Source organism: Edaphosphingomonas fennica (assembly GCF_003034225.1).
Taxonomy (GTDB): Bacteria; Pseudomonadota; Alphaproteobacteria; order Sphingomonadales; family Sphingomonadaceae; genus Sphingomonas_E; species Sphingomonas_E fennica.
The window spans coordinates 54555-102787 of the sequence record NZ_PHHF01000008.1 but is presented as its reverse complement, the minus strand read 5'-3'; the positions used below and the strand labels follow the sequence as shown (position 1 = coordinate 102787).

51 protein-coding genes and 2 pseudogenes (1 of these 53 only partly in view) are annotated in these 48233 nt (G+C 66.3%); 31 read left to right on the top strand and 22 right to left on the bottom strand.

The window, feature by feature from the left end:
* Positions 1 to 1000 (top strand): NAD(P)H-binding protein (locus tag CV103_RS02300; protein WP_211314331.1); only part of this gene is annotated, 1000 nt, incomplete at its 5' end.
* Between the two features lie 96 nt (positions 1001 to 1096).
* Here the strand turns inward: CV103_RS02300 and CV103_RS02295 are convergent.
* Positions 1097 to 1480, bottom strand: coding sequence for a VOC family protein (locus CV103_RS02295; RefSeq protein WP_107393857.1), 384 nt, complete (start codon positions 1478 to 1480; stop codon positions 1097 to 1099).
* A gap of 68 nt (positions 1481 to 1548) precedes the next feature.
* Positions 1549 to 2448, bottom strand: a complete 900-nt coding sequence (locus tag CV103_RS02290; protein WP_107393856.1) for an AraC family transcriptional regulator — start codon at positions 2446 to 2448, stop codon at positions 1549 to 1551.
* Positions 2449 to 2584: 136 nt separating this feature from the next.
* On the opposite strand from CV103_RS02290, the gene CV103_RS02285 reads away from it, so the two are divergent.
* Complete coding sequence (locus tag CV103_RS02285; RefSeq protein ID WP_107393855.1) at positions 2585 to 3346, top strand: SDR family NAD(P)-dependent oxidoreductase; 762 nt, start codon at positions 2585 to 2587, stop codon at positions 3344 to 3346.
* A gap of 209 nt (positions 3347 to 3555) precedes the next feature.
* Here CV103_RS02285 and CV103_RS02280 read toward each other — a convergent pair whose 3' ends face one another.
* On the bottom strand, positions 3556 to 4509 hold the full coding sequence (locus CV103_RS02280) for a LysR family transcriptional regulator (RefSeq protein ID WP_211314330.1): 954 nt from the start codon (positions 4507 to 4509) through the stop codon (positions 3556 to 3558).
* Between CV103_RS02280 and CV103_RS02275 the strand changes: the two genes are divergently transcribed.
* The 7 genes and pseudogenes from CV103_RS02275 to CV103_RS02245 form a co-directional block, all read left to right on the top strand.
* The gene (locus CV103_RS02275; RefSeq protein ID WP_107393853.1) at positions 4508 to 5077 is read left to right on the top strand and encodes a glutathione S-transferase N-terminal domain-containing protein; all 570 of its coding nucleotides are present in this window, start codon (positions 4508 to 4510) and stop codon (positions 5075 to 5077) included. The two genes, CV103_RS02280 and CV103_RS02275, sit on opposite strands and share 2 nt — an antisense overlap.
* Positions 5074 to 5907, top strand: coding sequence for a DUF6088 family protein (locus tag CV103_RS02270; protein ID WP_107393852.1), 834 nt, complete (start codon positions 5074 to 5076; stop codon positions 5905 to 5907). The genes CV103_RS02275 and CV103_RS02270 overlap by 4 nt, the downstream gene beginning before the upstream one ends.
* Positions 5904 to 6983 (top strand): nucleotidyl transferase AbiEii/AbiGii toxin family protein, encoded by a 1080-nt coding sequence (locus tag CV103_RS02265; RefSeq protein WP_107393851.1) that lies wholly within the window; start codon positions 5904 to 5906, stop codon positions 6981 to 6983. The genes CV103_RS02270 and CV103_RS02265 overlap by 4 nt, the downstream gene beginning before the upstream one ends.
* A complete protein-coding gene (locus CV103_RS02260; protein WP_107393850.1) occupies positions 6980 to 7837 on the top strand; it encodes an RNA polymerase sigma factor in 858 nt (285 codons plus the stop codon). Before CV103_RS02265 ends, CV103_RS02260 begins: the two co-directional genes overlap by 4 nt.
* A gap of 77 nt (positions 7838 to 7914) precedes the next feature.
* Positions 7915 to 8412, top strand: a complete 498-nt coding sequence (locus tag CV103_RS02255; RefSeq protein WP_245896617.1) for a hypothetical protein — start codon at positions 7915 to 7917, stop codon at positions 8410 to 8412.
* Position 8413: 1 nt separating this feature from the next.
* The gene (locus CV103_RS02250; RefSeq protein WP_107393848.1) at positions 8414 to 11815 is read left to right on the top strand and encodes a UvrD-helicase domain-containing protein; all 3402 of its coding nucleotides are present in this window, start codon (positions 8414 to 8416) and stop codon (positions 11813 to 11815) included.
* 81 nt (positions 11816 to 11896) lie between these two features.
* Positions 11897 to 12454 (top strand): annotated as a pseudogene (locus CV103_RS02245) (multiubiquitin domain-containing protein); the annotation flags it as partial.
* 7 nt (positions 12455 to 12461) lie between these two features.
* Here CV103_RS02245 and CV103_RS02240 read toward each other — a convergent pair.
* Positions 12462 to 13199: a ThiF family adenylyltransferase gene (locus CV103_RS02240; protein ID WP_245896616.1), complete on the bottom strand. Its 738-nt coding sequence runs from the start codon at positions 13197 to 13199 to the stop codon at positions 12462 to 12464.
* Positions 13174 to 13290, bottom strand: a complete 117-nt coding sequence (locus CV103_RS02235; RefSeq protein ID WP_245896615.1) for a multiubiquitin domain-containing protein — start codon at positions 13288 to 13290, stop codon at positions 13174 to 13176. The genes CV103_RS02240 and CV103_RS02235 overlap by 26 nt, the downstream gene beginning before the upstream one ends.
* A 68-nt stretch (positions 13291 to 13358) precedes the next feature.
* On the opposite strand from CV103_RS02235, the gene CV103_RS02230 reads away from it, so the two are divergent.
* The 4 genes from CV103_RS02230 to CV103_RS02215 all read left to right on the top strand — a co-directional run bounded on the left by CV103_RS02230 (position 13359) and on the right by CV103_RS02215 (position 17279).
* Positions 13359 to 13790, top strand: coding sequence for a hypothetical protein (locus CV103_RS02230; protein WP_245896614.1), 432 nt, complete (start codon positions 13359 to 13361; stop codon positions 13788 to 13790).
* A complete protein-coding gene (locus CV103_RS02225; protein WP_245896619.1) occupies positions 13790 to 14227 on the top strand; it encodes a ubiquitination-like system serine protease family protein in 438 nt (145 codons plus the stop codon). The genes CV103_RS02230 and CV103_RS02225 overlap by 1 nt, the downstream gene beginning before the upstream one ends.
* A gap of 278 nt (positions 14228 to 14505) precedes the next feature.
* On the top strand, positions 14506 to 14742 hold the full coding sequence (locus CV103_RS02220; protein ID WP_006023605.1) for a DUF2158 domain-containing protein: 237 nt from the start codon (positions 14506 to 14508) through the stop codon (positions 14740 to 14742).
* Between the two features lie 11 nt (positions 14743 to 14753).
* Positions 14754 to 17279, top strand: a complete 2526-nt coding sequence (locus CV103_RS02215; protein WP_107393846.1) for a DEAD/DEAH box helicase — start codon at positions 14754 to 14756, stop codon at positions 17277 to 17279.
* Positions 17280 to 17311: 32 nt separating this feature from the next.
* On the opposite strand, the gene CV103_RS02210 is transcribed toward CV103_RS02215, so the two are convergent.
* The 3 genes from CV103_RS02210 to CV103_RS02200 all read right to left on the bottom strand — a co-directional run bounded on the left by CV103_RS02210 (position 17312) and on the right by CV103_RS02200 (position 19728).
* Entirely contained in the window at positions 17312 to 17731 is a 420-nt protein-coding gene (locus CV103_RS02210; protein WP_107393845.1) for a thermonuclease family protein, read from the bottom strand.
* Positions 17728 to 18981: a tyrosine-type recombinase/integrase gene (locus CV103_RS02205; protein ID WP_107393844.1), complete on the bottom strand. Its 1254-nt coding sequence runs from the start codon at positions 18979 to 18981 to the stop codon at positions 17728 to 17730. The genes CV103_RS02210 and CV103_RS02205 overlap by 4 nt, the downstream gene beginning before the upstream one ends.
* 144 nt (positions 18982 to 19125) lie before the next feature.
* The gene (locus tag CV103_RS02200) at positions 19126 to 19728 is read right to left on the bottom strand and encodes a JAB domain-containing protein (RefSeq protein ID WP_245896613.1); all 603 of its coding nucleotides are present in this window, start codon (positions 19726 to 19728) and stop codon (positions 19126 to 19128) included.
* 131 nt (positions 19729 to 19859) lie between these two features.
* On the opposite strand from CV103_RS02200, the gene CV103_RS02195 reads away from it, so the two are divergent.
* The 9 genes from CV103_RS02195 (at position 19860) to uvrC (ending at position 28251) form a co-directional block, all read left to right on the top strand.
* Positions 19860 to 22832 carry an intermembrane phospholipid transport YdbH family protein gene (locus CV103_RS02195; protein ID WP_170112531.1) on the top strand — a complete coding sequence of 991 codons (2973 nt, stop codon included), beginning with the start codon at positions 19860 to 19862 and terminating at the stop codon, positions 22830 to 22832.
* A gap of 47 nt (positions 22833 to 22879) precedes the next feature.
* A complete protein-coding gene (locus CV103_RS02190) occupies positions 22880 to 23068 on the top strand; it encodes a YnbE family lipoprotein (RefSeq protein WP_041865194.1) in 189 nt (62 codons plus the stop codon).
* Positions 23065 to 23457, top strand: coding sequence for a YdbL family probable chaperone protein (locus CV103_RS02185; protein WP_015457960.1), 393 nt, complete (start codon positions 23065 to 23067; stop codon positions 23455 to 23457). Before CV103_RS02190 ends, CV103_RS02185 begins: the two co-directional genes overlap by 4 nt.
* A gap of 129 nt (positions 23458 to 23586) precedes the next feature.
* Positions 23587 to 23907, top strand: coding sequence for an AtpZ/AtpI family protein (locus tag CV103_RS02180; protein WP_070936008.1), 321 nt, complete (start codon positions 23587 to 23589; stop codon positions 23905 to 23907).
* Between the two features lie 32 nt (positions 23908 to 23939).
* Positions 23940 to 24728 carry a F0F1 ATP synthase subunit A gene (locus tag CV103_RS02175; protein WP_015457958.1) on the top strand — a complete coding sequence of 263 codons (789 nt, stop codon included), beginning with the start codon at positions 23940 to 23942 and terminating at the stop codon, positions 24726 to 24728.
* A 43-nt stretch (positions 24729 to 24771) separates the two neighbouring features.
* The gene (locus CV103_RS02170) at positions 24772 to 24999 is read left to right on the top strand and encodes a F0F1 ATP synthase subunit C (RefSeq protein ID WP_015457957.1); all 228 of its coding nucleotides are present in this window, start codon (positions 24772 to 24774) and stop codon (positions 24997 to 24999) included.
* Between the two features lie 60 nt (positions 25000 to 25059).
* Positions 25060 to 25554, top strand: a complete 495-nt coding sequence (locus CV103_RS02165; protein ID WP_107393842.1) for a F0F1 ATP synthase subunit B family protein — start codon at positions 25060 to 25062, stop codon at positions 25552 to 25554.
* Positions 25547 to 26179: a F0F1 ATP synthase subunit B family protein gene (locus CV103_RS02160; protein ID WP_107393841.1), complete on the top strand. Its 633-nt coding sequence runs from the start codon at positions 25547 to 25549 to the stop codon at positions 26177 to 26179. The genes CV103_RS02165 and CV103_RS02160 overlap by 8 nt, the downstream gene beginning before the upstream one ends.
* 146 nt (positions 26180 to 26325) lie before the next feature.
* Entirely contained in the window at positions 26326 to 28251 is a 1926-nt protein-coding gene (gene uvrC / locus CV103_RS02155) for an excinuclease ABC subunit UvrC (protein WP_107393840.1), read from the top strand.
* Positions 28252 to 28295: 44 nt separating this feature from the next.
* On the opposite strand, the gene CV103_RS02150 is transcribed toward uvrC, so the two are convergent.
* Complete coding sequence (locus tag CV103_RS02150) at positions 28296 to 29276, bottom strand: flagellar motor protein MotB (protein WP_015457953.1); 981 nt, start codon at positions 29274 to 29276, stop codon at positions 28296 to 28298.
* A gap of 3 nt (positions 29277 to 29279) precedes the next feature.
* Positions 29280 to 30143, bottom strand: a complete 864-nt coding sequence (motA, locus tag CV103_RS02145; protein WP_107393839.1) for a flagellar motor stator protein MotA — start codon at positions 30141 to 30143, stop codon at positions 29280 to 29282.
* A 370-nt stretch (positions 30144 to 30513) separates the two neighbouring features.
* Here motA and CV103_RS02140 point away from each other — a divergent pair, with 370 nt between their 5' ends.
* Both CV103_RS02140 and CV103_RS02135 read left to right on the top strand, forming a co-directional pair.
* Complete coding sequence (locus CV103_RS02140) at positions 30514 to 30918, top strand: DUF6766 family protein (RefSeq protein ID WP_015457951.1); 405 nt, start codon at positions 30514 to 30516, stop codon at positions 30916 to 30918.
* 104 nt (positions 30919 to 31022) lie between these two features.
* On the top strand, positions 31023 to 33347 hold the full coding sequence (locus CV103_RS02135) for an arylsulfatase (protein WP_107393838.1): 2325 nt from the start codon (positions 31023 to 31025) through the stop codon (positions 33345 to 33347).
* 51 nt (positions 33348 to 33398) lie between these two features.
* On the opposite strand, the gene CV103_RS02130 is transcribed toward CV103_RS02135, so the two are convergent.
* From CV103_RS02130 to flgB, 11 genes and pseudogenes are all read right to left on the bottom strand, one after another.
* On the bottom strand, positions 33399 to 34247 hold the full coding sequence (locus tag CV103_RS02130; RefSeq protein ID WP_107393837.1) for a flagellin: 849 nt from the start codon (positions 34245 to 34247) through the stop codon (positions 33399 to 33401).
* Positions 34248 to 34260: 13 nt separating this feature from the next.
* Positions 34261 to 35610 carry a flagellar hook-associated protein FlgK gene (flgK, locus tag CV103_RS02125; RefSeq protein WP_107393836.1) on the bottom strand — a complete coding sequence of 450 codons (1350 nt, stop codon included), beginning with the start codon at positions 35608 to 35610 and terminating at the stop codon, positions 34261 to 34263.
* Complete coding sequence (locus CV103_RS02120) at positions 35607 to 35951, bottom strand: rod-binding protein (RefSeq protein ID WP_015457947.1); 345 nt, start codon at positions 35949 to 35951, stop codon at positions 35607 to 35609. The genes flgK and CV103_RS02120 overlap by 4 nt, the downstream gene beginning before the upstream one ends.
* The gene (locus tag CV103_RS02115) at positions 35948 to 37045 is read right to left on the bottom strand and encodes a flagellar basal body P-ring protein FlgI (RefSeq protein ID WP_107393835.1); all 1098 of its coding nucleotides are present in this window, start codon (positions 37043 to 37045) and stop codon (positions 35948 to 35950) included. The genes CV103_RS02120 and CV103_RS02115 overlap by 4 nt, the downstream gene beginning before the upstream one ends.
* Positions 37046 to 37055: 10 nt before the next feature.
* On the bottom strand, positions 37056 to 37727 hold the full coding sequence (locus CV103_RS02110; protein ID WP_015457945.1) for a flagellar basal body L-ring protein FlgH: 672 nt from the start codon (positions 37725 to 37727) through the stop codon (positions 37056 to 37058).
* 4 nt (positions 37728 to 37731) lie between these two features.
* Positions 37732 to 38623: pseudogene (gene flgG, locus CV103_RS02105) on the bottom strand (flagellar basal-body rod protein FlgG).
* Positions 38624 to 38650: 27 nt separating this feature from the next.
* Positions 38651 to 39412, bottom strand: coding sequence for a flagellar basal body rod protein FlgF (locus tag CV103_RS02095; RefSeq protein WP_015457943.1), 762 nt, complete (start codon positions 39410 to 39412; stop codon positions 38651 to 38653).
* Between the two features lie 32 nt (positions 39413 to 39444).
* Positions 39445 to 40752 carry a flagellar hook protein FlgE gene (locus CV103_RS02090; protein WP_015457942.1) on the bottom strand — a complete coding sequence of 436 codons (1308 nt, stop codon included), beginning with the start codon at positions 40750 to 40752 and terminating at the stop codon, positions 39445 to 39447.
* 36 nt (positions 40753 to 40788) lie between these two features.
* A complete protein-coding gene (locus tag CV103_RS02085; protein ID WP_107393834.1) occupies positions 40789 to 41460 on the bottom strand; it encodes a flagellar hook assembly protein FlgD in 672 nt (223 codons plus the stop codon).
* A complete protein-coding gene (gene flgC / locus CV103_RS02080) occupies positions 41457 to 41861 on the bottom strand; it encodes a flagellar basal body rod protein FlgC (RefSeq protein WP_413818428.1) in 405 nt (134 codons plus the stop codon). Before flgC ends, CV103_RS02085 begins: the two co-directional genes overlap by 4 nt.
* Positions 41862 to 41863: 2 nt before the next feature.
* Entirely contained in the window at positions 41864 to 42232 is a 369-nt protein-coding gene (gene flgB, locus CV103_RS02075; RefSeq protein WP_070934502.1) for a flagellar basal body rod protein FlgB, read from the bottom strand.
* A 254-nt stretch (positions 42233 to 42486) separates the two neighbouring features.
* Between flgB and CV103_RS02070 the strand changes: the two genes are divergently transcribed.
* The 7 genes from CV103_RS02070 (at position 42487) to CV103_RS02040 (ending at position 48029) form a co-directional block, all read left to right on the top strand.
* Positions 42487 to 43152: a MotA/TolQ/ExbB proton channel family protein gene (locus CV103_RS02070; RefSeq protein WP_107393833.1), complete on the top strand. Its 666-nt coding sequence runs from the start codon at positions 42487 to 42489 to the stop codon at positions 43150 to 43152.
* A complete protein-coding gene (locus CV103_RS02065) occupies positions 43149 to 43634 on the top strand; it encodes a flagellar motor protein MotB (protein ID WP_107393832.1) in 486 nt (161 codons plus the stop codon). Before CV103_RS02070 ends, CV103_RS02065 begins: the two co-directional genes overlap by 4 nt.
* Before the next feature lie 48 nt (positions 43635 to 43682).
* Positions 43683 to 44213: a flagella basal body P-ring formation protein FlgA gene (locus tag CV103_RS02060; protein WP_245896611.1), complete on the top strand. Its 531-nt coding sequence runs from the start codon at positions 43683 to 43685 to the stop codon at positions 44211 to 44213.
* 67 nt (positions 44214 to 44280) lie between these two features.
* Positions 44281 to 44562 (top strand): flagellar biosynthesis anti-sigma factor FlgM, encoded by a 282-nt coding sequence (gene flgM / locus CV103_RS02055; protein WP_107393831.1) that lies wholly within the window; start codon positions 44281 to 44283, stop codon positions 44560 to 44562.
* Positions 44563 to 44567: 5 nt separating this feature from the next.
* The gene (locus tag CV103_RS02050) at positions 44568 to 44885 is read left to right on the top strand and encodes a hypothetical protein (RefSeq protein WP_107393830.1); all 318 of its coding nucleotides are present in this window, start codon (positions 44568 to 44570) and stop codon (positions 44883 to 44885) included.
* Positions 44886 to 45131: 246 nt separating this feature from the next.
* Positions 45132 to 47255 (top strand): flagellar biosynthesis protein FlhA, encoded by a 2124-nt coding sequence (gene flhA, locus CV103_RS02045; protein ID WP_015457933.1) that lies wholly within the window; start codon positions 45132 to 45134, stop codon positions 47253 to 47255.
* A gap of 45 nt (positions 47256 to 47300) precedes the next feature.
* On the top strand, positions 47301 to 48029 hold the full coding sequence (locus CV103_RS02040; protein WP_015457932.1) for a FliA/WhiG family RNA polymerase sigma factor: 729 nt from the start codon (positions 47301 to 47303) through the stop codon (positions 48027 to 48029).
* Here CV103_RS02040 and CV103_RS02035 read toward each other — a convergent pair.
* Positions 47977 to 48233, bottom strand: the 3' portion of a protein-coding gene (locus CV103_RS02035) for a hypothetical protein (RefSeq protein WP_146163367.1). It continues 391 nt past the right edge of the window; the window shows 257 of its 648 coding nt (coding positions 392–648); its start codon lies off the right edge, out of view; it ends in the stop codon at positions 47977 to 47979. The genes CV103_RS02040 and CV103_RS02035 overlap by 53 nt on opposite strands.

Genomic DNA, 48233 nt, shown 5'->3' with positions numbered 1-48233 from the left:
CCTCCGCCCTTCACCGACACCCCAACAACCGATTCTCATCTTGATTGTCGCTACGCTCGCATCCTGTCAGTCGCCGCGCACAATGTGCGCATCCACCGCAAAAGTGGCGTTAGGAGAAACAATGATCGTCATCACAGGCCCCACGGGCAACATCGGGAGCCAGGTGCTGGCCAAACTCCTCGACCGCGGCGAGCCTATCCGGGTGATCGCACGCAACCCGGCAAAGCTCCCCGCGGACGTGCTGGCACGCGTAGAGGTGGTTGAGGGGTCGCACAGCTGTTCGGAAATCGTCGAAAAAGCATTCGAAGGTGCCGACAGCGTCTTCTGGCTTGTGGCGGGCGATCCGCGCGCGGCAAGTGCCGAAGCCGCCTATGTGGACTTCGCGCGGCCAGCCCTGGATGCGTTCAAGGGCCTCAAGGGCAAACGCGTCGTCAGCGTTTCCGCGCTTGGCCGGGGCTGGCCGAAGGACGCCGGCCACGTGACCGCGACGCTCAGGATGGACGACATGATCGCGCAGACGGGTGTGAGTTATCGGGCGCTCACATGTCCTGGCTTGATGGAAAACATCCTCCGCCAGATAGAGCCGATCAAGCACCAGGGCGTCTTTTACTGGCCGTCGCCCGGTGCTCTTCGAGCACCCACATGTGCGACGCGCGATGTCGCCGACACTGCCGCTCGGCTGCTCGTGGACCGGTCCTGGGATGGCGCGGAAGAAGTGCCAATCCTGGGTCCGGAAGACCTGTCATTCGATGACATGGCGGCGATCATGTCCGACGTACTCGAAAGGCCAGTGCGTTTCCAGGAAATCGCTATGGAAGAGATGCGAGCCATGTCGATCAGCAGGGGAGCGTCCGAGGGAATGGCGCAGGCCATGGTCAACATGCTGACGGCCAAGAACGAGGGCATCGACCGCATGGTGGAGCGTACACCGGCGACCAGCAGCCCGACCAGCTTTCGCGAGTGGTGTGCCCAAATCTTACGCCCTGCCATGCTTGCGTGAAGCGGTTGGGCATTTTCTCTACAGCGGACCTTCGGGCAATGGCTGGGCGCGCAAGGGCGCAAACGACTGCCCGACGCGGCGTATCCGACGAACTCGTCAGCCGGACGAGGCCGTATCGTGATCGACATATTCAACCACCGTCCCGTCCGGGTGACGAAAACGGGTCTTGCGGCCCACTGGCGTTTTCTGGATCGGCTCCAACTGCTCGCTTCCGGCGTCGGCAAGGACTGCGATGACGGACTCGAGGCGATCGACCTTGACCGTCAACCGTGTGGCCTCGAAGGGTGCCCGTCGCTCCGGCGTACCGGCGATGATCAGCACGGAAAGCCTGTCGGACGATACCGAGGCTAGTTCGAGCCCGGTCTCCGGATAGGTGAAGCGCATCGTCACCTGGCCGGACAGTAAGGCAGTGTAGAAGTCGATCGTCCGATCAAACGCATCGGGATCGACGAAGATGCGGGTAAAGGTTTCGATAATCATCTATCCATCCTGAATAGGCTCGGACAGGACCGAGTAAGGCGAGCGGACCATATTCCGCCGACCCATTTTCATGCCCATTGCGGCAAGCCCTTCGTGATGCTGGCATCGCGTTTCGGTGGCCTGCCGAACATTCGGGCGTATTCCCGGCTGAATTGCGAAGGGCTCTCGTACCCCGTCGCGAAGGCCGCGCTTTCTACCTTGGCCCCTTCTGAAAGGATCATTCGCCGCGCTTCCAGCAGCCTGAGCTGTTTTTGGTATTGCAGCGGCGTCATGGAAGTGACTGCCTTGAACTGACGATGAAAGGCCGAGGGGCTGAGATGGACTTCCGCGGCGAGATCGGAAACGCGAAAGGGCGCGTTGAATTCTTCACGCAGCCGATGGATCGTCCGCATGATCGGCGCTGCACGCTCGCGCCCCAGCGTCAGTTCCGCCAGCATCGCACCGTGCGGACCGGATAGCAGCCAATAAGCCAATTCACGACGGATCATCGGTGCGATGAGCGGAATGGCACGCGGATGGTCGAGGAGTCGCAGCAACCGCAACACGCAGTCCTCCACCTGTGGGTCCATCGCCTCCAGGACGAAGGCACCGCGACCCACTTCGACTTGAGACATGGGCGGATCGGGCATCCCGTCATACACCTCGCGCAGGATCGCGGGATCGAGTTCGATAACGGCACCGAGAAACGGCGCCTCCGGGCTGGCCTCCGTGATCCGACCAACCGACGGCGTCTCGATATTGATAAGCAGCGCTTGTCCGGCGCGATAGATATGCCGCTTGTCGCCGAAGCTCGTCCATTTGGCGCCCTGCGCAACGACACAGAGGGCTGGGCGAGAGATTATGTGTTTCGGCTGATCCTCATGATCCGCCCGCAGGAGGATAAGGCCCTCGATCTGTGTCATCCACGGCTTCTCGCCGGGATGGCGCAAGGTATAGGCCTCAATGGCCCGGCCGATTTCCGGCATCATGGTAGACCTCCGGTCTTTTTGATCCGTTGCAAATATAGGAGGCAAGGCACAATCAGGCAAGAAAGTGCTGATAATCGGCATTCGATTACGATCTAAGCACGATTATATGGCAGAAAATCCTCGAAGGGAGAGCCCTATGACCGAACATGCAAAGATCGCGGTGATCACCGGCGGCAGCCGCGGGCTTGGCCGCAACACGGCGTTGAACCTCGCCAGGCGCGGCGTGGACGTGGTCTTCACCTATCGCCAGAACCGGGACGAGGCCGAGGAGGTCGTTTCCCTGATCGAAGCGCAAGGAGGCCGCGCCGTCGCGTTGCGGCTCGACGTTGGCGAGACCGGGACATTCGACGCTTTTCTGAACGCGCTGAAGACGGCGTTGGCCGGGCTCGACGCCGATCGCTTCGACTTCCTGGTGAACAATGCCGGGACATCGAGCGGCATGAGCTTCCTGAACGCGGAAGAGGAGGAGTTCGACGCCCTTTATAGGGTTCATGTCAAAGGTCCGTTCTTCCTGACACTGAAGCTCCTGCCGCTGATGAACGATGGGGGGCGCATCGTGAATATCTCATCGGGCCTGACCCGGATCGTCATGGCGAACCGCGCCGCCTACGGCACGATGAAGGCGGCGGTTGAGACGATGACGAAGTACATGGCCTTCGAGCTCGGCCCGCGCCGGATCACCGTCAACGTCGTTGCTCCGGGGGCCATTGCGACAGATTTCAGCGGCGGTGTCGTGCGTGACAATCCCGAGGTCAATAAAGCCGTTGCGAACATGACCGCACTTGGTCGCGCCGGCGTGCCGGACGACATCGGTCCGATGATCGCGTCGCTGCTGTCCGAGGACAATCGCTGGGTCAACGCGCAACGGATTGAGGTTTCCGGCGGCATGGTGATCTGAGAAACAGCATGGAGAATGTCGGCTGTCTTCAAGCGGATGCCTCAGGGTGGAACCACCTTCAGCATAAAGCATCGCGGTGAAACAATACCAAGTAGGGTCGCGCCGAGCAGCGGGCGACCGGCTTCAGATCAGTCGGCTGCGGGCCTTGATCGGAATCCGAGAGTACGTTCCCGCTTGGACGCCGTGGTCAAGTAAGCCTTCTAAGTGCCTCACGTGTGACTGTCGGCGAAGGCCGCGACGAGATGATCCATGACGGCGCGAACTGTGGGGGCGCGGCGTACGTCGGCGTGGACTGACATCCAGAGGGGACGCGGTGGCGGCTCCGGTTCGACTTCGAGACGGATCAGTCCGGGCTCAGGGTCGCCGAGAAAGCAGGGTAGCAGCGCGGCCCCGACGCTTGCTCGCGCCCCTTGCGCCTGCGTCACCACATCGTTGGACTTGAGCGCGAAGGGTCGGCCGGCCGAAAAGGCGTTCAGCCATTTCTGTTGCGGAATATCGCTAAGCGAGTCCTCGAAACCAATGAATGTCCAGCTTTCCCGTGGCCGATCGGCGAGCCCGGGCGCACCGTAAAGCCCAAGCCGCAATTCCCCAATTTTCCGCACCACACGTCCCGGCAGATTGGGCCGGACAAAACCGATTGCGATATCGGCTTCGCCTCGCTCCAGCGACGCGATCATAGACGTCGCCGACAGCACCACACGGATGCCCGGGTGTTCGTCGGCAAGGGCCGGTAAGCTCGGCGCTATGACGAAGGCAGCAAGAGCGGGCAGTGCGCTAACGGTCACACTGCCAGAAAGGCCGCCCAAGTGACCGCGCACATGGCGAACAATGGCCGCCGCGTCATCCTCCATTATTCTCGCGGCCGCGGCAAGCGCGGCGCCGTCCTCGGTCAGGCGTGTCGATCGCGGCAGACGGACCATCAGCTTGCATCCGATAGCTGCTTCCAGGCGGGCGACGCGGCGGCCCACTGTGGCGTGATCGACGCCAAGCTCGCTCGCGGCCGCCGTCAGCGAGCCGAGCCGCGCAGCGGCTAGAAAATATCGAAGATCTTGCCAGTCGAACATGGGTGAAGTTTTGCACGCTTTACTCTTGTAATCACGCGTTTTCGCTTGGTTCGGATCATCATAGTCTTGCGATTTGAAACAACGACGGAGACGCGTCATGATCCTCTTTCATGCTCCCGGCGCCAGCTCCCAGGCGGCGCACATCCTGCTTAGGGAAGCCGGGCTTCCCTTCGCCCTCGAACGCGTCGATCTTTCAACGCATCAATGGTCGGGCGGCGGCGACTATCGGAAACTGAATCCGAAGGCCTATGTGCCGGCGTTGAAGCTCGATGATGGCAACCTTCTGACCGAATGTGCTGTGATCCTTGAGTTCATTGCCGATCATCCACCTTGTAGCCGCCAGCGCAGGCGCGAGCAGCATCCAGAATCTCCACGTGGGTCATGGGTCGTCTCCATGACGGGCGCCGGAAGCCTCTCTCCCAGTCCTCAACCCGTCACGGAAAACCGGTCCGCACTCTCACTCTTGGCGGGGCGTTGCGGGGCAGCAGGCCCCGCAGAGAGGGGTCGGTCGAGACCGCAGGGCTTGAGCGCAGGGGAAGGCCTTCCCCGCAGAATCGTGGATCGTGATTTCAACGAGCAGCGCCGAGGCTTTGTCCGAAGTTTGTATACATATTTCAGACTGTCCCTTGGCTTCTGTCCGAAAAAGAGCTACAAGTTTCGGACATGAACGGCGACTCACCCGACCTGAAGACAGCCATGCTCGAGCGCATCCGTGCGGACGCGCCGCGTAAGGTCTGGACGCCCAGCGATTTCGCCGATCTCGCCTCGCGGGACGCCGTCGATAAGGCGTTGCAGCGGTTGGCGAAGGCCGAAACCCTTAGGCGGATCGACCGCGGGCTCTACGATCAACCTGGCTTTAACAAGCTCACCCAAAAACCCAATCCGCCCGACCCGCGCTCGGTCATCGACGCCGTCGCGCGACGCGACCAAACCCGGATGCTGGTCGACGGCATGACGGCCGCGAACGATCTGGGCCTGACCGACGCGGTTCCGGCCAAAATCGTGGTGCACACCGACGCCCGTCGTCGCGCGATCAAGCTCGGCAACGTGACGATCACCTTCCGTCCAACCGCGCCCAGCAAGCTGTTCTGGGCCGGGCGACCGGCGATGCGCGTCGTCCAGGCACTTCACTGGCTCCGCGATCTCTTGGCTCGTGAAGGGGAGAGCGATCAGGTCAGGCGCAAGCTCGGCAAGCTTTTCGAAGACCCGACGGCCGGGCCGACCCTCAAAGCCGATCTCACTGCCGGCATGACGGCGCTGCCGACATGGATGTGGGTGTTTCTCAAGCCGCTCGTCGAACACGATGTCGGCGATCGTCACATCCGCGATGACCGTGCTGCTGCTGATGATGATGACGATCATGATCGACATCAAAGAGGGGGGGAGGGGGACGATGATCAGCATCACGCTGCCGGCGTCCGTCCGAGGCGCAAACCGGTCTCCACCCAGAAAACACGAACTGCCAAGCGCGGTGCAACCCGGGCGGCGAAAACATGAATCCGGCGTTCGATGAGGTTCTCGCGGCCGGGTCGGACGCGATATTGAGCGCCTTCGACACGACGGCGTTGCGCCTCGGCACGGCATCCCAGAATGTCGAGAAAGACTTCTGGGTCTGCTGGACGCTGGATGCGCTGTTCCATGGCCTGAAAGAAGGAGGGCCCCGCCTCCTCTTCAAGGGCGGAACCTCCTTGTCCAAGGGGTTCGGTCTGATCAACCGCTTCTCCGAAGACATCGACGTCACGGTTTTTCGAGACGACATTGGCGAGCCGGCGACCATCGAGGAGCTCGACACGCTAAGCGGCAAGAAGCGCCGGGCACGCCTCGATGCGATCAAGGACGCCTGCCAAGCCTACATCAACGGCCCGCTGCGCGCTGAGTTGACGCAGATCCTGCAGGACCGGCTCCAGGCCGCCGGCCTCAATGCCGGCGCGGCACGAGTCGAAGCCGACGACGCTGATCCCGACGGGCAGACGCTGTTGATCTGGTATCCCGCGGCGACGCCGCGATCGGATTATGTGCGGGCGGCGATCAAGATCGAGTCGGGCGCGAAATCCGCGCTCGATCCGAACAGCGAGGTGCCGATCAAACCCTATGTCGATGATGATCTGCCGGCGCTCGACCTGACTGTGCCGGCCGTCCGCACGGTCGATCCGGAGCGCACCTTCTGGGACAAGGTCGTCATCGTTCACGGGTTGCGACGGTGGTTCGACAAGCGTGGCGAGCTGCGTGGGGGCGGTCAACGCGTATCCCGTCACTATTATGACCTGCACCGGCTTGCCGCGACGCCAGTCGGCGCGGCCGCTGTCGCTGACATGGCGCTCGGCGCGGACTGCGTCGCTCACGCCCGGATGTTCTTCAACCGACCGGACTTCGATCTCGCCAGCGCTGTGCCTGGTTCGTTCGCGCTTGCCCCGCATGACGCGATGATCGAGCAGTTGCGCGTCGACTATAGGGCCATGCAAGGCATGATCTTCGGCGATCCTCCGGATTTCGAGGCCGTGCTCGACAGCATCGGCTCGCTCGAAACGCGTCTGAATGAGAAGAGCGATACGGGAAGCGGGGCAGGGAGATGAAGCAGTTGGAGGGGGCTGTCGAGACAGGGCAAGAGGCAGACGCGCACCGCGCGGACGAGGCCATCGTAGCGCCGCTGCGCAAACGACGCCTCAGCGGCGAACTCTACGAACGCGACCCGAAGATAGAAGCGCTCATCGCCGAATTGACGGTCCTACCGCGTGACGAGTTGATTGCCAGGGCGGCGATCGCCAAGCGCTCCGACCCAGGCTACATCCCTAGCGAATGTCTCGTCTATTTCATTCGCGCGAGCCGTCGAGACAACAACGAGGCGTGGTTCGAACGCCTCTATCGGATCCTGATCGCACGGGTGCTGCGCAGCTTGCCCAAGGCGGAAAGCTCTGATGGCAGGTCGGAATCGCTGACGCGTGGGGTCGTGCGCGACAAGGTGTTCAGCCGGTTCGTCGAGCTCCTTTCGGCGGATCGCGCCGACTATGTCGACAAGCTCGACTATTTCGAGGTGCGCTTCGATGGCGCGCTGGCAAGCCTGCGGCGCGATGCGCAGGAAAAGGCTTGGCGCGAGGAAAACCGTTCCCAGCCCCTCGAATATGACGAGGAGAGTGGTGAATTGTCACCGGAGGTCGAGGCGGCCGCGGGGGCCCACGATCCCTTCGCCGCGTCGGATTTCGACGATCCGGCTTACCGGTCGCGCCTGGATGCAGCGATTGACGCTCTACCGACAGAACAAAGCAGGATCGTTCACATGCTCAGACAAGGCTTTCCCATCGACTCGAAGGAGCCGGACGTCATGACCATCACCACGGCCCTGGGCCGCTCCGAAAAGACCGTCCGAACCTACCGTGACAAGGCCTTCGCCACCCTGCGAGCCGCCATGACCGATGGAGACGAGCGGTGAGCCCCGCCGGTGCACGTCCATCCCGCGAGTCCGTGCTCGACGCGTTCGCGGTTGAGAGCGAGCCTGGCCGCTCGACCTTGGAACGCTATCTGCGGCTTTACCCAGAATATGCTGGAGAGCTTATCGACCTCTCGCGCGAACTCAGCCGCGAGTCTTGCGAAGATGTCGCACCCCTCTCTGCTGCCGATCAGGCGCTGATCGATGCTGCCTGGTCGCAACACGCGAAGGCTGTGCCGGCGGCGGCAGCCGACCCTTTCGCAGCACTCACGGTCGATGATTGGCGCACCATCGCCCAGCGTCTGGACGTGCCCCGGCAGGTCGTGACCGCGCTGCGCGAACGGCGGGTCTCTCTCGTCAGTATCCCGCGACGCTTCCTGACGATCTTGGCTGAGGCGATGCGCAGCTCTGTCGCGCAGTTGGAATCGTCTTGGGAGCCAGCTCCGCTGCTCGTCGCGCGCAGCTACAAGGCCGATAATAAGCCGGCGGCCGGCGAGCAGGTTACCTTCGAGCAAGTGCTGATCGACGCTGGCGTTCCGGCCGAGAAGCGCGCCAGATTGCTGGCGGAGGCTGACTGATATGGACAGCGTGGAGCTCGCCAGGCAAGTCGCCGCCGAACTTCACGCTCGCCTCGTTGCGTCCGGCGCCGATCCTTGGTCGCCTTATGACTTTGCTGTCGCTGAGGCCCAGCGGCGAGGGATCGACGTCGAGCCGACAGCGGCGGGGGCGGCCGTGCTCAACGGTGGCCGCGCGACCTTTGTCGCCGCCGACGATCTGATCCTCCATGAGAACATCGGATCTCTGTTCGAGCAGGCCTTCCTGGTGGCGCACGAGATCGGCCATGTCGAGCTTGGCGACGATCCCGACGGTGAACCCGCGCCGACGATTGATCCGGCCCGCGCGGCCGAGCCGTCGCCGGTCGGGATCGATCGGGTGATCGACTATGGGCGCAGGCAGCGTCGCGAGGTCCAGATGGACCTTTTCGCGCGCGAACTGCTGCTCCCGCGCAACGTCGTGCGGGCGCTTCATGTCGATGGAGGCCTTTCCGCTTCCGAGATCGCTGCGAAACTCGGGGCGCCGTTCGAGGTCGTGGCGCAGCAGTTGTTCGATGCCTTGCTGCTACCACCGGTATCGCCCACGCCGGCGGCGACGCATGTCGAACGGCCGCTCAATCCGCTGCAAGCGGCGGCGGCGGCGCATCGCGGCGAAGCCTATCTGCTCGAAGCGGGTCCCGGCACCGGCAAGACCCAGACGTTGATCGCGCGTGTCGAAGGCCTTCTGGAAGAGGGTATCGATCCCAGGCGTATCTTGCTCCTGACCTTCTCAAACAAAGCGGCGGGCGAGATGGCCGAGAGGATCGCGCGCAAGCGGCCCGAGGCGGCGGCTGCGATGTGGATCGGCACGTTCCATGCCTTCGGCCTCGATATCATCCGTCGTTTCCATGCGGAGCTCGGCCTACCGAAGGACCCGCGGATGATGGATCGGACCGAGGCGGTCGAGCTCCTCGAGGAGGAGTTTCCGCGGCTGAGGCTCGCGCATTACCGCAACCTCTATGATCCCACCCAGATCATCGCTGACATGCTGGCCGCCGTCTCGCGGGCGAAGGACGAGGTAGTCGACGCTGAAACCTACGCCGGGCTCGCCGACGCCATGCTGGCGAAGGCGGGTGATCCGGAAGCGCATGAAGCGGCGGAACGCGCCGGCGAGGTGGCCCGCGTCTACGCGGCCTATGAACAGCTCAAGCGCAACGCACACTGCATCGACTTCGGCGACCTTGTCGCTTTGCCAGTGCAACTGCTTGAAAAGGACGCGGCCATCTGTGCGGCGCTGCAGGCGCAATATGATCATGTCCTGGTCGATGAGTATCAGGACGTGAACCGCAGCAGCGTCCGCTTGCTGAGCGCGCTGCGGCCCGACGGCCGCAATCTCTGGATGGTCGGTGACGCCAAGCAGTCGATCTACCGTTTTCGCGGCGCCTCATCCTTCAACATGACCCGGTTCAGCAAGGAGGACTTCGCTGGCGGCAAGCGCGGTCGATTGAAGCGCAACTATCGCTCGGTACCGGAGATTGTCGACAGCTTCTCGGGCTTCGCGGTCACGATGCGCGCGGGTGACGCGGACAGTGGCCTCGAAGCGGAGAGGGACGCCAATGGACATAGGCCGGAGCTGCGCACAGTCCAGCGCGTCGAGCAGCAGCAGGTGGCTTTGGCCGATGCAATCGAGGAACTCCGGCGCGAGGGCTACGCTTATCGCGACCAGGCAGTCCTATGCACCGGTAACGAAAGGCTGTCGACCATCGGGCAGGACCTGGAACGGCTCGGCGTGCCGGTCCTGTTTCTGGGCAGCCTGTTCGAGCGGGCCGAGGTCAAGGATCTGCTGGCCTTGCTCTCCGTCCTTGTCGATCGGCGCGCAATGGGCCTGGTGCGGATCGCCTGCTGGCCCGATTTCACCATGTCCTTCGCGGACGTGGCGACGGTCTTCGAGCATCTGCGAGCGACCGAGCACAGCCCGGGCAGTTGGCTTCCGCACGCCGATACGATTCCGGGTGTCAGCGATGCAGGTCGCAAGGCGCTCGCCAGTCTCGCGGTCGTGCTTGACGGCTTCGACCAAACGGCCTCGCCCTGGACCGTCCTTGCAACGCTGCTGCTCGATCGCACCCGCATCGCCGCGCGCCTGGGCGTGTCCGAGGCTCTCGCCGATCGCACGCGCGGAATCGCGGTCTGGCAGTTCCTCAACTTCCTGCGGGTCCAGCCGGCGGGCCGTGGACTGCCGATCATGCGCGTGCTCGATCGCGTGCGCAGGCTTGTCCGGCTCGGCGACGACCGCGACTTGCGTCAATTGCCGGCGGCGGCCCAACATCTCGACGCCGTGCGCCTGATGACCATTCACGGCGCCAAGGGCCTGGAGTTCGGCGGCGTCCATATTCCAGGGCTCAACAGCGACACCATCCCGCGCACGCCACCGGCGCCACCCTGTCCGGCGCCCGATGGCATGATCGCGGGCGCCGAAGGCAGTGCGCTAGAGGCGTTCCGCGCGGGTCAGGCCGAGGAGCAGGAGTGTCTATTCTACGTGGCGCAGTCGCGCGCCCGCGACCGCCTGATCCTTTATGCGCCGACCGAGAAGAGCAACGGCCACAATCGACCGTTATCGCCCTTCCTCGATCGTCTCGGGGCCACCCTGACGCGCCGCTCAGTCTCGCCGGCGCGGCCGCTTCCCGTGGCTGCGGAAGCTCGGGATATCGATTTGGTCGTCGATGGGCGGCTCCGGTTCGGGGCCCCGCAGATCGCTCTTTATGAATCTTGCCCGCGGCGCTTCTTCTACACGCATGTCCTGCAGGTCGGTGGCCGGCGGACCGCGACCGCCTTCATGCATCTGCACGAGGCGGTTCGCGTGGTGGTCGAGATGGTGATCGCGGCGGACCAGCCCGTGACAGAGCGGGACCTGGAGGATCGCATCGACGCGGCGCTGGACGGCCAAGGCCTCCGCGATCACGGCTATCGCGCGGAATTCCGCGAACTGGCGCTGGCAATGCTGCGCTTCTTCCTGACGAACCGCGCCGAAGCAGTCGCCGAAGCGCCGATCGCGCTCAGCCTCAATTTCGACGGCGAGGAGATCATCGTTCGGCCGGACGAGGTGCTGGTGCGGCCGGACGGTGTCCGCGCCGTGCGCCGGATCCGCACGGGTCACATGCGGTCGGCCGAGAGCAAGGATGTCGGCGCGGCGGCGCTGATGTTGACGGTCAAGCAGGCCTTTCCCGGCGCAGCCGCGGAACTCGTCCATCTTTCCGACGGCAAGACGCATGCGCTTTCCTTGTCGGAACGCGAGTTGAAGGGCCGCAAGGACAAGCTCGCAAAGTTCCTCGGTGACATCCGGGCCGGACGGTTTCCGGCCGAGGTCTCATCGCGCACCTGCCCGAACTGCCCCGCCTTCTTTATCTGCGGGCAGACCCCCGACGGTCCCCTGCAAAAAAAGTTCGCCTGACCTTACCGGTCGGCCGACCTCGCTCCGATTGGACCCTTAGAGCCGCGGCGCTGCCTCGGCCGAACCTAAGGACCCAATCTTATGAACACCGAAGAACTTCTTGACTACGACGATCTCGGCGACGCCCTGCGCGAAGGCCGGGCGTTGCGTCCGGCGCGCGGGTATCGCTTTCTCCTCGCGCGGGGCGATCTCAACTTCCAGTCCCGCCTGGTGAGCGACCCGGTGCCGCTCGGCCGCCAGTTGCTCGAGGCCGCGGCACTCGACCCGCGGGACGGCTACAGCCTCGTCGCGATCCTGCCCTCGGGCGATTTCGAGGACGTGAGGCTCAACGAGCCGTTCGACCTGCGCGAGCGCGGCGCCGAGCGTTTCATCGCCTTCCAGACCGACCGCGACTTCAAGCTGACCCTCAACGACGACGAGCTGCGCTGGGGCAAGCCGATCATCAGCGGCACGATCCTCTATGGCCTCGCCAAGCCGGCAGACGGCGAAGGGGTCTTCCTTGAAGTCCGCGGCGGTGAAGACCGGCTGGTCGAGCATGGCGAACTGATCGATCTGACCCAGCCCGGCATCGAGCGGTTCATCACCGCGCGGCTGACGTTCGAGATCATCGTCAATTCGCGGCCGCGTACGGTGAACGCCCGCACGGTCACGTTCGAACAGATCGTCCAGCTCGCCTTAGGTAGTCGACCTTCTTCGGCGCTTCTCGCAGTTCCTCCAGACTTGGAGTCCCCGGCGCCCGAAACGCGTTGTGGGTCAGGAACTCGTCGCTGTCGAAGAGCCGGATTTCGCGGACCGGCGTCTTGGCGACGAAGTCCAGAATGTAGCCGCCGGTGCCGCCGCAGCCGATGATGGCGACCCGCTCATTGATGAGCCGCTCGGTCAGGACGCCGATCCCGACACGATCGGAGGCAGTCTCGACGTAGTTGAAGACGCTCTCTTCCTCCTCTTCCGGCTCGCGAAAAGTGCGAGCCGTCGTGCCGGGTTTCAGCACCGCGGCCGGACCCGCGATGATACTCGCGTAGCTCGTCATCTTGTGGTGGTAATCGGTGTACCCCCCATCCGGCTTGCTGGAGAAGCTGTGGGTCGCCTTCAGGCCGTGGCCGAGATCGAAGGCGCCGGCCGCGTGCGAGATACCCTGGATGCGCGAGCCGTCGGCGTGACACGGGAAGTCGCCGTCCCAGTGGACGACATGGGTGTCGGGCGTGCGCGTCTGATCTCCAGCGAGGGTGAGGCTGGAGATAAGGGTGCCGATGCGCACCTCCCGGCGCGCATCGACATAGGGCACCTCGCGCATGACGAGATACCCGCCCTGCTGCTGGACGAAGTAGCCTTCGTCCCGCAGCCGCTTGAGGTCCGGATTACGACTGAACAGTGCGCGTGACATTGAACACCGTGCCCTTCTTCTTGACATCGACGGTGCCGCCAGCCCCGAGCTCACCGGCGTGCGGCGTCGACGCCGCGTGCCGATAGGTCATCGAGAAGACGACGTTGGGTTCGTGCTGGCCCGGGAAAGCGCATCTACAGCCGGATGCATCGGAACATCGTGGCGCACGACGTGGCGCTCGGCGCCGACAACATCCATCTCCTTGACGGCGTCACCTTCGCATTCCTGTCTCTCGATGCGGGTGACGCGAAGCGGTTGATCGTGGAGAAGCTTGAGGCGATCGGTGCCGCGTTTGTCGATGTCGGCATGGGTCTTGAGCTCGACGAGGGGTCGCTCGGCGGCATCCTGCGCGTGACCGCCAGCACGCCGGAGAAGCGGGATCACGCCCGGCAGCGCATCTCCTTCGTCGGCGGCGGCGCGAAGGATATCTACGCCTCCAACATTCAGGTCGCGGATCTCAACGCCTTGAATGCCGTGCTCGCGGTCGTGAAGTGGAAGAAGATCCGCGGGTTCTATCGCGATCTCGAGCGGGAGCATCACTGCACCTACACCACCGATGGCAACATGCTGATCAACGGGGACCTAGCGTGATGCGGCACAAGCGACTCGATCATCGTTTCGTCGAACACATCCCCGAGCGCCTGGAGCCGGGCGTCCTCTATGTGTCGATGGACTATGCGACATCGGCCCATAGCTGCTGCTGTGGTTGCGGAGAGGAGGTCGTTGCGCCCTTCACGCCGACGGACTGGAAGATGACGTTCGATGGCGAGACCGTCTCGCTTCGACCGTCGATCGGCAATTGGACGCTGAAATGCCGGTCACACTATGTGATCGACCGCGGCAAGGTGATCGAGGCCGGCCCCTGGAGTGACGAGCAGGTTGAAGCCGAGCGTCGTCGTGATCGCGCCGCCAAAGCGCGCTTCTACGGGCAGACGCCAGCGTTCGAACCTGCCGTTCAGCCCGCTCCCGTCAAGGCGGCTCCCGGCTTCTGGAGCCGCGCCTGGCGTTGGCTATCTGGTAGATCGTGACGATAGGCCCGACGGCGGGTTGCCGTCGGGCTGTCCCGCTTCGGAACGCAGTGCAGGCCTAAGGAACAAGTTGAGAACACTTATTTGGGGGCTTACAGGGTTTTCGGCGAAATCCTTGTGCAAGGAATAACCAACACACCATATATTGATGTTAGGCATGGGGTGATCTCCTAGCACGTGCGTGCGTCCGCCCGCAGTGGTGGAGACGTTGGCGGGCTTTTTGCGACCTCCTCCGGTGCCTGGCGAGGACAGATAGGCATCGAGAAGGAGCGTGGAGAATGGATGCTACCGAATTCAAGCCCGGCGATCTTGTGCGGGTGAAGTCAGGCGGGCCGATCATGACGGTCGAGCAGGTCGGGAAGACGGCCATGCTGGAGGAGGATGCCGTCTGGTGTGTCTGGTTCGAGAAGGTGGGCAACAAGCAGGTCGCGCGGAAAGACACGTTCGCGCCGGTCGTGTTGGAGAAGGCTGAGAAGCCACGAGCCGCGTTCTCCGTCGGCGTCGTTCGGGCGTAGCGTGGTGCCTCATGCCGTTTCGCGGCCTGTTCATCGGCATCGACCGTTATAGCTCGACCGGCATTGATGAGCTGGCCTGCGCGCGCCGCGACGCGACGGCGCTGGAGGCGCTGTTCTTCGACACGCTGGGCGGCAACACCGTCTTGCTGGCAGATGCAGAGGCCACGCGGCAGCGGATTGAGGACGCATTTGCCGAGCTGGCCGGCTGCGGCCCCGAGGATACGGTGGTGATCGCATTCTCCGGCCATGGGTCGGAGACGCATGTCACCGCCTGGGCTGGAGCGATCCCGTCCTTGAATGCGCTTCAGATCGCCGCCATCACAGACTTCGGCGTGCTGGACGGCGAGAACCTGGTGGTGTCGGCCCCGACATCCTCGGGCAAGACGATGGTGGGCGAGCTCGCGGCACTCCGGAACGTGCTGGATCGCAAACGGGCTTTGTTTCTGTTGCCGCTGAAGGCCCTGGTGGCGGACAAGCGGCGGCACTTCGAGAGCGTCTATGGCGGTTTCGGGGTCCGCACGGTGGAAGCGACGGGCGAGACGGACGACATCACGCCTCTGCTGCGAGGCCAATACGATGTCGGCCTCCTGACCTATGAGAAGTTCGCTGCGATCGCGCTGACATTCCCTCATGTGTTGGCGCAGGTCGGCGTGATCGTGATCGATGAAGCGCAGATGATCGCCGACCGTGGCCGCGGCGCGAATCTGGAGTTCATTCTGACGCTCATCCGGATGCGCCGGCGTGAGGGGATCGAGCCCCAACTGATCGCGCTTTCGGCGGTGATCGGGGACACGAACGGGCTCGAGCAATGGCTCGGCGCGCGGCTCTTGCGGCGCACGGAACGGCCCGTTCCGCTTGAGGAGGGCTTGCTGCTCGGTACCGGGCATTTCCGCTTCCTTGATCCGGAGAATGGCAATGAGCGGGTGGAGGGGCCGCTCGCTCGGCGTCTTGTCGGCGGCAAGGGATCCAGCCAGGATTGGATCATCCCGCTGGTGCGCACGCTTGTCGCCGAAGGCCAGCAGGTGATCGTGTTTCGTGAAACCAAGGGCGAAGCCCGCGGCTGCGCCAACTATCTCGCGGAGTCGCTCGGATTGCCTCCGGCTGCCGAGGCGCTGACGCAGATGCCCGGCGGCGACCCCTCGCAGGCCAGCGCCGACTTGCGGAGCGCGCTCGCGCGCGGCGTCGCTTTCCACAACTCGGATCTCGACCGCGAAGAGCGACGCGTCATTGAGGAAGAATTTCGCCGTAGCGGCTCGGGCCTGCGCGTCATCGCAGCCACGACGACACTGGCTATGGGCGTGAACACGCCCGCGTCATCGGTCATCATCGCCGGCTTGAATCATCCAGGCGAGGAGCCCTATTCGGTGGCCGAATACAAGAACCTCGTCGGCCGCGCAGGAAGGCTCGGCTTCGCCGAGAGGGGGGCTTCGTATCTGCTGGCGCTCGATCCGCGCGCCGAGCATGATCTGTGGTCGCGCTACGTGACCGCGGAGCCGGAAGACTTGGTGTCCCGCTTCCTCGACGGTACGACCGACCCGCGCTCCCTGATTATCCGTGTCCTGGTCGCGGCACGACGAGCGGCCGGCGATGGCGTGCCGAGCGAGGAGATTGTCGAGTTTCTGGAATCGAGCTTCGGCGCGTTCCAGGCCCGGCGCGCCCACAGCGCGTGGCAGTGGAGCCGGCCGGACCTGCTTTCGGCGCTGGCGGATTTGGAACGGCACGGCCTGGTGCAGAAGAACACCACAGGCGCGTATGAGCTAACCAAGCTGGGCCGTCTCGCTGGCGAGAGCGCAGCCGAGGTCGGGTCCATCGTCGCGCTCGTAGATTGCCTCGGCGCGCTCCAGCCTCAAGACATCAGTGATCCCGTCCTGATTGCCGCCGCCCAAACGACGGTTGAGGTCGATCAACTCCTCTTTCCGATCAACCGGAAAAGCACGCAGAAAGAACCCCAGCTATGGCCCAACGAGCTGCGGAGGCAAAATGTGCCGTGGCACGTCCTGAACGCGCTTCATCGGGGGACCACAGACGATCATCAGGCCACGCTGCGTGCGAAGAAGGCGGTCGCTTGTCTCTTGTTCGTGTCCGGTCGTGCCATGAGCGAGATCGAGCGCGTACTGACGCAGTTCGGCGGGGCGATTGGCGGCGCCGCCGGCCCGATACGCGCGGTCGCAGCGCGGACTTGCGATCTGATGCCCGTCGCGGCTCGCGTCGCCGAAATCCTGCACCCGACGCTCGATCTCGGTGATCGTGTGAGACGTCTGGCGATCCGGTTGACGTATGGCGTGCCCAGCCCCGCCGTCGACCTCGCCCAGTTCGCTGGAGCCGATTTGCTGCGGGGCGACTATTGTCGATTGGCCGCCGCGCAGCTCTGTGAGCCCGAACAGATCGACGCCGCAGCCGACGACCAAATTCTGGCATGCGTGGACAAGGACCGGCGCAAGCTTGCGCTTGTCCGCGATGCGGCGAAGCGCGTTGCCAAGCGTCGGGCCGAAGCGGTCACGCCGTCCGTCCCGGTCCTCGAAGCATATGCGCCCTGAAGCGCGCGCAACGACCGCGTGAGGCGACTGCGTCAGATGCCCCCCTCCGCGAGACCTTCCTGCCGCAACAGGTCTCCGATGCTGGTGGAACCGATGCGGCAGCGCGCGATCACACGGTCGAATGAGACAACGCGGCCGCTGCGGCCGCGCTCGGTGGTGCAGGTGACCTGACGATGCAGGGCTATGCGTTCAAGTGCCGCCTTGGCCGCCGCGCCGGCGGCTTGATGAAGCTCGGATGCATCGAAATCGGCGAGGCGAACCTCGACCCATTCGCTGGGATCGGCCGTCTTGCCGACGCAAAGGCCGTCTCCGTCGCCAACGTATTGGACCTTGCCGGAGAACCGCACACCGGGTTGGGCTGGCAGAGGCGCTTTGCACGGATCTGCATAGGCGGGTGCGACTGAGCGGAAGAAGATAAGCATGCCGGCGAGAAGGAGAGACCGGCGGCTCACGCGGCAGCCTTCAACGTGCTGTTGCCCTTCTTCTTTTTCAGGAGCGCACGGACGAATTTGTCCCAGCGCGCCATGCCGGCGCGCTTCTCGGGCATGTAGTTCCAGCGGTCATAGTTCTTGGAGCTGACGTCCTGCAACGCGTGATTCTGCAAGCGGTCGCGAATCTCTTTCGGGACGCCTGCTTTGCCGGCGAGCGTCTTGAACGTCCGCCGCAGGTCGCGGTTGGTCGCGTAGGGAATGATGCCGCGGTCGCGCTGCCGCCAGACGAAACTGTAGAGCGTGCCGTGGCTGACGGGCTTCGACGGGTCCTTCGCTGATGGAAAGTACCAGCCGAAGTCGTTCGGCTTGATCGACTCGATGAGCTCGGCTGCAAGCGATGGGACGGGGACGGCGTGCGGTCGAAGGTTTTTCGTCTTTGACCAGTCGATGATCCGCTCCGCCGCGTCCCACTGATCGACATGCAGCCGCGCGATCTCCTCGACGCGTTGGCCGGTCAGCATGATGAGCTGCACGGCGCGCGGATATGAAGGGTGGACAGGAGTGTCGGGGCATTCGAGCCAGCGGTAGAGCTGGACGAACTCATCCTCGCTGAGCCAGCGTGTGCCCTGGACCTTCGGTTCGGTCGGGATGTCTGAGGCTGGGTTGAAGGGAATTCGGAAGCGCCGAGGAGATGTGTTCCGATAATCGTTGTCCGACTTCATCCCCCAGCTAAAGGCAGCATGGATATAGGACCGCACGTGATCAGCCATCGATCGGGCACCGCGCTCATAGATCGGTCGGATCAGCTCCACGATCTCTTCGGCCTCGATCTCGCGGGCGAGGCGATTGCGTCCGAGCGTGTCGGCAATTTTGTTGAGGCCTTTCTCCGTCTCCTTCCAGGAAGGCTTGCCGGCAGCCTTCAGCGCGGCGACATAGCCTTCGAATAGATCGGCGACGGTCCCAGGTCGGGTGTCAGTCGCGATCTTGATGCTGCGACCCTTCTGGATCACGTCGGCGAAGTCGCGTTTGAAAATCTCGCGTGCTTGCGCGAGTGACATCGAGGGATACGAGCCGAGCTTCTTCTTGGCGCGCTTCCCGTCGCGCCATTGCTGCGCCATCCAATCGGCCGTGACGCGTTTCGGCATGGGCTTGAGAACGAGAACAAGTCGGCCAGTGCCGCGCCCTTCGCCGTCGGCCAGGTTCTCTTGTTTTCCTGTGAGCTCCACCCGCTTCATCGCTTGCCGGATGGCAGTGTCGGTAAGGCTCGGCATAGCGCTTCTCCTGCTCCGCAACTGGGATCGGAAGAGGAGAAACTGGGATCGGTGCTCGGGAGCTGGAAGCCGTTTGCTACCCCTTCAACAGCCCCCAGTTTGCCAAAGCCGCCCCCTGTACGCAAGCCAGAAAATACTTGTGATTCAATGTGCTTGAGCGTGATCCAGCGTGATCGAAAGGGGGGTAGTGGGGTGGTTGTGCACGAGGATCAGCGCCGCCGATCCGAGGTCGATCGCCCGGCGGATGATCTCGCGAACATAGACGGCCGCCTGGTCCACCGATCCTTCCGACGTCAGCTCGTCGCGGATCAGCATGTTCTTGCTGTTGAGGTGCAGCACGCGGACCCGCTCGATCGTGCGGTGGGCCATGTCGGCGCGCAGATAATCGAGCAGCGCCTGCCAGCTCGCCAGCACGGGCTGGCCCATCACCCGCGATCGTAGCAGCCTCAGGGCGGCCGCCTCCGCGATCTTGATCGCGGCAATCGATCCCTCGCTCAGGCCGCCCTGCCGGGCCAGCGCCTGCGGATCGGCGCCCAGCAGGCCGCCGATGCCGCCGAATTCCGCCAGCAGCCGGCGGGCCATCGGCTTCGTGTCCCGGCGGGGAATGGCGAGCGCCAGCAGATATTCGACAAGCTCATGATCCTGCAGCGCTTCCGGCCCCTGCTCGGCCAGCCGTGCGCGCAGCCGGCTGCGGTGGCCGCTGGCGTCGGTGGCGGGATCGGCATCGCTCATGGCGGGTTTGTGCATGGGTTGTCCCGGTTGCGCAACAATCCCGGCGGGTCGATCCATCGGCTGATCGCGTCGGAGCCGCGAAATCATCTCGCGCGCCGGGGCGATCACGCGCTAGACGAGGTGGAATGGCAGGCGAAACCCCCTCGATGCGGAAGCGGTTGGCGTGGCTGGCGCTTTTGCCGGGCCTGCTGCTCCTTCTCCTGCTGGCGCTATGGCTCGCGCGCAAGCCGATCGTCGCCCATTTCGTGGATCGCGCCCTCGCCGATCGCGGCGTGGCCGCGCGCTACCGCATCACCGGGGTGGGGCCATTCGTCCAGCGGATCGAAAATCTGTCGCTGGGCGATGCCGCCGCGCCCGATCTCGTCGCGGACTGGGCGGAGATACGGATCGGCTGGGGGGTGGACGGCCCCTATCTGGCCGGCGTCACCGCAAGCGGCGCGCGGCTGCGCGGCCGCATCGTCGACGGGGCGCTGCGCCTCGGCGCGGTGGACGAGCTGTTGCCGCCGCCGTCGGGCAAGCCCTTCGCGCTGCCGGACATGGATGCGGACCTGCGCGACGCGCGCATGGCGCTCGAAACGCCTGCCGGTCGCGTCGGCCTCGTCCTCGATGGCAAGGGGCGGCTGAACCGCGATTTTCGCGGCCGCCTTATGGTGCATGTGCCACGATTCGCGGCGGGCGGATGCCAGGGGGCGGGGCTGCTGGCGCCAGTCGATATCGTGACGGGCGAGGCGGATATCCGCTTGCGGGGGCCGGTCGATCTCGGTGGCCTGCGCTGCGGCGAGGCGGTGCGGCTGGACCAGCTTTCCGGCCGTGCGGACCTGGTGCTCGGCACCGCCCTGGATAGCCTGCGTGGCCCGGTGTCGCTGCTGGCGGAAAAGGGTGAGCTTGCGGGGGTGGCGGCCAAGCAGTGGCGCTTCGCCGGCCGGATGGAGGCCGATATCGGTGCGGCCAGCGGCCGGATCAGCGGCGATATCGGTTTCGTGGAGGCAGCGGCGCCGGCCGGATGGCGCGACGCCCTTGCGACAGCGCCCACCGGCCTCGACGGCAGCCCCGCCGGGCCGTTGGCCCCGCCGCTCGCGGAGGCGCTGGCGCGCGCCGCGGGCAATTTCGGGGGCAAGGGCCGGGTGGCGGTGCGTTACGGCAAGGCCATCGACCTGAACATCGCCGACATCGCCGTCGCAAGCGCCTCCGGCGCAAGGCTCGCGCTGGCCGATGGCAAGGGGTTTGGCTGGTCGTCCGACAAGGGCGTTTTCCTCGACGGCGCATTGCAGCTAGCCGGCGGCGGCCTGCCCGCGGTGGCGGGCCGGATGACGCTGGCCGGCGATGTGGGGCAGGGGCGTTTCACCGTCGCTCCCTATGCGGCCCGTGACGCCCGGCTGGCGCTGGCGCCCGTCCTGATCGCGGCCGGGCCGAACGGTTATCGCCTGCGCACGGCCGCCACGCTCGACGGGCCACTCGGCGACGGGCGTGTTCGGGGGCTTTCCCTGCCGCTTGATATCCGGCTGGCGATAAACGGCGCCTGGTCGGTCAACCCGGCCTGCGCCCCGCTGGCCTTCGAATCGCTGGCCGTCGCCGGACTCGCGCTTGCGCCGGCCAGCCTGCCGCTCTGCCCCAAGGGCGACGCCCTGGTCGCGAGCAGGCGCAACGGCGTGGCGGGCGGCGGCGCGATACGCGGCCTCCGCCTCTCCGGGCGAATGAGCGGATCGCCGCTGACGATGGCCAGCCGGTCCTTCGGCTTCGATATCGGCACGCCGGGCTTCACCGCCGATGCCGTCGCCGTCCGCCTCGGGCAGGGCGATGCCGTAAGCCGGTTGGACATAGCGCGTCTTGCCGGCCGGACCGATCCCGGCGGTCTCGGCGGCACCTTCACAGGGGCCGCCGGCAAGATCGCGGCGGTGCCGCTGCTGCTGTCCGAAGGGGCGGGCCGCTGGCGCCTAGCCAATGCCGATCTGGCGATCGACGGATCAATCGCGGTGGCCGATGAAGCGGCGGAACCCCGCTTCAATCCGCTGCGATCGGATGACGTGCGGCTGACGCTGATCGACGGCACGGTCCGCGCCACCGGCCAGCTTCGCGAACCGGCGACCAATGTGGCGGTCGCATCGGTGGCGATCGATCACGATCTCGGCCGCTCCAGCGGCGAGGCTGAGCTCGACGTCGCCGGCATCACCTTCGGCCCGGCGCTGCAACCCGAACAATTGACGCGGCTCACCCTCGGCGTCGTCGCCAATGTCGCGGGCAGCGTCAGCGGCCGGGGGCATATCGGCTGGACGGAGGCCGGCGTCGCCAGCACCGGCACCTTCCGCACGGATTCGCTCGATCTCGCCGCCGCCTTCGGCCCGGTGAAGGGATTGAGCGGTGAAATCCATTTCTCCGACCTGCTCGGCCTGGAAACGCCGCCGGGGCAGGAAGTGCGGCTGGCGGAGGTGAATCCGGGGGTCGCGGTCGAGGCGGGCGTCGTCCGCTATCGTCTTCTCGCCGGGCAGCAGGTGCAGATCGAAGGCGGACGCTGGCCCTTTTCCGGGGGCGAGCTGTTCCTGGAGCCCACGACGCTGGATTTCGCCCGGCCGGTGGAACGGCGCATGACCTTCCGGGTCGAGGGGCTCGATGCCGCCCAGTTCATCCAGCGCTTCGATTTCGACAATATCGCCGGCACGGGGATTTTCGACGGCACCCTGCCGATGGTGTTCGACGATGCCGGCGGGCGCATCGAGAATGGCAGGCTGCTGGTGCGCCGTGGCGGCGGCACGCTCGCTTATGTGGGCGAGCTCAGCAACGAGGATCTCGGCACCTACGGGAAGATGGCCTTCGATGCGCTGAAATCGATTCGCTACGATAATCTGGCGATCGCGCTCAACGGCAATCTGGACGGCGAGATCGTCAGCGAGATCCTGTTCACCGGCATCAACGAGCAGCCGCTGGGGGGCGAGCGGCTGGAGGGGATGGCCAAGGAGCTGACCGGGCTGCCCTTCAAATTCAACATCACGGTGCGGGCGCCGTTTCGCGGTCTCGTCAGCACCGCCAGCAATTTCGTCGATCCCACGGGGCTGATTCGCAACCAGGGGAAAGGCGATTCGAATCCGCCCGTTCAGGCGCAGGAAAGCGAGGATAAGCGATGAGCTTCGTGATAGAGGCCGATGATTGCGAACGGAAAACGGGATTGCCGATGAGGGGGATGCGCTTGATTTTCTGCGGCGGGGCGGTTCTGCTCGCCGGTGGGTGCATCCAGGTGAAGGCGCCCGAAAAGCCGATTGAGATCAATCTCAACGTGAACGTGAAGCAGGAGGTGGTGGTGCGTCTCCAGAAGGATGCGCAGGAATTCATCACCGAAAATCCGGAGTTGTTCCCGCAATGACACGCAAGACCAAGCTTTCGTTCATCGCCATGGCCGCCGCCGCGGCGCTGGGCATGGCCGGATATGCCTGGGCGCAGGCGGGCGACGCCGCGCTGACCGCCGCGATCGCCGCCGGCCAGGTGGGCGAGCAGTCCGACGGCTATCTGGGCGTCGCCAAGCCGGTGGGCGCGGATGTCCGCGCGGCCGTCGAATCGCTCAATATCAAGCGGCGTGCGGCCTATACCGATCAGGCGGCCAAGCATGGCGTGGCGCTGCGCGAATGGGCGGCGACCGTGGGCTGCCAGACGCTGCGTGGCCGGGTGAAGCCGGGGCAGGCCTATCTGCTGCCGGACGGCGTGTGGCGGGTGAAGGATTCGAGCCCGATCGCGCTGCCGGCCAATTGCGGCTGAAGGGACGGAGAAGGAGGGCGGGCCACCCCTGCGGTTGACTTGAGTGCCCCCCCTACCTAAAGGGGCCTCGCCTTGGCGGGATCGCTCGTCGGCATGGCTGTCGCGCGCTCCGATAAGGAGAGGGATGGCATGGCGAAGGACGAACCCGGGCAGGAAACGCCCAGCACCGAAGATGCCCGGCTGACATCGCTCCATGAGCGGTTGAAGGTCGCGGCGGATGCGGAAAGGGTCAGAACCGGAACCAAGCAGGCGAAGCCCGGACGGGGATATTCCCAGGGAAATCGCGTGCTGGCGGAGCTGATCGCTGGTCCTGCCGTGGGTGCTCTGGTCGGTTGGGTATTGGACCGCTGGCTGGGCACGGCGCCCTGGCTCCTGCTGGTGATGCTGTTCCTTGGAATAGCGGTCGCCTTCAGGAATATCTTTCGAATCTCCAACGAGCGCCCGGAGTGATTCGGGCGCTCGGCGCATAAGCGGGGGCCAAGGTGGCGGCAGAAGGCGGCAAGATCGATCCGATGCACCAGTTCCTGATCGAACCTCTGTTCGGTCGGACCTGGGAGATTGCGGGCTACAACATCGCCTTCACCAATTCGGCGCTGTTCATGGTGGTCACGCTGGCCTGCATCTGGCTGTTCATGCTGGGCGGCATGAAGCGCGAGCTGGTGCCCGGCCGCTGGCAGGCGGCGGTGGAAGGCTGCACCGGCTTCATCGCCAACATGATGCACGCGAATATCGGGCCGAAGGGCAAGGCCTTCACGCCCTATGTCTTCTCGCTCTTCATGTTCATCCTGGTCGCGAACCTCGTCGGCATGCTGCCGCTGGGCATCGTGCCCGGCCTCCACGCCTTCACCGTCACCAGCCACCTCACCGTCACGGGCGTGCTGGCGATCATCACCTTCGCGATCGTGCTGATCGTCGGCTTCGGCAAGCACGGGCTGCACTTCTTCTCGCTGTTCGTGCCGCAGGGCACGCCGATGCTGATGGTGCCGCTGCTGTTCGTGATCGAGCTTTTCTCCTTCCTGGTGCGCCCCTTCTCGCTCGGCCTGCGACTGTTCGTCGCGATGACGGCGGGCCACATCCTGCTCAAGGTGCTGGCGGGCTTCGTCATCAGCGGCGCCAATGCCGGCATCGGCACCGCGCTGATCGTCTCGATCCCCAGCTTCGTCCTGATGATCGGCATCACCCTGCTCGAACTGCTGGTGTGCGCCATCCAGGCTTATGTCTTTGCACTGCTCGCCTCGCTCTACCTGAACGACGCGATCAACCTGCACTGAGTTTTCACGTAACCTATCAACGATTTCGACAAGGGAGTTTATCATGGACGCAGAAGCCGCGAAGCTGCTCGGTGCCGGTCTGGCCGCCATTGGCGTTGGCATGGCCGCGCTCGGCGTGGGCAACGTCTTCGCTTCGTTCCTCGAAAGCGCGCTGCGCAACCCGGCCGCGGCCGACAGCCAGCAGGGCCGCCTGTTCATCGGCTTCGCCGCCGCCGAACTTCTGGGCCTGCTCGCGTTCGTCGTCGCGGTGATCCTGGTTTTCGTCGCGTAACAGAACTGATCTCGGGGCCGGCCCCGGCCGGCTCCGTCCTATTTTCGAGCGGGATTTTCCATGCCCCAGATCGCCCAGATCGTTGAGACCTACGCGTCCCAGATCTTCTGGCTGCTCGTCACGTTCGGCCTGATCTATTTCGTGATCGGCAGGGCCATGCTGCCCCGGATCCAGGCGACGGTGGAATCCCGTGACGGCAAGATCGCCGACGATATCGCCGCCGCCCACAAGGCGCATGCCGAGGCGGACGAGACCGAGGCCGCCTATCGCGCCCGCATCGATGCGGCCCGCGCCGCAGCGCAGAAGGCGACGCAGGAAGCCAAGGCCGAGGCCGCCCGCGACGCGGAGGTCCGCGTCAAGGCGGCCGATGCCGAGCTGGCAGCGAAGATCGCCGAGGCGGACACCCGCATCGCCGCCGCCCAGGCGGAGGCGCTGGCCGGGATCGCCGAGGTCGCGGCCGAGGCCGCGCAGGATATCGTCTCCAAGGTTTCGGGCGCGACGGTAAGCCGCGACGAAGCCGCCGGCGCGGTGGCAGCCGCTCTGGCCAATGGCTGAGGAGGCCCAGACCATGGCGCTTGACGCCAATACCGCGATCGCCGCCGAGGACATCGCCCACCATATCGAGGGCAATGACTATGTGGCCGCCACGGAAGCCCATGGCGGCGTGGCCGAGCATGTCGAGCCGACCGCGCTGGGCATGAACGCCACCGCGTGGGTCGCCCTCGCGATGATCGCCGTGATCGTGCTGATGATCGCGAAGAAGGTGCCGGCGCTGATCGGCAACGCGCTCGACAAGAAGATCGCGTCGATCCGCATCCAGCTGGACGAGGCATCCAGGCTTCGCGCCGAGGCGGAAGCGCTGAAGGCCGAATATCAGCGCAAGGCTGCCGAAGCCGCGACCGAGGCGGAAGCGATGATCGCCCATGCGCGCGAGGAAGCCGAAGGTATCGTCGCCAAGGCGAAGGACGATGCCTCTGCGCTGATCGAGCGGCGCGGCAAGATGGCGGAGGACAAGATCGCCGCCGCCGAGCGCACCGCGATCGCCGAGGTCCGCACCAAGGCCGCCGCCGCCGCGACCGCTGCGGCCGCCAGCCTGATCGCCAAGGGCCATGATGCCACGGCCGACAGGGCGCTGGTAGACAAGACCATCTCCGGCCTGGGATCGGCCCGGCTGAACTGACGGCGCGAGCGGCCCCGCCGCACGATCGCCATTGCGATGAACGCCATCCCGGCCCGGCCGGGGTGGCGTTTCGCTTTTTGGGTCCGGGAACCGGATCGGCATCGGCCGGGCTGGCATAGCGGGCGGGGCCGGCCTAAATCGGCAGCGTGAACGATACGCCGACCCCCGATAGATTCAACGAAGAGAAATCCGTCTACACCGTGCGCGGATCGGACAAGCCCGATCTGGAAGCCGGTGTCGCCGCGATCCGCAATGTGCTGAAGACGCTGCCGGTGCGGCCCGGCGTCTATCGCATGCAGGATGCGCGCGGCGACGTGCTCTATGTCGGCAAGGCGCGGGCGCTGAAGAATCGCGTCGCCAACTACACCCAGGTCGCGCGCCTGCCGAAGCGGCTGCAGCGGATGGTGGCGCAGACCCGGTCGATGACCATCGTCACCACCAATACCGAGGCGGAGGCGCTGCTGCTCGAGGCGCAGCTCATCAAGCGCTACCGCCCGCCCTACAACGTCCTGCTGCGCGACGACAAAAGCTTCCCCTTCATCCTGCTGCGCGAGGACCACGCCTTTCCGCGCATCCAGAAGCATCGCGGCGCGCGCCGGGCCAAGGGGCAATATTACGGGCCCTTCGCCAGCGCCGGTTCGGTGACGCGGACGCTGAACGCGCTGCAGAAGCTGTTCCTGCTCAGGAGCTGCACCGACAGCTTCTTCGCCAATCGCGATCGGCCGTGCCTGCTCTACCAGATCAAGCGCTGCTCGGCGCCCTGCGTCGACCGCATCTCGGCCGATGCCTATGGCGAGCTGGTCGAGGATGCCAAGGCGTTCCTGGCCGGCAAGTCGACGGAGGTGCAGAAGAAGCTCGGCGCGGCGATGACGGCGGCGGCCGAGGCCATGGATTTCGAGCTGGCGGCCGTGTTCCGCGATCGGCTGCGCGCGCTCACTTTCATCCAGTCCGCCCAGGCGATCAATGCGGAGGGCGTGGGCGACGCCGATGTCTTCGCGCTCTGCGCCAAGCAGGGGCTGATCGGCATCCAGGCCTTCTTTATCCGCGGCGGGCAGAATTGGGGCCATCGCAGCTTCTTCCCCGCCCACACGGCCGAGGTGCCCGAGGAGGAGGTGCTCGAAAGCTTCCTGATGCAATTTTACGAGGAGGTGCCGCCCGCCCGCCTCGTGCTGATCGATCGCCCGCTGGCGGACGAGGCCGGGCTGGTCGAGGAGGCGCTGTCCGAACGCGCCGGCCGCAAGGTGGTGCTGAAGGTTCCGCAGCGGGGCGAGCAGCGCAAGCTGATGGAGCAGGCCCGCCGCAATGCCGAGGAGGCGATCGACCGCCGACTGGCCGAATCCACCACCCAGGGCCGCATTTTCCAGGAGATCGCCGACCTGTTCGAGCTGGATGGCCCGCCGAGCCGCATCGAAGTGTATGACAACAGCCACATCATGGGCACCAACATGGTGGGCGCGATGATCGTCGCGGGGCCGGAGGGTTTCCGCAAGAACCAGTATCGCAAGTTCAACATCAAGCGCGCGGAGACCACGGCCGGCGACGACTTCGCGATGATGCGCGAGGTGCTGGAACGCCGCTTCGCCCGGCTGGAGAAGGAGGACCCGGACCGCACCTCCGGCGAATGGCCCGATCTGCTGCTGATCGACGGCGGCAAGGGTCAGGTTTCCGCCGTGTGCCGGGTGCTGCAGGAAGCGGGTGTGGAGGATGTGCCGGTGGTCGGCATATCGAAGGGGCCGGACCGCAACGCCGGGCGGGAGCATTTCCATCTGCCGGACGGGCGGGAATCGATGCTGCCGCTCAATTCGCCGACATTATTCTACCTCCAGCGCATCCGCGACGAGGCGCATCGCTTCGCGATCGGGGCGCACCGGGCGAAGCGGGCCAAGGCGTTCACCGCCAGCCCGCTGGACGAGGTGCCCGGCATCGGCCCGGCGCGGAAGAAGGCGCTGCTGATGCATTTCGGCACCGCCAAGGCGGTGCGCGGCGCGGCGCTGGAGGATCTGGAACGGGCGCCTGGGGTGTCGAAGGCGATGGCGCGGGCGATCTACGACTTCTATCACCCGCGCGGCTGAGAGGCCGGTTTGCGGCGGCATCTGCGGGATGGTCCGCCGCCCGATCAGGGCGTGCTGCGGCGGAGCGGGGTTTCTTCGGCCTGGGCCAGCTCCACCGAGCGGCCGGCATCGATGGGCTGCGCGTCGTCGAGCGGGGGCTGCTCCACGCCGCCCGCGCTCCATGCCAGCGTGATCGACATGCGGCGGTTGCGCGGATCATAGAGGTTGGAAGGCACATAGGGCTCGCGCGAGGCGACGCCCTCGATCCGGGCGAAGCGATCGCCGGGCAGACCCGACAGCCCCAGCGCCTGCCGGGTCGCCTCGGCCCGCGCGGTGGAGAGCGTCCAGTTGTTGACGCTGCGGCCGGCGGCGTAGGGCAGGGCATCGGTGTGGCCCCGCACGATGACGTCGTTGGGCACGCCCTGGATGGCGTGGGCGACCTCGCCCACCAGCTCCCGCGCATCGGGGAGCAATTTGTCCGTGCCCAGCGCGAACATCGCGAAATCGGCCTCGTCCACCAGATCGATGCGCAGGCCTTCGCGCGTTTCGACCATGCGGATGTTCTTGCGCAGCCGCGCCAGCCGGGGATCGGCCTTCATCCGCGCCTCGAGCTGCTTGGCCAGCGCCGCGAAACGGGCGCGATCGCGCGAGCGGACGGCGGCCGCGCCTTCCTTGGCGCCGCCGGTCATGTCCTTGGGGATGGTGAGGCCCCGACTGCCCGTCTGCGTCGCGGCATGGGGGTAATTGTCCTTCGCGACGATCGAATCGCCGCCGAAGGGGCCGTTGGAGCCGGCGCTCTTCTGCCGCATCTCGACCAGCGTGGGCGAGAAATAGTCGGCGATGCCCTTGCGCTGCTTCTCCGTGGTCGCACCCAGAATCCAGAGGAGGAGGAAGAAGGCCATCATCGCCGTCACGAAATCGGCATAGGCCACCTTCCAGGCGCCGCCATGATGGCCGCCATGGCCGCCCTCGACGATCTTCTTGACGATGATGACGGGGCGGGGCTCGGGCTCGTTCCGGCCGCGCTTGGGGGCTGCGCTCGCCATGGATCAGCGCCCGCGCATGCCGTCGAACACGTCGGCGAAGGCCGGCTGGTTCGAATGGCTGATGCTGGAACGGGCGGCCTCGATCACCAGCGGCAGCGGGTGGCCGTGCAGCGAGGCGATGATGATCTGCTTCACCACATGATAGATGGCGGCATCGCTTTCGATCACCTGCCGGCAGCGGCTGGCGAAGGGGCCGACGATGCCATAGGCCAGCAGCACGCCCAGAAAGGTGCCGACCAGCGCCGATCCGATCATGCCGCCCAGGATCGCCGGCGGCTTGTCGATCGATCCCATCGTCTTCACCACGCCCAGCACGGCGGCGACGATGCCGAGGGCGGGCAGCGCATCGGCGAGGTTCTGGAGCATGTCCGCCGGGCGGATATCGTCATGATGGTGCGTCTTCAGCGCATTATCCATCACCTCCTCCACGGCGTGCGGATCGAGCGTGCCGGAGGAGACGACGACGAGGCGCAGCGTATCGGTGATGAGGTGGACGAGCGTGTCGTCCTTCATCAGCTTGGGATATTCCTGGAACAGGGCGGAGGATTTTGGATCCTCGATATGCGGCTCCAGCGCGACGGGGCCGTCGGTGCGCAGCATCTTCATCAGCCGCGAGACGAGGAAGATCGTGTCGAGATAATCCTGCCGGCTGTAGCGCGCGCCCTTGAACACCTTGGCAAGCCCGCCGCCGAGTTGCTTCAGCTCCTTCATCGAATTGCCGGCGATGACGGCGCCGATCGCGGCGCCGCCGATGATGAGCATTTCGTGCGGGATCGCATGCAGCACGGGGGCCAGATCGCCGCCGGTGAAGGCGAAACCCCCGAAAACCATCGCCAGCAGAACCACGAGACCGATCGCCGCGAACATGAATCCCCCTTCGAAGCCCGAGCTGGCAGGCGGGATTCCAACGAAATCACCGGCCTTCGATGAGGGTTAACGGCCGGCTTTGGCGGTCTTTATGCTTAAAGGGGCGTTAGGTGGAAAATTATTGCGGGCGGCGGCGGAAAGATGCGGGCGGGCCGGACCTCGCATCGCCGGGCGTCGATACGGCCGCCGCCTCGGTCCTTTCCGGTCACCCTGACCGGCTGCCCGCCACCGCGATAGGGATCGTAGAGCGGCCTCCAGTCACGTTCGTCCCAATCATCCCAGCCCGGATATGCGCCTGTTGGCGCAGATGATGAACCCGCCCTCAACCGGCCGGCGTTGAACAGCCTCACGGCAAGCCGGGAGAGAGGATATGAAACGTTATGCCTATGGCTGGATCACGGCCGCGTTTTTCCTGATTTCGATCGCAGGCCATTGGATTTTCGGCTGGTTTGCCTTTGTCGACGAGGCGAGGGCGCATCATCAGTCCCCCGAGATGTCGTCCTATCTTTTCGAAATGGCGCGGGACACGTTCGAAAACTGGCAGTCCGAATTCCTCCAGCTGATCTGGCAGGTCGTGGGCCTCGCTTATTTCCTCTACATCGGATCGCCCGCATCCAAGGAGAATGACGACCGGCTGGAGGCCAAGGTCGACGAACTGCTGCGATATGCCGGCGGGCGGGACGCGGACGGGCTGATCGAGGAGATCGACCGGCGCTATCTGCGGACCGGGGGCCACGCCAAGCCGCATGCCCATGGCGACCTGGGCCATGAATAGCCGCCGCACGCTCCTTGGATATCCGGTCGCTCTATCCGGGTTTGCACCGATGGCTGGACGGTTTGGGAAGGCTTAGCCTCGATCCGGAATCGAGGAGGTGTGCCATGCCGCGTCCGTTCCAGGGAAAGATCGAGCTAGACGTCCGCAATTCCACGGCCGATTGGGATGCCTTTCTGGCGCAGAAGGCACCCGAGGGCGCGCCCAACGTGCTGGTCATCCTCTATGACGATACCGGCCAGGCCGCATGGTCGCCTTATGGCGGCGGGATCAGCATGCCGACGATGGACAGGCTGGCGAAGAACGGGCTGACCTATACGCAATGGCACACGACGGCGGTGTGCTCGCCGACGCGGTCCTGCTTCCTCACCGGGCGCAACCACCACGCCAACGGCTTCGGCACCATTTCCGAGGCGGCGACCGGCTTTCCCGGCTATAACGGCCATATCCCGCTGGAGAACGGCACCATCGCGCATATCCTGCGCAACGCCGGCTACAGCACCTTCTGGATCGGTAAGAACCACAATGTGCCGGTCGATGCCTTCAGCATCGGCGCCAGCAAGAAGGCATGGCCGCTGGGCCTTGGTTATGATCGCTTCTACGGCTTCATCGGCGGCGAGACCAACCAATGGTATCCCGAACTGATCGAGGACAATCATTTCGTCGACCAGCCCTACCAGCCCGAAGAGGGCTATCACTTCTCGAAGGACATTGCCGACAAGGCCATCACCTTCATCCGCGACACCCGGCAATCCGATCCCGAAAAGCCCTGGTACATGTGGTATTGCCCCGGCGCGAACCACGCCCCGCATCATGCGCCGCAGGAATATATCGACAAATATAAGGGCAGGTTCGACGACGGATACGAGGCCTATCGCGAATGGGTGCTGGCCCGGATGATCGAACGCGGCATCCTGCCCGAAGGCACGGAGCTGACGCCGATCAATCCGCTGCCCGAAGGCGTGCTTCCCGAAGCCGACAGCGTGCGCCCCTGGGACACGCTGACCGCCGACGAAAAGAGGCTCTTCAGCCGCATGGCGGAGGTCTATGCCGCCTTGTCCGAATATACCGACGTCCAGATCGGCCGGCTGATCGACTATCTCGAGGAATCGGGCCAGCTCGACAACACGCTGATCTTCTACTGCGCGGACAACGGTGCCTCGGGCGAGGGATCGCCCAACGGATCGGTCAACGAAAACCGCTTCTTCAACGGCTATCCGGACGATCTGGAAAGCAACATGGCGATGATCGACAAGCTCGGATCGCCGGACACCTATAATCATTATCCGACGGGCTGGGCGGTGGCCTTCTCGACGCCCTACCGGATGTTCAAGCGTTACGCCTCATACAGCGGCGGCACCTGCGATCCGCTGGTGATCCACTGGCCCAAGGGGATCGGGGCCAGGGGCGAGGTGCGCCACCAATATCATCACTGCACGGATATCGTGCCCACCATCCTCGAATGCTGCGGCGTGCCGATGCCCGATGAGATCGACGGGGTGAAGCAGGCGCCGCTGGCGGGCGTATCGATGAAATACAGCTTCGACGATGCCGGGGCGCCGACCACCAAGGAAACCCAATATTACGAGATGTGCGGCACACGCGGCATCTGGCACAAGGGCTGGAAAGCCGCGGCCCAGCATGGCCCGCTGCCATCCGACCAGGGCAATTTCGACAAGGATGTCTGGCAGCTTTTCCACACGGAGGAGGATCGCGCGGAGGCGCATGATCTTGCCGCCGGGAATCCGGGGAAGCTCAAGGAACTGCAGGATCTCTGGTTGGAGGAGGCGAGGAAAAACAACGTCCTGCCACTGATCGACCTCGGCGTGGTAGGGATGCATGCGGCGGAGTTCCATGCCGCCCCGCTCAAGAGCGGGCGCTACGTCTATTATCCGAACACGACCGAGGTGCCCGAGGCATCGGCGGCCCGCACGCTGGGGGCCTCGTTCAAGGCGCTGGCCGAAGTGGAATTTACCGGCGAGACGGAGGGCATAATCTTTGCGCAGGGTTCGCGCTTTGGCGGCTATTCGCTGTTCGTGAAGGGCGGCAAGCTCATCTTCGCCTATAATTTCCTGGGCATCCCGCCGGAGCAGCGGCTGAGCTGTGACGCGCCCGCGCTTGGCAAGCACATCGTTGGTGTCGAGTTCGAGAAGACGGGCCATGGCGACTATGCCGAGGCGCTGGGCAAGATGACGCTATATGTCGACGACAATGCCGCCGCGGCGGGCGATTTCCGCACCCAGTCCGGCCGTTATGCGCTGTGCGGGGAGGGCCTGGCGATCGGCCGCGATGCCGGCGATGCGGTCAGCAGCGAATATGGCTCCGGCTTCGCCTTTTCCGGCGGCAGGATCGAAAAGGTCGTGTTCGATGTCGCCGACGACCATTATCTGGATGTCGAGCAGGCGCTCGCCGCGGCGATGGCGCGCGATTGATCGAGGCGCACGGGCGCTGCCGATGGCTCGCCCGCGCCGATCGGACCTCGATCAGCCCAGCAGGTCGAACAGGGTCTGCCGGTTGATGCGGGCGAAGGCGGCCTGGGCGGCCTCCAGCGACAATTGCTTGGCCTGGAGCTTCGCCACCGTTTCGGTGACGTCGGTATCCTCCAGCTTGCTGCGCTCCTCCGCCAGCACGAGGCCCGAATTGGCGAAGCGTTCGCGCGCGGTATCGAGGCGGGCGGCGCGGACGCCCTGATCGGCGCGGGCGGCGGTGACGGTTTCGGTGGCGCCGATCACATCGGCCATCGCCGCGTTGCGCAACGCGGCGTCCGGCTCCTCGATCGCGTTCGCCGCATCGCTGACGATGGCGGCCAGATCCTTGGTGCCGCCGCTGGCGGTGGCGACGTTGGTGAACAGCCCGTCCTGCGAGACGGAGGGCGCGATGAACAGACCGGGGCCGATCGGCACGGCGAGCGAATCGCCGGCGGGGAAGAGCGGCTGGCCGCGCGAATCCTTGGTTTGCGAAAGCTCGGCGATCTCGGCGGCGATGGAGCGCAGCTCGATCGCCATCGCCTTCCTGTCTTCGTCGCTATAGGTGCCGCTGTTGGCGGCGGTCATCAGCTCCCGCGCGCGATCGAGCGCGTTGGCGACGCTGCCCAGCGTGGTATCGGCGCGGGTGGCGAGCGCGGAGGCGGCATCGACATTCTTCGCCCACACCCCCTCGTTCGCCTGGGCGCGGCGGATGTCGGCGACTCGGGCGGAAGCGGCGGGATCGTCCGACGCGCGCTGCAGCCGGGTCTCGTTCGACAGATCGGCCTGCGCGCGCGCGATCTGGGCGGCAAGCTTCTGCTGGCGCGAGATTTCTGCCGAAAGGTGATAGCGGGTGTTGTTGATCATCGTGCGGGTCGCCTCAGAACAAATCCAGAATGGCTTGTAGCGTTTCGCGGGCGACCTGAATTATCCGCGCGGAACCATTATAGGCTTGCTGGAAGCGGATCAACTCCGCTGCTTCGCGATCGAGATCGATTCCCGTCACCTCCGCCCGTGCGATCAGCGCCGCATCCCTGCGTGTAGCAGTGACATCGGCCTGGGTGAGCGCCTGTGCGGTGGCCTGGGCATGGCCGGCGACGAGGGCCGCCATGCGATCCTCCGCCCCGCCGCTCCGCAGCGACTGGAGGGCGATGAGGTTGCCGTTGGGCGTGCCATCGGCCGATGCGGCGGCGACGGCCGCGGGATCGGTGGTGGCGATGGCGAGCGAGGCCGCGCCGGTGGCGCCGATGGCGAGCAGCGGCTGGCCGGGATTGCCGGCGGCATCGCGGCCGGCGGCCGACCAGCCATTGACCGTGGCGGCGAAATCCGTGGCGATCGCATCCAGGCTGGCGCGGCGATCGGCGACGGTGGCGGCGACGTCGATCAGCCCGCCGATCGCGCCGCCGGCCAGCGGGACGGACTGGGTGCCGTCCCCCACCGAGGCGAAGAGGGTGAGCGTGCCGTTGGCCGCCTGGGCCACCGCGATGGGATTGGCCATGACGCCGGAAAGCAGCTTGGCCGCTTTGTTGCCGGCGAGCGTGAGGGTGGCGGTGCCGTCCGCCCCATAGCTGGCATCGATATCCAGCCGGCCGGAGATGTCGTCCACCAGCCGGTCGCGTTCGTCGAGCAGGCTCGTCTGCGCGGCGGTGCCGGGTTCGGAACGCATGAGCGCGAGGTTGACCTTGGCCAGCGCCGCGAGGCTGCCGTTCACCGCGTCGACATGGGCCTGCGCTTCCTTGGCGATGCCGGTGGCGGTGGTGGCCAGCCCGCCGGCGGCGGTGCGGAAGGCGCCGGCGGCGGCGTCGAGCGCCGACAGTAGCGCCTGGCGGGGCATGGGGTTGGCGGGATCGGAAGCGAGCGCATCGGCGGCGTTGAAGAAGGCGGTTAGCCGCGCGCCGATGCCGGCATCGCCATCATCCAGCGCGTTTTCCGCCGTCTGCAGCCAGCGGGCGCGGGCCTCCGCGCTGCCGGCCTCGGCGCTGGCGGCGCGGGCCTCCTGATCGCGGAACTGGTCATAGGCCCGGGTGATCGCGGTGATCTGCGTGCCGGAAAAGACCATGTTGCCGCGATAGACCGGCGTCATCGGCAGGGCGGTGAGCTGTTCGCGCTGGGCGGTCGAACGCCGGGTGAAGCCGGGCGTCTCCGCATTGGCGACATTGTCGCTGATCGCGGAAAGGGCCGTCTTGTAGGCCGATATGCCCGAGGCGCCGATGCTGAGAAGATCGCTCATTTGCCAGTCTCTACGGCGGGGCCGGGCGAATCTTTAGGAAGCGTTGATGCCGGGGCCTTGGGCTGGAACTGGGCGATCAGCATGTCGGCGATGCCGATCGCGCCCTTTTCCGCCATCGCATCGGCGGTGCGCGCGTCGGCCATGTCGCGGAACTGATCGCCGGCGGAGGAGCCCAATATGTCGTCGCCCAGGCTCGCCTGCCGCATTGCGCCGATCATCTGGCGGAGGAACACGGCCTCGAACTGGCGGGCGGCGGCCTTGAGCGCGGCCTGATCGGCCTGCTTGCCGCCAAGGCCGATGGCGGGGCTGAGCGGCAGGCCGGAGGAGAGGGGCGTCGTCATAGCACGATCAGCTCCGCCTTCATCGCGCCGGCCTGCTTCAGCGCTTCGAGGATGGCGACGAGATCGGCGGGCGAGGCGCCGATGGCGTTCACCGACTTCACGATATCGGCCAGGCTGGCGCCGGGGCGGAAATCGAACATCGGCCGGCGTTCTTCCTCCACGGCGATGGTGCTGGAGGGTTCGATTTCGGTCCTCCCGCGCGAGAAGGGGGCCGGCTGGATGACGCGCGGGTCCTCGTCCACCCGCACGGTGAGCTTGCCATGGCTGACGGCGGCCGGCGCGATGCGGACCGCGCCGTTGATGACGACGGTGCCGGTGCGGGCGTTGACGATGACGCGGGCGGGCGCATCCGCCGGATCGACGGGCAGGTTTTCGATCTGGCCCATCAGGGCGGTGCGCGCCTCGGCCCCGGCGGCGGCGCTGATCTCGATCGTGACGGCATCGACCGCGCGGGCGCGGCCGGGGCCGAGCGCGCCGTTCACCGCGTTGGCGACCCGGCCGGCGGTGGTGAGATCGGCCTCGGCGAGGTTGAAGGTGAGGTAGGGGGCGTTGGCAAAGCCCGCATCGACCGCGCGCTCCACCGTGGCACCGCCCGGAATGCGGCCCGAAGTCGGGATGTTGACGGTGAGCTTCGATCCGTCCGCCGCATCGATGCCGAGGCCGCCGACGGCGAGATTGCCCTGCGCCATCGCATAGACCTGCCCGTCCGCGCCCGCGAGCGGGGCCATCAGCAGCGTGCCGCCGCGCAGCGACTTGGCCTTGCCCAGCGCGGACACGGTGATGTCCAGCCGCTGGCCGGGCTTGGCGAAGGCGGGCAGCTCCGCCGTGATCATGACGGCGGCGGCGTTCTTGAGCTGCGGGTTGATGCCGGCCGGCAGGTTCAGGCCGAAGCGGGAGGCCACGCCCTTCATCGCCTGCGTCGCATATTCCAGGCTGTCGTCGCCCGTGCCGGCGAGGCCGACGACGATTCCGTAGCCGGTGAGCTGGTTGGGGCGGACGCCCTGGAAGGTGCCGAGATCCTTGATCCGCTCCGCTTGCGCGGGCGCGGCGGCGAGGATCAAGGCCGTAAAGGCTGCGAGGACGAGGCGGAGCATCCGGTGATCCTCAGAAAGGGCTGACGATGGAGAAGAAGTGGCTGAGCCAGCCCGGCTTGCTGGCACGCGCGACATCGCCCTTGCCGGCATAGGCGATGCGGGCATCGGCGACGCGGGTGGAAAGCACGCGATTGTCCACGCTGATGTCCGCGGCGCGGACGAGGCCGGAGATGCGGATCGTCTCGTCCCCGCGATTGAGCGTCAGCAGCTTTTCCCCGCGCACCAGATAAGTGCCGTTGGGATAGACCGCCGCGATCGTCACACTGATCTCGCCCGAAAGCGCGTTGGACTGGGTGGCGGCGCCCTTGCCGTCGAAGCTGGCGCCGCCGCTTGCCGCCACGTCCGACGGCTTGAAGAAGGAGAGCGGGCCGGTGGACGGCGGCGTGAGGCCGATATCGCCCGAGCGATCGGTGCTGGACGCGGCGCTCTTGCTCGCCTGGGTGCGTTCGACCAGAACGATCGTCAGCACGTCGCCCACCATCGCGGCGCGCTGGCCGCTGGTGAGGGGGGCATAGCCGTTCGCCGCCTGGAAGATCGCGCCGTTGGCGGGCGGCGGCGGCGGGGGCGGGGCATAGACCGGCGCGTAATCCGCCTTGGGCTGCTTGCGGCCGAACAGCCCGGCCGATGCCGGCTGGGCGACGAGCGCGGCGGCGACGAGGCCGAGGAGGATGCGCCGGGCCATCGGATCAGAACTGCTGGTTGACATATTGCAGCATCTCGTCCGTCGCCTTGATCATCTTGGAATTGACCTCGTAGGCGCGCTGGGTCTCGATCATGTCGACGAGTTCCTCGACGACGTTGACGTTGGAGGCTTCGAGCGACCCCTGGCGGATCGAGCCGCGCCCATCGAGGCCGGCGGTGCCGACCTGCGGCGCACCCGATGCGGGGGTTTCGGCCATCAGATTGTTGCCGAGCGATTCCAGCCCCGCCGGATTGGTGAAGCGGGCGAGCTCGATCCGGCCCAGCTCCTGAAGATCCGATTGGCCGGGCAGCTGCGCCGATATGGTGCCGTCGGCGCCGATGGTGATCGACTGGGTGCCTTCGGGCACCTGCACCTGCGGGATCAGCGGCATGCCATCGTCGGTGACGATCGTGCCTTCGCCGGAAAGCTTGAAGTCGCCCGCGCGGGTATAGGCGGTGCGGCCGTCCGGCATCTCCACCTGGAAGAAACCCGCGCCCTCGATCGCCATGTCCAGCGCGTCGCCCGTCGTCTGCAGCGTGCCCTGCGTGTCGATCTTGGCGGTGCCCTTCACCTGCACGCCCGATCCCAGCGACAGGCCGGTGGCATATTTANCCTCGCAGTGTTCAAACTGCGAAATCAAGGCCGGACACATGTGAGCACTCTGCCGGAGTTCATCAGAATCAAATCAGGCCTTGACCGAAGGGGTGTCCACACATGTCCTGCGAGGACGGCGCGCCCGGCGCGGTGATCGCCTGATAGGCTAGCGTTTCGAAGCTGGCGCGATCGCGCTTGAAGCCGGTGGTGTTCACGTTCGCGAGGTTGTTCGCGATCACGCGCATCCTGAGGTTCTGCGCGTCCAGCCCGGTGCGGGCGACATGGAGGGCGGCGTTGGTCATGAGCGGCTATCCTTTCGGCCCCTCGCCTCAATCGGGCAGGCGCATGAGATCCGCCCCGGAATTGTCGAGTTCCTTGGCGGTGGTGACGAGCTTGATCTGCATTTCCCAGGCGCGGCTGGCGTCGATCATGTCGACCAGCGCCTGGGTGGCGTTGACGTTGGAGCCTTCGAGGCTGCCGGCGGTGACGCGCGCTTCGGGATCGGATGGCAGCGCGCCGCCGCCTTCCACCCGGAACAGGCCGTCCAGCCCCTTGGCGATGCGCGATCCCGTGGGGCTCACCAGCTTCAGCCGGTCGAGCTGCTGCATCGGCTGGATCGGATCGGCGCCCTGCGCGCGATACCAGATCACGCCCTGCGCATCGATCCTGATGTCGTCGGCCGGCGGCATGGTGATCGGCCCGGTCTCCCCGAGCACGGGCGCGCCATCGCCGGTGACGAGCAGCCCGCCCGGCGAGATCGCGAGATCGCCCCGGCGGGTATAGGATTCCTCGCCATCCTGCGCCTGGACGGCGAGCAGCGCATCGCCGTCCAGCGCGATATCGAGGTTGCGCCCCGTTTCGGTGACGGCGCCGCCGCGCATATCGGCGGAGACGACCTCCTCCGACGCGGCCGCGCGGGTTTCGAGGCCGCCGTTGCGACCGCCGGCCGCCTGGATCCACAGCGGCCGGACCGATGCCATCTCGGCGCGGAAGCCGGTGGTGTTGGCATTGGCCAGGTTGTTCGCGGTCGTCGCCTGGCGCGCCATCGCGCCACGCATCGCCGAGAGCGAGCTGTAGATCAGACGGTCCATGGCGGCGCGCCTCTTTCCCTTTCAGCCGGTTATCAGTTGCGCATGTTGATGATCGCCTGGGTCATCGTGTTCGCGGTTTCGATGGCCTTGGCGTTCGCCTGGAAATTGCGCTGCGCGGAGATGAGCGCGACCAGTTCCTCGGTGATGTCGACGTTGGAGCGTTCGAGCGCGCCCGACTGGATCGTGCCGAAGCTGTCCGCCGATGCGGTGCCGACGATCGGATCGCCGGATTCGCCCGAGACCGTCCATTTCGCGTCGCCGATCTGGCGCAGGCCCGCCGGGTTGGCGAAGGTGGCGAGGATCAGCTTGCCGAGCGGCTGGGTTTCGCCGTTCGAGAAGCTGGCGGTGACGAGCCCGTCCGGCCCGACCGTGACGCCATCGAGCTGGCCGGCGGCGAAGCCGTCCTGGCTGACCGAGGAGATGGTGAAGGGCGCCTGCGCCTGCTTGGTGGTGAGGCCGAAATCGATGCTCATCGAAAGCGGCGCGATGGCGCCCACCGGCTGGGCATCGGCATATTGCACCTGGTTGAGCGGCGTCTGGATCTGCCCGGCATCGTTGAAGGTGAGGGTGAGCGGCACGGGCGGCGTCGGGTTGTTGGGATCGGAGCTGATCTCCTGATCGCCGACGAACAGCCGCGCTTCCCACTGGCTGTTGGGATCGGCCGAGGTCGGCAGCGTCTTGCGGACGAAATAGAGCGTCGCGGGCAGGGCGTTGCCGACCGCGTCGTAAACCGTGGTCGCCGTGCTCTGATTGTAGCTGTTCGGATCGAAGCGGCTGAACTCATAGGGCGTATCCGCGCTGTAGGAGACGCGGTTGGCCGGCAGATCGGCGCTGACCGGCAGCGTGACGGCCATCTTGAGCAGGCTGGTGGCCTTGGGCTGGCCGGAGGTGAGCGGAAGCTGGAGGTTGCGCGTCGCATCCAGGCTGGTGGCTGTCACCGATCCCCGGCTGTCCACCGGCAGCACCTGCAGATAGGCGCCCGAGCTGTCCGTCACGAACCGGTCGCTATCCACCGAGAAGGTGCCGTTGCGGGTGAAGGCGACCTGCCCGCCGGTGATGCCCGATCGGGTGACGAAGAAGCCCTGGCCGGAAATGGCGAGGTCCAGCTCGCGATCCGAGGTTTCGAAGCCGCCCTGGGTGAACTGCTGGGTGATGGCGCGCAGCCGCGTGCCCTGGCCCGCCATGGCGGAGGACTGGAGCGGGGCGGCCGAGATGATGTCGCCGAATTCGGCCTTGCTCTTCTTGAAGCCGGTGGAGCCGACATTGGCGACGTTGTTCGAAACGACCGAAAGATCGGTCTGCGCCGCCTTGAGGCCGGAAAGCGAGGTATAGAAGGACATGGGAGCTATCTCCGTTCTGGAATCTGGAAGACGGGATCAGGCGATGCGCAGCGCCTCTTCGGGCTTGACGATGCCGAGCGAGGTGATGAGCTGCGCTGCCCCGCCGGCGGCGGGCGACTGGACGCCGTTGATCATCGTCCAGCTTGAAATGACGGGCTTCATCGGGCCGCTGGCGCCGTAGGCCGTCACCATCACCTTGAGCGGGCCGGTGCTGACGGCATTGCCCTCCGCATCCTTGCCGTCCCAGCTATAGCCGACCGATCCGGCCTTCTCCGCGCCGAGATTTTGGGAATGGACGACGGCGCCGGTCGGATCGACTAGGTCGATCTGCACGTTGGTGGCATCCTCCGGCAGTTCCGCCTCGAACGCATAGCTGCCGTCGGCGAGCGGGGTGGCGGTGGCCGAGGAGACGAGCGCTGCCCGCCCGATCCAGCCGGCGACGTTGCCGACCCGCGCGGTGGCGAGGTCGGACGCCATCGCCTTCAGGCTCTGGTTCATCTCCGCGATGCCGGACACCTGCGAGAATTGCGCCATCTGGGCGACCATCTGGGTGTTGTCCATCGGGTTGAACGGATCCTGCGCCTTCAGCTGCGCCGTCATCAGCGTGAGGAAGCTCGACTGGTCGAGCGTGCCGTTCGGCGCCGAGCCGTTGGGGTTCGACTTGCTGCCCAGCGAGTCGAGATAGGATTGTCCGGTGATCGAGGTCATTTGCCGAGCCTCAGCGTATCGAGGGTGAGGGTCTTTGCCGTCTGCAAGACCTGGACGTTGTTCTGGTAGGCGCGGGCGGTTTCCAGCATGTCGACCATCTCGGCCGCGCTATCGACATTGGCTTCCCATACGTCGCCGTTCGCATCCGCCAGCGGATGATCGGGCGAATGCTTCTTCACCGCCTCGCTGGTGGAGGTGAGGATGGAGCCTACCTTGACGGTCGCGACGCCGGGCCGGTCGGTGACGGGCATGAACACGGGCCGGAGCGCCTTGAAGGCACCTTCCTTGCTGCCCGAGACCGAACCCGCATTGGCGAGGTTGGAGGCCGTGGTGTTGAGGCGCATCATCTGCGCGGACATCGCCCGGCCGGCGATGTCGAATACCGAGAGCGGGTCCGCCATCGTCATTCGCCCTTGATCGCCGTCATCAGCGTGTTGATGCGGCCGTTGAGGAAGGAGAGGGTGGTGCGATACTGGACCGCATTCTCCGCGAAGATCGTTTGCTCGGTGGAAAGCTCCACCGTGTTGCCGTCCTGCGAGGGCTGGAGCGGCACGCGATAGCCCATGGCGCCGGCGGCCGCGGCATCGGCGCGCGTGCCGGCCTGCGCCATGTCCAGCGCCTTGGTGAAATCGAGGTCGCGGGCCTTGTATCCGGGGGTCGATGCGTTCGCGATGTTGGACGCGAGCAGCGCCAGCCGCTGGCTTCTGAGCGCCAGCGCGTCGCCGTGGACCCCGAACAGGCTTTCGCCGGATTTTCCGCCTGAGCCGACCATCACGAAATTTTTCCTCTAAAATGAACCGGAGGGCGGCCGTTACCGAGCATGTCGGCACGATGCCTTCCTGGCGGGCCGACAAGCAGCAAGGGCCGTGCCAGACGGGGGAAAGCCCCTGTTTCCGCGGTTCCATGCGACAAGGCGGCACGCGACCGGCAATTTTTTGCCGGGGGCGGCAATTTTTTGCCGGTCGGCCGGCAAGCCTGCGGGAATCCCAGGCGCGGCCGGGCGGATGGAACCGGTGGCCCATGGCAATGCTCGAACAGATCGGCCGCTTCCTCGACCCGCTTTCCCTGCTGATCGTGCTGGGCGGCGCGCTGGCGATCGCGTTCGCGCGATCGGGGCTGGCCGATGGCGGGCGCGCCTTCGCCGCGCTGCGCCCGCTGCTGCGCGGCGATCTGGAGAAGGATGCCACGGCCGCGATGCGGGCGGCGAACCAGGTGGCGGCGGTGGCGGATGCGCGCGGCATCGCCTGCGCCGATCGGGTGGAGACGGCCGGACCTTTCCTGCGGCGCGCGGTGCTCCATCTCGCCAATGCCGCCACGGCCGAGGAGTTCGCCCTGTGGGCGGAGGCCGAGATTGCCGGCCGCCGCCGCCGCCATGCCGCCGCCGCCGCCTTCTGGAACGCGCTGGCCGATGCCGCGCCCGCCATGGGGATGATCGGCACCATCGCCGGGCTGATCGGCATGTTCGCGCAGATGGACGACGCGGCGAAGATCGGCCCGCCGATGGCGCTGGCGCTGCTGACCACGCTTTACGGCATCATCCTGGCCAATGTGATCGCCGGGCCGATCGCCGCGCGGCTGGAGCGGCTTTCGGACGGCGAGATCGCCTGGCAGGCGCGCGTGCTCGATCGCTTCGCCATGCTGGCGCGGGCGGAGCTGGTGCCGGTGCGGCCGGTGCTGAGGGCGGTTTCATGAAGGCCGCGCGCGCACCGCGCTGGGCGGTGAGCTTCGCCGATCTGTGCCTGTTGTTGCTTGGCTTCTTCATCCTCCTCCAGGCCCAGAACGGCCGGACGGACGGGCTGGCGGCCGGGCTGCGATCGGCCTTCGGCACGGCCGCCGCGGCGGGGGAGGCGGCGCGCGACCTGCGCTTCGCGGCCGCCGGCCTGTTCGAGCGCGACGAGGCGGTGCTGACGGCGGCGGCGGCCGAGCGGCTGCGCGCGATCGGCGCCGAGGCGCGGGCGAAAGGCCGCCGGGTGCGGATCGTGAGCGAGGGGCAGGGCGGGGGCAATGCCCGGCTCGACCGGTGGGAGCTGGCGGCGGCGCGGACGGCGGCGATCGCGCGCGGAATCCGGGCCGGCGGGCTGGACGAGCAGGCGATCGCGATCGCCATTCCGGCCACGTCCGGCACGGCCGCGGCGGGGCAGGCCATCACGGTGCGGATCGATGGCGCGCGGTGATTGGCGCGTTTCTTGCTGTTTATCGGCGGAATGAAAGGATTTCAGCCGATGCGACGCATGTTCCCCATCCCCGCCATCCTGATCGCGGCTCTTCCGGCCGTGGCGACGGCGCAGGCCGGGCCGTTCCAGGATCTCGCCGCGCTGGAACGGCGGCTGGCGATCGCGCTGGGCGCCGATATCGGCCAGCCGGGCGGCCCGGCGGCCCCCATCGACCGGCGGATGAAGCTGGCTGCCTGTCCGGCGCCGGTGGCGATCGAGCCTCCCTTCGCGGGCGCGGTGGTGCTGCGCTGCGCGGAGATCGGCTGGCGGGTGCGGGTGCCGTTGCTGGCGGGCGGCGCGCAGATGCAGCAGGCCGCGATGGCATCCGCCCCGCGACCAGCCAGGGCCGATCCGGTGATCCGGCGCGGCGACCCCGTGGAGATACGCGCCGGCCAGCCCGGCTTCAGCGTTTCCAGCCAGATGATCGCCGATCAGGATGGCGCGCCGGGGGAACGGATCCGCGTGCGCGCGGGCGCGAAATCCCGGCCGATCATCGTCGAGGTCGTCGATATCGGCCTCGTGCGCGTGCCGGGCATTTAAAGAATTTTCCGGCGTGCCGTTAAAAGCGGATATTGGACCGTAGAATGTGCACCCGAGGGATGGAAAGATGATCGACGGCATCGGACCAAAAGCGACGGGAAGGATCGAAACCGGCCGGGTTTCCGGCGCGAAGAGCGATAAGGTGGCCGCCGTTCCGGCAACGGCTCCCACCGAGGAAGCCGCCGCTGCCGCGACCAACCCGGCAAGCGCGCTGGCGGCCGCCGGCGCCCCCATCGATCATGCCCGCGTGCAGGAAATCCGCGCGGCCATCGCCAACGGCGCCTATGCGCTGGAGGTGAAGGCGATCGCCGCCCGGATGATCGCGCTCGATCTGCCCCCGCGCGGCTGACCCGGATGAGCATCGCCCTGGTCGATCGCCTTGCCGAAGCCGGCCGCGCGCTGGCGGTGGCGCTTGACCGCAACGACATCGCCGCGATCGAGTCGGCCGCCGCCGGTTTCCAGGCGGCCACCGCCGCCGTCGGCGGGGCGGGCGGCTGGCGCGACACGCCCGAGCTCAAGGCCCGCATCCGGGATGCGCTGGCGGACGTCGAGGCCGCGCGCCTGCGCTGCGCTTATTATGGCGACGCCGCCCGCCGCCGGCTGGAAAAGCTGGCCACCATCGGCGCCAATGTCGCCGCGCCCATCGCCTACGGCCGGCAGGGCCGGATCTGAGCGGCAAGAGGCCGACTGCCGATAGTCCTCCTCTTGGGGGTGGGTAGGCGAGGAGCGTGCCCAGCTAACCCCGCCTCATGCGGCGGTTCACATGATATCGACCTCGGGCGTGGCCGAGCTGATCCTTGCAAGAACCGTCGGGTGCCTCGGCGGAGCCCGCCCCCAGCCGCTTTCTTCAGTGGAAGTCATCGCCCCAAATTGGCACGGCTTTTGCTTAAATTCACCCGCACATAAGCGGGAAGAAGCATGGCCACCAACGCTTTGAACAAGACGATCTGGGCGAATGCGGGCAAGGGCGCGATCCTGCCCTTTGCCACGCTGATGCTGGTGGGGCTGATGATCGTGCCGGTGCCGTCGCTGGTGCTGGACGTGGGCTTCATCACCAACATCATGATCAGCCTGGCCGTGCTGATGGTGGCGCTGAACGCGGCCAAGCCGCTCGATTTCTCCTCCTTCCCCACCGTGCTGCTCTTCGCCACGCTGCTGCGCCTGTCGCTGAACGTCGCCTCCACCCGCGTGGTGTTGGTGGACGGGCATGAAGGCCCCGACGCCGCCGGCCATGTGATCGAGGCGTTCGGCCATTTCCTGATCGGCGGCGACTGGGCCGTCGGCATCTTCGTGTTCGCGATCCTGATGATCATCAACCTGGTGGTGATCACCAAGGGCGCGGGCCGCGTGTCCGAAGTCTCCGCCCGCTTCACCCTGGATGCGCTGCCCGGCAAGCAGATGGCGATCGACGCCGATCTGAACGCCGGGCTGCTGACGCCGGACGAGGCCAAGGCCCGCCGCGTCGAGGTGGCGACCGAGGCCGATTTCTACGGATCGATGGACGGCGCCTCCAAGTTCGTGAAGGGCGATGCCGTCGCCGGCGTGCTGATCCTCGTCATCAACATATTGGGCGGCCTGATCCTGGGCGTGATGAGCCACGGCCTGTCGATGGCGGAGGCGGCGCAGACCTATGTGATGCTGGCGATCGGCGATGCGCTGGTGGCGCAGATCCCCGCGCTGCTGCTGTCGATCGCGGCGGCGGCCATCGTCACGCGGGTGTCGTCGCCCTTCGATCTTTCCGGCCAGATCACCAGCCAGTTCGGATCGGCCCGCGCCTGGACGCCGGTCGCGGCCATTCTGTTCCTGCTGGGCGTGATGCCGGGCATGCCGCATGTCGTGATTCTTTCCGCCGCCGCCGTGGCGGGCGCGGTGGCGTGGCAGCTCCGCAAGGCCCCGGCGCGGGAAGCCGCGCGCCGTGCCGAGGAGGAAGCGGTGGCCGCCGCCGCTGCCGAGCCGCTGCCGTCCACGATCGGCTGGGACGAGGTTTCGGACGGTGCCGCCCTGGGGCTGGAGATCGGCTACGGCCTGATCGCGATGGTGGACGAGCGCAAGGGCGCGCCGCTGATGGCGCGGATCACCGGCATCCGCCGCCAGCTCAGCCGCGAGCTGGGCTTCGTGGTGCCGATGGTGCGGGTGCGCGACAATCTTTCGCTGGAGCCCAACGCCTACCGCATCACCGTGGCCGGCGTCATCATGGGCGAGGACCAGTGCTGGCCCGAGGACCTGCTGGCGCTGGACAGCGGCGCGCTGGAAAGCCGGGTGGAGGGCCGCGAGGTCCGCGATCCGAGCTTCGGGCTGGAGGCGGTGTGGATTCCGCCGGCCAAGCGCACCGAGGCCGTGGTCGCCGGCTATACCGTGGTCGATCCGGCCACCGTGATCGCGACCCACCTCAACCAGATCATCGCCAATGCCGCCGCCGACCTGTTCGGCATGGACGAGGCGCAGAAGCTGCTCGACGCGCTGAAGGAGGTGGCGCCGCAGCTCGCCCAGGGCCTGACGCCCCAGCCGCTGACGCTGGCGCAGGTGGCCGGCCTCTGCCGGGGCCTGCTGGCCGAGGGCGTGCCGCTCAAGGATTTCCGCCGCATCGCCGAGGCGATGGTGGAGGCCGCGCGCGAGGAGGCGGACCCGGCGCAGATGCTGGAGGCGGTGCGCCGTCGCATCGGGCCGATCATCGTGCAGACGCTGGTGCCGATGCGCATGCCGCTGCCGGTGGTGACGCTGGACGGCGGGCTGGAGGCGCTGCTCGCCCAGGCGGTGCGCGCCGGGCCCAACGCCACCCATCCCTTCGAGCCCGGCCTTGCCAACCGGGTGGTGACGGCGGTGGGCGAGGCGGCCCAGCCGCTGATGGCGGAGGCCCGCCAGTTCGCCATCGTCACCTCGCCGCTGGCGCGCCGGCCGCTGGCGCGCCTTCTGAAACCGCATCTGGCCGAGGTGCCGGTGCTGTCCTTCCTCGAAATTCCCGACGGCAAGGCCGTGGAGGTCGTTGCCGTGGTCGGCGGCGGCAATCCCGCCGTTCCGGCCGAGCGCGAGCTCGTGCGCTGATGCGCGCCGGCTCGTCCCCGCGAAATCACCTGAAGGGTTGAAACCATGGCCTTCGCCAACGCCGCCATCAGCCAGACCTACCAGCGCCGCCCCGCGCGGGCGCGCCCCGGCGATCTGGCGCGGGAACATATGCCGCTGGTGCGCCGCATCGCCTGGCACGTTCATGGCCGGGTGTCGAACGCCATCGACATCGAGGATCTGGTGCAGATCGGCATGGTCGCGCTGGTCGAGGCGGCCAACAATTTCGAGGATCGCGGTTTCGCTTTTTCCACTTATGCCACGACGCGCATCCGCGGGGCGATGATCGATCATCTGCGCCGCCACGCCAATATCTGCCGTTCGGCGATGAGCCGCAGGCGGGAGATCGCCCGCGTGCGCGCCCGGCTGGAGCAGGCGCTGGGCCGGCCCGCGACCGATGCCGAGATGGCCGATGCCATGGGGCTGAGCGCCGCCGACTATCGCGAGGCGGCGGACAGCACGGCGGCGGTGCGGCAGGAATCGCTGGATGAGGTCTATTCCGACCAGTCGATGTGGTTCGCCGACATCGAGGAGCGCGTGGACCAGACGCTGGAGCGGGATGAGCTGCGCGACCTGCTGGCCGGCCATATCGCCGAGCTGCCCGAGCGTGAGGCGCTGGTGCTGCAGCTTTATTTTGTCGAGGAGATGAACCTGGACGAGATCGGGCTGACGCTGGGCGTGGGCGCCGCGCGCGTCTGCCAGATCAAGAAGGCCGCGCTCGATCGGCTGCGGGCAAGGCTGGCCGACCACCGTTGATCCGCCGGTCGATCCGGTCGACCTTCTCGGCGATGCTGTTGATCCGGTTGGCCAGCTCCGCCTGGGCATCGCGGATCGCATCCACCCATGCGGCATTGCTGCCCAGCGCCTGATAACGCACCAGATCGCGGCGGAAATCGTCCAGCGCGGCGCGCATTTGCGCCGCCGTGGCGGGGGCGCCGGCTTCGTCGGCCGGCATGTCTG

Bases quoted from the DNA above. Each gene is read 5' to 3' on its own strand.
- CV103_RS02060 (WP_245896611.1), top strand. From the start codon at position 43,683: ATGCGACGCATGTTCCCCATCCCCGCCATCCTGATCGCGGCTCTTCCG.
- CV103_RS02040 (WP_015457932.1), top strand. From the start codon at position 47,301: ATGGCCTTCGCCAACGCCGCCATCAGCCAGACCTACCAGCGCCGCCCC.
- flgK (WP_107393836.1), bottom strand. From the start codon at position 35,610: ATGAGCGATCTTCTCAGCATCGGCGCCTCGGGCATATCGGCCTACAAG.
- motA (WP_107393839.1), bottom strand. From the start codon at position 30,143: ATGTTCGCGGCGATCGGTCTCGTGGTTCTGCTGGCGATGGTTTTCGGG.
- CV103_RS02110 (WP_015457945.1), bottom strand. From the start codon at position 37,727: ATGGCCCGGCGCATCCTCCTCGGCCTCGTCGCCGCCGCGCTCGTCGCC.
- CV103_RS02235 (WP_245896615.1), bottom strand. From the start codon at position 13,290: ATGACCTATCGGCACGCGGCGTCGACGCCGCACGCCGGTGAGCTCGGG.
- CV103_RS02095 (WP_015457943.1), bottom strand. From the start codon at position 39,412: ATGGACCGTCTGATCTACAGCTCGCTCTCGGCGATGCGTGGCGCGATG.
- CV103_RS02085 (WP_107393834.1), bottom strand. From the start codon at position 41,460: ATGACCTCGATCACCGGACAATCCTATCTCGACTCGCTGGGCAGCAAG.
- CV103_RS02280 (WP_211314330.1), bottom strand. From the start codon at position 4,509: ATGACGCGTCTCCGTCGTTGTTTCAAATCGCAAGACTATGATGATCCG.
- CV103_RS02115 (WP_107393835.1), bottom strand. From the start codon at position 37,045: ATGCTCCGCCTCGTCCTCGCAGCCTTTACGGCCTTGATCCTCGCCGCC.
- CV103_RS02090 (WP_015457942.1), bottom strand. From the start codon at position 40,752: ATGTCCTTCTATACCTCGCTTTCCGGCCTCAAGGCGGCGCAGACCGAT.
- CV103_RS02290 (WP_107393856.1), bottom strand. From the start codon at position 2,448: ATGATGCCGGAAATCGGCCGGGCCATTGAGGCCTATACCTTGCGCCAT.
- CV103_RS02205 (WP_107393844.1), bottom strand. From the start codon at position 18,981: ATGCCGAGCCTTACCGACACTGCCATCCGGCAAGCGATGAAGCGGGTG.
- CV103_RS02295 (WP_107393857.1), bottom strand. From the start codon at position 1,480: ATGATTATCGAAACCTTTACCCGCATCTTCGTCGATCCCGATGCGTTT.
- CV103_RS02250 (WP_107393848.1), top strand. From the start codon at position 8,414: ATGGACAGCGTGGAGCTCGCCAGGCAAGTCGCCGCCGAACTTCACGCT.
- CV103_RS02215 (WP_107393846.1), top strand. From the start codon at position 14,754: ATGCCGTTTCGCGGCCTGTTCATCGGCATCGACCGTTATAGCTCGACC.
- flhA (WP_015457933.1), top strand. From the start codon at position 45,132: ATGGCCACCAACGCTTTGAACAAGACGATCTGGGCGAATGCGGGCAAG.
- CV103_RS02200 (WP_245896613.1), bottom strand. From the start codon at position 19,728: ATGCACAAACCCGCCATGAGCGATGCCGATCCCGCCACCGACGCCAGC.
- CV103_RS02165 (WP_107393842.1), top strand. From the start codon at position 25,060: ATGCCCCAGATCGCCCAGATCGTTGAGACCTACGCGTCCCAGATCTTC.
- CV103_RS02260 (WP_107393850.1), top strand. From the start codon at position 6,980: ATGAAGCAGTTGGAGGGGGCTGTCGAGACAGGGCAAGAGGCAGACGCG.
- CV103_RS02275 (WP_107393853.1), top strand. From the start codon at position 4,508: ATGATCCTCTTTCATGCTCCCGGCGCCAGCTCCCAGGCGGCGCACATC.
- CV103_RS02140 (WP_015457951.1), top strand. From the start codon at position 30,514: ATGAAACGTTATGCCTATGGCTGGATCACGGCCGCGTTTTTCCTGATT.
- CV103_RS02185 (WP_015457960.1), top strand. From the start codon at position 23,065: ATGACACGCAAGACCAAGCTTTCGTTCATCGCCATGGCCGCCGCCGCG.
- flgC (WP_413818428.1), bottom strand. From the start codon at position 41,861: ATGGCGGACCCGCTCTCGGTATTCGACATCGCCGGCCGGGCGATGTCC.
- CV103_RS02225 (WP_245896619.1), top strand. From the start codon at position 13,790: ATGCGGCACAAGCGACTCGATCATCGTTTCGTCGAACACATCCCCGAG.
- CV103_RS02070 (WP_107393833.1), top strand. From the start codon at position 42,487: ATGCTCGAACAGATCGGCCGCTTCCTCGACCCGCTTTCCCTGCTGATC.
- CV103_RS02240 (WP_245896616.1), bottom strand. From the start codon at position 13,199: ATGTCACGCGCACTGTTCAGTCGTAATCCGGACCTCAAGCGGCTGCGG.
- CV103_RS02220 (WP_006023605.1), top strand. From the start codon at position 14,506: ATGGATGCTACCGAATTCAAGCCCGGCGATCTTGTGCGGGTGAAGTCA.
- CV103_RS02170 (WP_015457957.1), top strand. From the start codon at position 24,772: ATGGACGCAGAAGCCGCGAAGCTGCTCGGTGCCGGTCTGGCCGCCATT.
- CV103_RS02120 (WP_015457947.1), bottom strand. From the start codon at position 35,951: ATGACGACGCCCCTCTCCTCCGGCCTGCCGCTCAGCCCCGCCATCGGC.
- CV103_RS02050 (WP_107393830.1), top strand. From the start codon at position 44,568: ATGAGCATCGCCCTGGTCGATCGCCTTGCCGAAGCCGGCCGCGCGCTG.
- CV103_RS02135 (WP_107393838.1), top strand. From the start codon at position 31,023: ATGCCGCGTCCGTTCCAGGGAAAGATCGAGCTAGACGTCCGCAATTCC.
- CV103_RS02065 (WP_107393832.1), top strand. From the start codon at position 43,149: ATGAAGGCCGCGCGCGCACCGCGCTGGGCGGTGAGCTTCGCCGATCTG.
- CV103_RS02150 (WP_015457953.1), bottom strand. From the start codon at position 29,276: ATGGCGAGCGCAGCCCCCAAGCGCGGCCGGAACGAGCCCGAGCCCCGC.
- CV103_RS02190 (WP_041865194.1), top strand. From the start codon at position 22,880: ATGAGGGGGATGCGCTTGATTTTCTGCGGCGGGGCGGTTCTGCTCGCC.
- CV103_RS02160 (WP_107393841.1), top strand. From the start codon at position 25,547: ATGGCTGAGGAGGCCCAGACCATGGCGCTTGACGCCAATACCGCGATC.
- CV103_RS02265 (WP_107393851.1), top strand. From the start codon at position 5,904: ATGAATCCGGCGTTCGATGAGGTTCTCGCGGCCGGGTCGGACGCGATA.
- CV103_RS02195 (WP_170112531.1), top strand. From the start codon at position 19,860: ATGCGGAAGCGGTTGGCGTGGCTGGCGCTTTTGCCGGGCCTGCTGCTC.
- CV103_RS02130 (WP_107393837.1), bottom strand. From the start codon at position 34,247: ATGATCAACAACACCCGCTATCACCTTTCGGCAGAAATCTCGCGCCAG.
- flgM (WP_107393831.1), top strand. From the start codon at position 44,281: ATGATCGACGGCATCGGACCAAAAGCGACGGGAAGGATCGAAACCGGC.
- CV103_RS02180 (WP_070936008.1), top strand. From the start codon at position 23,587: ATGGCGAAGGACGAACCCGGGCAGGAAACGCCCAGCACCGAAGATGCC.
- CV103_RS02285 (WP_107393855.1), top strand. From the start codon at position 2,585: ATGACCGAACATGCAAAGATCGCGGTGATCACCGGCGGCAGCCGCGGG.
- CV103_RS02270 (WP_107393852.1), top strand. From the start codon at position 5,074: ATGAACGGCGACTCACCCGACCTGAAGACAGCCATGCTCGAGCGCATC.
- flgB (WP_070934502.1), bottom strand. From the start codon at position 42,232: ATGGTCGGCTCAGGCGGAAAATCCGGCGAAAGCCTGTTCGGGGTCCAC.